This is a genomic window from Corynebacterium sp. (assembly GCF_043426755.1).
In the GTDB taxonomy this organism is placed as follows: Bacteria; Actinomycetota; Actinomycetes; order Mycobacteriales; family Mycobacteriaceae; genus Corynebacterium.
Genome location: NZ_JBHWRP010000065.1, coordinates 1 through 52735 on the forward strand (window position 1 = coordinate 1; position 52735 = coordinate 52735).

Annotated in this window: 51 protein-coding genes and 1 tRNA gene; 27 read left to right on the forward strand and 25 right to left on the reverse strand. The window is 60.2% G+C overall.

The window, feature by feature from the left end; all coding sequences use genetic code 11:
- Positions 1 to 36 precede the first annotated feature (36 nt).
- The 3 genes from ACHFGA_RS05775 to ACHFGA_RS05785 are packed head-to-tail and all read right to left on the reverse strand — an operon-like array spanning position 37 to position 3805.
- Positions 37 to 1014 (reverse strand): ribose-phosphate diphosphokinase, encoded by a 978-nt coding sequence (locus tag ACHFGA_RS05775; protein ID WP_394281463.1) that lies wholly within the window; start codon positions 1012 to 1014, stop codon positions 37 to 39.
- A gap of 11 nt (positions 1015 to 1025) precedes the next feature.
- A complete protein-coding gene (gene glmU / locus ACHFGA_RS05780) occupies positions 1026 to 2483 on the reverse strand; it encodes a bifunctional UDP-N-acetylglucosamine diphosphorylase/glucosamine-1-phosphate N-acetyltransferase GlmU (RefSeq protein ID WP_394281464.1) in 1458 nt (485 codons plus the stop codon).
- A gap of 56 nt (positions 2484 to 2539) precedes the next feature.
- Positions 2540 to 3805 (reverse strand): MFS transporter, encoded by a 1266-nt coding sequence (locus ACHFGA_RS05785; protein ID WP_394281465.1) that lies wholly within the window; start codon positions 3803 to 3805, stop codon positions 2540 to 2542.
- Between the two features lie 413 nt (positions 3806 to 4218).
- On the opposite strand from ACHFGA_RS05785, the gene ACHFGA_RS05790 reads away from it, so the two are divergent.
- The 3 genes from ACHFGA_RS05790 to ACHFGA_RS05800 are packed head-to-tail and all read left to right on the forward strand — an operon-like array spanning position 4219 to position 9786.
- On the forward strand, positions 4219 to 4866 hold the full coding sequence (locus ACHFGA_RS05790; protein WP_394281466.1) for a TetR family transcriptional regulator: 648 nt from the start codon (positions 4219 to 4221) through the stop codon (positions 4864 to 4866).
- Entirely contained in the window at positions 4856 to 8494 is a 3639-nt protein-coding gene (gene mfd, locus ACHFGA_RS05795) for a transcription-repair coupling factor (RefSeq protein WP_394281467.1), read from the forward strand. The genes ACHFGA_RS05790 and mfd overlap by 11 nt, the downstream gene beginning before the upstream one ends.
- A gap of 53 nt (positions 8495 to 8547) precedes the next feature.
- On the forward strand, positions 8548 to 9786 hold the full coding sequence (locus ACHFGA_RS05800) for an SLC13 family permease (RefSeq protein ID WP_394281468.1): 1239 nt from the start codon (positions 8548 to 8550) through the stop codon (positions 9784 to 9786).
- Here ACHFGA_RS05800 and ACHFGA_RS05805 read toward each other — a convergent pair.
- The gene (locus tag ACHFGA_RS05805; protein WP_394281469.1) at positions 9783 to 11249 is read right to left on the reverse strand and encodes an amino acid permease; all 1467 of its coding nucleotides are present in this window, start codon (positions 11247 to 11249) and stop codon (positions 9783 to 9785) included. The genes ACHFGA_RS05800 and ACHFGA_RS05805 overlap by 4 nt on opposite strands.
- Positions 11250 to 11352: 103 nt before the next feature.
- Here ACHFGA_RS05805 and ACHFGA_RS05810 point away from each other — a divergent pair.
- A tRNA-Leu gene (locus ACHFGA_RS05810) sits at positions 11353 to 11429 on the forward strand.
- A 4-nt stretch (positions 11430 to 11433) separates the two neighbouring features.
- Here the strand turns inward: ACHFGA_RS05810 and ACHFGA_RS05815 are convergent.
- Positions 11434 to 12399, reverse strand: coding sequence for a suppressor of fused domain protein (locus ACHFGA_RS05815; RefSeq protein WP_394281470.1), 966 nt, complete (start codon positions 12397 to 12399; stop codon positions 11434 to 11436).
- Positions 12400 to 12548: 149 nt separating this feature from the next.
- Between ACHFGA_RS05815 and ACHFGA_RS05820 the strand changes: the two genes are divergently transcribed.
- Positions 12549 to 13367 (forward strand): Bax inhibitor-1/YccA family protein, encoded by an 819-nt coding sequence (locus ACHFGA_RS05820; RefSeq protein ID WP_394281513.1) that lies wholly within the window; start codon positions 12549 to 12551, stop codon positions 13365 to 13367.
- Between the two features lie 130 nt (positions 13368 to 13497).
- Here ACHFGA_RS05820 and ACHFGA_RS05825 read toward each other — a convergent pair whose 3' ends face one another.
- From ACHFGA_RS05825 to ACHFGA_RS05835, 3 genes are all read right to left on the reverse strand, one after another.
- On the reverse strand, positions 13498 to 13776 hold the full coding sequence (locus tag ACHFGA_RS05825; RefSeq protein WP_394281471.1) for a hypothetical protein: 279 nt from the start codon (positions 13774 to 13776) through the stop codon (positions 13498 to 13500).
- Between the two features lie 71 nt (positions 13777 to 13847).
- A complete protein-coding gene (gene greA / locus ACHFGA_RS05830; protein WP_394281472.1) occupies positions 13848 to 14369 on the reverse strand; it encodes a transcription elongation factor GreA in 522 nt (173 codons plus the stop codon).
- 115 nt (positions 14370 to 14484) lie between these two features.
- On the reverse strand, positions 14485 to 14958 hold the full coding sequence (locus tag ACHFGA_RS05835) for a DUF4307 domain-containing protein (RefSeq protein ID WP_394281473.1): 474 nt from the start codon (positions 14956 to 14958) through the stop codon (positions 14485 to 14487).
- A 143-nt stretch (positions 14959 to 15101) separates the two neighbouring features.
- On the opposite strand from ACHFGA_RS05835, the gene mca reads away from it, so the two are divergent.
- The 5 genes from mca to ACHFGA_RS05860 all read left to right on the forward strand — a co-directional run bounded on the left by mca (position 15102) and on the right by ACHFGA_RS05860 (position 18913).
- Positions 15102 to 15986, forward strand: a complete 885-nt coding sequence (mca, locus tag ACHFGA_RS05840) for a mycothiol conjugate amidase Mca (RefSeq protein ID WP_394281474.1) — start codon at positions 15102 to 15104, stop codon at positions 15984 to 15986.
- Positions 15986 to 16276: a hypothetical protein gene (locus ACHFGA_RS05845; protein ID WP_394281475.1), complete on the forward strand. Its 291-nt coding sequence runs from the start codon at positions 15986 to 15988 to the stop codon at positions 16274 to 16276. The genes mca and ACHFGA_RS05845 overlap by 1 nt, the downstream gene beginning before the upstream one ends.
- A 222-nt stretch (positions 16277 to 16498) precedes the next feature.
- Positions 16499 to 17593: a 3-deoxy-7-phosphoheptulonate synthase gene (locus ACHFGA_RS05850; RefSeq protein ID WP_394281476.1), complete on the forward strand. Its 1095-nt coding sequence runs from the start codon at positions 16499 to 16501 to the stop codon at positions 17591 to 17593.
- Between the two features lie 22 nt (positions 17594 to 17615).
- The gene (locus ACHFGA_RS05855) at positions 17616 to 18386 is read left to right on the forward strand and encodes an isoprenyl transferase (protein WP_394281477.1); all 771 of its coding nucleotides are present in this window, start codon (positions 17616 to 17618) and stop codon (positions 18384 to 18386) included.
- Positions 18387 to 18406: 20 nt separating this feature from the next.
- Positions 18407 to 18913: a flavodoxin domain-containing protein gene (locus tag ACHFGA_RS05860; RefSeq protein ID WP_394281478.1), complete on the forward strand. Its 507-nt coding sequence runs from the start codon at positions 18407 to 18409 to the stop codon at positions 18911 to 18913.
- Positions 18914 to 18916: 3 nt separating this feature from the next.
- On the opposite strand, the gene coaA is transcribed toward ACHFGA_RS05860, so the two are convergent.
- Positions 18917 to 19843, reverse strand: a complete 927-nt coding sequence (coaA, locus tag ACHFGA_RS05865) for a type I pantothenate kinase (RefSeq protein WP_394281479.1) — start codon at positions 19841 to 19843, stop codon at positions 18917 to 18919.
- A gap of 144 nt (positions 19844 to 19987) precedes the next feature.
- Here coaA and glyA point away from each other — a divergent pair, with 144 nt between their 5' ends.
- Together glyA and ACHFGA_RS05875 are read left to right on the forward strand one after the other, a co-directional pair.
- Positions 19988 to 21277 carry a serine hydroxymethyltransferase gene (gene glyA / locus ACHFGA_RS05870; protein WP_394281480.1) on the forward strand — a complete coding sequence of 430 codons (1290 nt, stop codon included), beginning with the start codon at positions 19988 to 19990 and terminating at the stop codon, positions 21275 to 21277.
- Between the two features lie 169 nt (positions 21278 to 21446).
- The gene (locus ACHFGA_RS05875; protein ID WP_394281481.1) at positions 21447 to 22685 is read left to right on the forward strand and encodes an alpha-amylase family glycosyl hydrolase; all 1239 of its coding nucleotides are present in this window, start codon (positions 21447 to 21449) and stop codon (positions 22683 to 22685) included.
- A 3-nt stretch (positions 22686 to 22688) separates the two neighbouring features.
- Here the strand turns inward: ACHFGA_RS05875 and ACHFGA_RS05880 are convergent, their stop codons facing one another.
- On the reverse strand, positions 22689 to 23066 hold the full coding sequence (locus ACHFGA_RS05880) for a DUF5997 family protein (RefSeq protein ID WP_394281482.1): 378 nt from the start codon (positions 23064 to 23066) through the stop codon (positions 22689 to 22691).
- Positions 23067 to 23090: 24 nt separating this feature from the next.
- Between ACHFGA_RS05880 and ACHFGA_RS05885 the strand changes: the two genes are divergently transcribed.
- The 4 genes from ACHFGA_RS05885 to ACHFGA_RS05900 all read left to right on the forward strand — a co-directional run bounded on the left by ACHFGA_RS05885 (position 23091) and on the right by ACHFGA_RS05900 (position 26472).
- Complete coding sequence (locus ACHFGA_RS05885; RefSeq protein ID WP_394281483.1) at positions 23091 to 23729, forward strand: LysR family transcriptional regulator substrate-binding protein; 639 nt, start codon at positions 23091 to 23093, stop codon at positions 23727 to 23729.
- Between the two features lie 52 nt (positions 23730 to 23781).
- Positions 23782 to 24417, forward strand: a complete 636-nt coding sequence (locus ACHFGA_RS05890) for an LGFP repeat-containing protein (RefSeq protein ID WP_394281484.1) — start codon at positions 23782 to 23784, stop codon at positions 24415 to 24417.
- 114 nt (positions 24418 to 24531) lie between these two features.
- Positions 24532 to 25875 carry a PhoH family protein gene (locus tag ACHFGA_RS05895; RefSeq protein WP_394281485.1) on the forward strand — a complete coding sequence of 448 codons (1344 nt, stop codon included), beginning with the start codon at positions 24532 to 24534 and terminating at the stop codon, positions 25873 to 25875.
- A 42-nt stretch (positions 25876 to 25917) separates the two neighbouring features.
- Entirely contained in the window at positions 25918 to 26472 is a 555-nt protein-coding gene (locus tag ACHFGA_RS05900; protein WP_394281486.1) for a GNAT family N-acetyltransferase, read from the forward strand.
- Between the two features lie 10 nt (positions 26473 to 26482).
- Here ACHFGA_RS05900 and ACHFGA_RS05905 read toward each other — a convergent pair whose 3' ends face one another.
- Positions 26483 to 28060, reverse strand: coding sequence for an MDR family MFS transporter (locus ACHFGA_RS05905; protein WP_394281487.1), 1578 nt, complete (start codon positions 28058 to 28060; stop codon positions 26483 to 26485).
- Positions 28061 to 28361: 301 nt separating this feature from the next.
- On the opposite strand from ACHFGA_RS05905, the gene ACHFGA_RS05910 reads away from it, so the two are divergent.
- Complete coding sequence (locus ACHFGA_RS05910) at positions 28362 to 29282, forward strand: hypothetical protein (RefSeq protein WP_394281488.1); 921 nt, start codon at positions 28362 to 28364, stop codon at positions 29280 to 29282.
- Here ACHFGA_RS05910 and ACHFGA_RS05915 read toward each other — a convergent pair.
- The 3 genes from ACHFGA_RS05915 to glpX all read right to left on the reverse strand — a co-directional run bounded on the left by ACHFGA_RS05915 (position 29250) and on the right by glpX (position 32321).
- Positions 29250 to 29786 (reverse strand): hypothetical protein, encoded by a 537-nt coding sequence (locus tag ACHFGA_RS05915; RefSeq protein WP_394281489.1) that lies wholly within the window; start codon positions 29784 to 29786, stop codon positions 29250 to 29252. The genes ACHFGA_RS05910 and ACHFGA_RS05915 overlap by 33 nt on opposite strands.
- 64 nt (positions 29787 to 29850) lie before the next feature.
- Positions 29851 to 31251: a class II fumarate hydratase gene (locus tag ACHFGA_RS05920; RefSeq protein WP_394281490.1), complete on the reverse strand. Its 1401-nt coding sequence runs from the start codon at positions 31249 to 31251 to the stop codon at positions 29851 to 29853.
- A gap of 59 nt (positions 31252 to 31310) precedes the next feature.
- Positions 31311 to 32321, reverse strand: a complete 1011-nt coding sequence (gene glpX / locus ACHFGA_RS05925) for a class II fructose-bisphosphatase (RefSeq protein WP_394281491.1) — start codon at positions 32319 to 32321, stop codon at positions 31311 to 31313.
- A gap of 253 nt (positions 32322 to 32574) precedes the next feature.
- Between glpX and ACHFGA_RS05930 the strand changes: the two genes are divergently transcribed.
- Positions 32575 to 33150, forward strand: coding sequence for a DUF4245 domain-containing protein (locus ACHFGA_RS05930; RefSeq protein ID WP_394281492.1), 576 nt, complete (start codon positions 32575 to 32577; stop codon positions 33148 to 33150).
- Here ACHFGA_RS05930 and ACHFGA_RS05935 read toward each other — a convergent pair.
- Both ACHFGA_RS05935 and xseA read right to left on the reverse strand, forming a co-directional pair.
- Complete coding sequence (locus ACHFGA_RS05935; protein ID WP_394281493.1) at positions 33147 to 33428, reverse strand: exodeoxyribonuclease VII small subunit; 282 nt, start codon at positions 33426 to 33428, stop codon at positions 33147 to 33149. The two genes, ACHFGA_RS05930 and ACHFGA_RS05935, sit on opposite strands and share 4 nt — an antisense overlap.
- 28 nt (positions 33429 to 33456) lie before the next feature.
- On the reverse strand, positions 33457 to 34725 hold the full coding sequence (gene xseA, locus ACHFGA_RS05940; protein WP_394281494.1) for an exodeoxyribonuclease VII large subunit: 1269 nt from the start codon (positions 34723 to 34725) through the stop codon (positions 33457 to 33459).
- 107 nt (positions 34726 to 34832) lie between these two features.
- On the opposite strand from xseA, the gene ACHFGA_RS05945 reads away from it, so the two are divergent.
- Entirely contained in the window at positions 34833 to 35783 is a 951-nt protein-coding gene (locus ACHFGA_RS05945; RefSeq protein ID WP_394281495.1) for a 4-hydroxy-3-methylbut-2-enyl diphosphate reductase, read from the forward strand.
- Between the two features lie 14 nt (positions 35784 to 35797).
- Here the strand turns inward: ACHFGA_RS05945 and ACHFGA_RS05950 are convergent, their stop codons facing one another.
- The 3 genes from ACHFGA_RS05950 to ACHFGA_RS05960 are packed head-to-tail and all read right to left on the reverse strand — an operon-like array spanning position 35798 to position 39102.
- Positions 35798 to 36487: a DUF6542 domain-containing protein gene (locus ACHFGA_RS05950; RefSeq protein WP_394281496.1), complete on the reverse strand. Its 690-nt coding sequence runs from the start codon at positions 36485 to 36487 to the stop codon at positions 35798 to 35800.
- A gap of 39 nt (positions 36488 to 36526) precedes the next feature.
- Complete coding sequence (locus ACHFGA_RS05955) at positions 36527 to 37618, reverse strand: DNA recombination protein RmuC (protein ID WP_394281497.1); 1092 nt, start codon at positions 37616 to 37618, stop codon at positions 36527 to 36529.
- Between the two features lie 29 nt (positions 37619 to 37647).
- Positions 37648 to 39102, reverse strand: coding sequence for an AI-2E family transporter (locus ACHFGA_RS05960; RefSeq protein WP_394281498.1), 1455 nt, complete (start codon positions 39100 to 39102; stop codon positions 37648 to 37650).
- A gap of 57 nt (positions 39103 to 39159) precedes the next feature.
- Here ACHFGA_RS05960 and ychF point away from each other — a divergent pair, with 57 nt between their 5' ends.
- From ychF to ACHFGA_RS05975, 3 genes are read left to right on the forward strand one after another with little or no spacing between them, the layout of a single operon-like run.
- Entirely contained in the window at positions 39160 to 40245 is a 1086-nt protein-coding gene (gene ychF, locus ACHFGA_RS05965; protein WP_394281499.1) for a redox-regulated ATPase YchF, read from the forward strand.
- A 43-nt stretch (positions 40246 to 40288) separates the two neighbouring features.
- On the forward strand, positions 40289 to 40909 hold the full coding sequence (locus ACHFGA_RS05970) for a class I SAM-dependent methyltransferase (RefSeq protein ID WP_394281500.1): 621 nt from the start codon (positions 40289 to 40291) through the stop codon (positions 40907 to 40909).
- A 7-nt stretch (positions 40910 to 40916) separates the two neighbouring features.
- Positions 40917 to 41411 carry a 2'-5' RNA ligase family protein gene (locus tag ACHFGA_RS05975; RefSeq protein WP_394281501.1) on the forward strand — a complete coding sequence of 165 codons (495 nt, stop codon included), beginning with the start codon at positions 40917 to 40919 and terminating at the stop codon, positions 41409 to 41411.
- A gap of 8 nt (positions 41412 to 41419) precedes the next feature.
- Here ACHFGA_RS05975 and ACHFGA_RS05980 read toward each other — a convergent pair whose 3' ends face one another.
- From ACHFGA_RS05980 to ACHFGA_RS05990, 3 genes are read right to left on the reverse strand one after another with little or no spacing between them, the layout of a single operon-like run.
- Positions 41420 to 42205, reverse strand: a complete 786-nt coding sequence (locus ACHFGA_RS05980; protein ID WP_394281502.1) for a spermidine synthase — start codon at positions 42203 to 42205, stop codon at positions 41420 to 41422.
- Positions 42206 to 42210: 5 nt separating this feature from the next.
- Positions 42211 to 44169: a VWA domain-containing protein gene (locus ACHFGA_RS05985; protein WP_394281503.1), complete on the reverse strand. Its 1959-nt coding sequence runs from the start codon at positions 44167 to 44169 to the stop codon at positions 42211 to 42213.
- Complete coding sequence (locus ACHFGA_RS05990; protein ID WP_394281504.1) at positions 44162 to 45559, reverse strand: sigma 54-interacting transcriptional regulator; 1398 nt, start codon at positions 45557 to 45559, stop codon at positions 44162 to 44164. Before ACHFGA_RS05990 ends, ACHFGA_RS05985 begins: the two co-directional genes overlap by 8 nt.
- A 43-nt stretch (positions 45560 to 45602) precedes the next feature.
- On the opposite strand from ACHFGA_RS05990, the gene ACHFGA_RS05995 reads away from it, so the two are divergent.
- Complete coding sequence (locus ACHFGA_RS05995; RefSeq protein ID WP_394281505.1) at positions 45603 to 46211, forward strand: histidine phosphatase family protein; 609 nt, start codon at positions 45603 to 45605, stop codon at positions 46209 to 46211.
- A gap of 2 nt (positions 46212 to 46213) precedes the next feature.
- On the forward strand, positions 46214 to 46918 hold the full coding sequence (locus ACHFGA_RS06000) for an SCO1664 family protein (RefSeq protein ID WP_394281506.1): 705 nt from the start codon (positions 46214 to 46216) through the stop codon (positions 46916 to 46918).
- Here ACHFGA_RS06000 and ACHFGA_RS06005 read toward each other — a convergent pair.
- Complete coding sequence (locus tag ACHFGA_RS06005) at positions 46915 to 47328, reverse strand: molybdopterin-binding protein (RefSeq protein ID WP_394281507.1); 414 nt, start codon at positions 47326 to 47328, stop codon at positions 46915 to 46917. The two genes, ACHFGA_RS06000 and ACHFGA_RS06005, sit on opposite strands and share 4 nt — an antisense overlap.
- Before the next feature lie 25 nt (positions 47329 to 47353).
- On the opposite strand from ACHFGA_RS06005, the gene ACHFGA_RS06010 reads away from it, so the two are divergent.
- The 3 genes from ACHFGA_RS06010 to ACHFGA_RS06020 all read left to right on the forward strand — a co-directional run bounded on the left by ACHFGA_RS06010 (position 47354) and on the right by ACHFGA_RS06020 (position 50623).
- Complete coding sequence (locus ACHFGA_RS06010) at positions 47354 to 48079, forward strand: DUF429 domain-containing protein (RefSeq protein ID WP_394281508.1); 726 nt, start codon at positions 47354 to 47356, stop codon at positions 48077 to 48079.
- A gap of 102 nt (positions 48080 to 48181) precedes the next feature.
- Positions 48182 to 48946: an SDR family NAD(P)-dependent oxidoreductase gene (locus tag ACHFGA_RS06015; RefSeq protein ID WP_394281509.1), complete on the forward strand. Its 765-nt coding sequence runs from the start codon at positions 48182 to 48184 to the stop codon at positions 48944 to 48946.
- A gap of 114 nt (positions 48947 to 49060) precedes the next feature.
- Positions 49061 to 50623 carry a TrkA C-terminal domain-containing protein gene (locus tag ACHFGA_RS06020; RefSeq protein ID WP_394281510.1) on the forward strand — a complete coding sequence of 521 codons (1563 nt, stop codon included), beginning with the start codon at positions 49061 to 49063 and terminating at the stop codon, positions 50621 to 50623.
- Positions 50624 to 50626: 3 nt separating this feature from the next.
- Here the strand turns inward: ACHFGA_RS06020 and ACHFGA_RS06025 are convergent, their stop codons facing one another.
- Together ACHFGA_RS06025 and ACHFGA_RS06030 are read right to left on the reverse strand one after the other, a co-directional pair.
- A complete protein-coding gene (locus tag ACHFGA_RS06025; protein ID WP_394281511.1) occupies positions 50627 to 51691 on the reverse strand; it encodes a lipoate--protein ligase family protein in 1065 nt (354 codons plus the stop codon).
- Between the two features lie 75 nt (positions 51692 to 51766).
- On the reverse strand, positions 51767 to 52735 hold a 969-nt coding region (locus tag ACHFGA_RS06030; RefSeq protein ID WP_394281512.1), incomplete at its 5' end, for an NADP-dependent malic enzyme.

The following is a 52735-nucleotide window of genomic DNA, read 5'->3' on the forward strand; positions in this document are numbered from 1 at the left end:
ATCGTGTGACGCGGGGGATGGAGAGGTACGAAGCGCTTAGGCCTGGCCCTCAAAAAGGGTGGTTACGGAACCGTTTTCGAAGATTTCGTGAATCGTCTTTGCCACCAGAGGGGCAATGGACAGAACAGTGAGGTTGTCCCACCCCTCTTCGGACTGCGGCAAGGTGTCGGTGGTGATGACTTCCTCGGCACCACACTTGCTGAGGCGCTCACGTGCAGGATCAGAGAACACGCCGTGGGTAGTTGCGATTACGACATCGCCTGCGCCCGCTTCCTTCAGAACGCGTACCGCACCAGCGATGGTTCCGCCGGTGTCGATCATATCGTCGAGAAGCACGCAGTTCTTGCCCTCGACATCGCCGACGACGCGGTTGGCAACAACCTTGTTGGCAACGTCGGCATCGCGAGTCTTGTGCACGAACGCCAGTGGCGCGTCGCCCAGGGTATTTGCCCACTTCTCAGCAACCTTCACGCGGCCCGCGTCAGGGGAGACCACCACGAGGTTATCCAGCTCATACTTGCTCTTGATGTAATCAGTGAGGATCGGCATCGCGTGCATGTGGTCAACAGGGCCGTCGAAGAAGCCCTGGATCTGGTCGGTGTGTAGGTCTACCGATACGATGCGGTCTGCACCAGCTGCGGTGAGTAGATCGGCAACAAGGCGAGCTGAAATAGGCTCGCGGCCACGGTGCTTCTTGTCCTGGCGGGCGTAAGGGTAGAACGGCAGGATCGCGGTGATGCGCTTGGCAGAACCACGCTTGAGCGCGTCGATCATGATCAGCTGTTCCATGATCCACTTGTTCAGTGGCTGGCAGTGGGACTGCATGACGAAGCAGTCAGCACCGCGCACGGATTCCTCGAAGCGCACGAAGATCTCGCCATTGGCGAAATCGCGTGCAGTCATCGGAGTGACCTCGGTACCGAGCTCTTTAGCTACGGCCTCGGCCAGTTCCGGGTGCGCTCGCCCGGAGAAGAACATGAGTTTCTTGTCGCTTCCAACAGAGTATCCAGACATAGTGGAACTGTTTAGCCTTCCTGGTTTGCGGAATTTTCTCGTGCGCGCTGTGCGGCTTCAGCTGCCGGTGTACCCGGACGCTTCTTCTCCACCCAGCCCTCAATGATGCGCTGGCGGCCTTCCTTAATGGCCAAGGCACCAGCAGGGACATCGTCCAAAACCACTGTACCCGCACCGGTGTAGGCGCCATCACCGACCCTCACTGGGGCAACAAACATGGTGTCGGAACCGGTCCGCACATGCGAACCGATTTCAGTACGGTGCTTCTCCACACCGTCGTAATTGACGAACACGCTGGATGCGCCAATATTGGATTCCTCGCCCACGGTCGCATCACCGATATAGGTCAGGTGGGGCACCTTCGAGCCGTTGCCGATCTGCGCATTCTTCGCCTCGACGAAGCCGCCCAGCTTGCCATGTTCTCCCAGCACAGTGCCAGGGCGAATGTAGGTGAAGGGGCCAACTTCGGCGTGCGCTCCGATCTCCGAGTCCGATCCATGGGTGCGGTAGACGTGGGCGCCCTCGCCGATCTTCATATCCGTCAGCGTAGTGTCAGGTCCGATCTCGGCGTCGTCAGCGATCACGGTGGACCCCCACAGCTGAGTGTTCGGCTGAATCACGACATCCGAACCAATCTTCACACCCACGCCAATGAAGGTGCTCGCGGGGTCAACCACAGTCGCACCACCCAGCATCGCTGCCTCCACTGTGCGGCGGTTCAGTTCTGCTCCGGCCTTGGCGAGCTGCACGCGGTTGTTTACGCCTGCTAGCTCGGCTGGGTCTTGTGCCAAGTGGGCAGAGACAATCTTGCCGTCGGAACGTGCAATCCCCAGCACATCAGTGATGTACAGCTCTCCTTGCGCATTGTTGTCGTCGATACGCGTCAACGCGTCGGCCAACACGGCGCCATCGAAAGCGAAGACACCGGAGTTCACCTCGGTGATGGCCTTCTCCGTGTCATTCGCGTCTTTCTGCTCGACGATCTTCTCTACGTTGCCGTCGGCATCGCGCACGATGCGACCATAACCTGTGGGATCATCCAATTGGAGAGACAAGACGGTAACTGCAGCATTGGCGTTATTGTGTGCCTCGATCAAACCCTGGATGGTTTCGGGACGCAGCAGCGGGACATCGCCGTTGGTCACCACAACCGTGCCGGTGAAATCAGGGATGGCGGTCAGCCCACATTGGACTGCGTGGCCCGTGCCATTTTGCTCCTCCTGGACTGCCTGGTCGATGGTGCGCCCCAGCAGGTTCGCGATTTCATCAACAGCAGGGGAGACCTGATCACGCTGATGGCCAACAACTGCCACGATATGCTGCGGGTTTACGCCGGCAGCGGCATGCAGAGAGTGAGATAGCAGACTGCGACCACCAATCTCATGCAGCGTTTTCTGCTTCGCGGATTTCATACGGGTGCCAGCACCAGCGGCGAGAACCACCACGGCGCAGTCGGAAGAGTGAGACACGTGCGACTCCTTTGTCACATCAGTTGTTGTAGCCAGGAACGGCTACCAGCATATCGTTAGTTTTCCCTCTTAACCGATACGTCACGCAGACGTGATGCGGCAATTACTCCAATACCGCCGATCATGGCAAGGAAAATAAGCGCCGCCTGTGACCCGAACTGGGCGACAACACCAGACGCCGCACCAACCAAAATGAGAATGACTCCCATTAGCGTGTTTGCCGCGCCGGTATAACGCGTGCGTTGATCGCCCTCCGCCATATCCACCAGATACGTCTTACGCGCCACGCGCACACCGGTATGCGCCAAGGTGACAAGGAAGAAACCGGCCGGCAAGATCCACGCATTTGCGCTTGCCGACGCCACGTTGGCTGAGATAACCAGCAGGATCAGGATCACGCTGGCCGCGCCAGAGGCAATGGCCATCGTATTTTTCGAAGAAATATCGGAAAAGATGCCGGACACGCGGCCACCGATCAAGGAAGCCAGCCCCGATGCCACAACGAAGATGCCTAGGCCTGTGATGTCTTGGCCAAGCTCCTGGCTTAACGTGACGATGAACGTCGTGGACAAAGCAGTGACCAGCATGAGGGAGCGCACGATGACGAAAGAACGAAACTCCTTGTCACCAGTGAACAACCCCCACGTGTCCGCCCACCACCCGCGCCGAATATCTTGTGGTTCTACTTCCGATTCCGGTTCGCGGATCCCTTGAAACACGAGGGTGGCCAGCGCCCATGTCAGAGCGCCACCGCCAAGCAGGAGCACGAGCACCCAACGGGGGATGTCTCCGTCGATAAGCGCCAATGCAATACCGACGACAAGCGCGATGCCTCCGGAAAAAGCGGTCGCGCGCCCAGTGATTAAACCGCGGCGGCCCTTTGTGATGGTGCGCCCTTGCACGTCTTTGGAAGCGATCGAGCACAGTGAGCGGAACGTGGCTAAGACGGCAAGGAGCACAACGACAGCAACGCCGAGTGCGACCCCGTCCAAGAGCATTGCCGACAAAGCGATCAGGGCAGCCGCGACAAACTGGCCGAGCGAGCCGATGATCCACACTTTCTTGCGCGATGGTTGGGTGGTCACCCATGGTGTCATCGCGGCCTGGGGCAGCATGGACAAAGACTCACGGACGGGAACCAGCATCGCAGTAAAGAAGTGTGGCACCCCAGCAGCTGCGAATAGCCACGGAAGGACAGTCTTCGGGGCGACGATTTGGTCGCCGAGGCCCTGCAGGCCGTTGGACCAGATAAATCGGCGCGCGTTGTGCTCTTCGTGAGGGAGTTGATCCTCTTTGTGCGTATCCGTGCTCATGGGCGTCATGGTACTCTCAGCCGCTGCAGCCGCCCTATTAGATATACAGTGTGGCCGGGCGGCTGCAGCACTCAATCTGTAGAATCCCCCGGATCCCCGAGCTTTGGCGGGCTGCACCGAGAACTATTTTCGCACGGGAAGCATTAATTCTGCAGTGCAGGCGTGCACACTCTAGTGTGCACGAAGTTGCGGCCATGAGAAGAAAATTGGGATGAAAGGTGCTAAGGGGGAAGACCGCGCCTGATTTTGGAAATAAAAAGCTTCCCCACCAGGACTCGAACCTAGAATGACGGTACCAAAAACCGTAGTGTTGCCGATTACACCATGGGGAAATTGCACCTTAGTTTACCGAATCGTGGCGTAAAGCCTAATCGGCAGGTCCGTGGGCTAATCGTCGATAAGTGAACGCTAAGGTAGAGGCCATGGCGAGACAGCGCATGACCGGAAAGCAGCGCCGGGAACAGTTGATCACCGTGGGCCGGTCCGTGTTCGCCGAGCGCGGAGTGGACGGGACCTCAGTGGAGGAAATTGCCCAGCGTGCTGGCGTGTCTAAGCCGGTCGTCTATGAACACTTCGGCGGCAAAGAAGGCTTGTACGCGGTGATCATCGACCGGGAGATGCTGCACCTCGAGCAGGTGATTACGCAGGCGCTGCAGGGCGGGTCCTGGCGTGCGCGCATCGAGCAGGCGGTGATTGAGCTGCTCACCTATGTGGAGGAGCAGACGGACGGCTTCCTCATCCTCGTGCGTGACCAGGTACCGGGGGAGGAGCGCAGCTACGCCACCTTGTTGAATATGGCGGTGGGGCAGGTATCGCATATCCTGGCTCGGGCCTTCGAACATCAGGGCCTGGATCCGGATCTTGCCACGTTATATGGGCAGGCGCTGGTGGGCATGGTGTCGAATACGGCCCAGTGGTGGCTGGATGAGCGTGAGCCGGCCAAGGAGGTCGTGGCGGCGCACATCGTCAACCTGTGCTGGAATGGTTTGCGCGGGATGCGGGCGGACCCGGTGATCACCGCCGATGTTGATTCTGGAAAGAGTAGGGAAAGAGCAGGGCATGACCGATAACCTTCCGATGCTGGCAGGCGTGCTGACCAAGGCGATGACAGACCCGAAGCTGCAGGGTCTGCTCGCGCAGCTTAACGACGAGTCAGATACGCAGTCTCTCCACATCACCGGTATTGACCAGGTGCGCCCCTGGGCAGTGGGTGCGCTCGCGCGGAAGTCGCCGGTACTGGCGGTGACGGCGACCAGTCACGAGGCAGAAGACCTCACCGCTGAGCTGAAGGCTTTGTTGGGGCAGGAGCGCGTCGCCCGTTTCCCCGCTTTTGAGACGCTACCGCATGAGCGTTTGAGTCCCGGCGCGGATGTCGTCGGCACGCGCTTCGAGGTGCTCCATCACTTGCAGGATTTGCAGGTGGTGGTGACGTCTGCGCGTGGGTTCTGCCAGCCGTTTTTGCCTGCGATTGATCCGATCGTGGTGGAGCAGGACCAGGAATACGATTTCACCGAGTTAGCCGATGCGCTGACCCGCTTCGCCTACAAGCACGTGGACATGGTGGCGGCGCGTGGTGAATTCGCGACCCGTGGCGGCATCATCGACGTTTTCCCGACCACCGCTGAGCACCCCGTGCGTCTAGAGTTCTGGGGCGACGAGGTCACTGAGCTGCGCAGCTTCGCCGTCGCGGACCAGCGCACGATCGAGGAGATCACGCGCGTGGAGATCTTCCCCGCACGCCAGTTGCTTATCGACGACACCGTGGCCGCGCGTGCCGACGAGCTGTCCCGCGAATACCCGACGAACCCAACCTTGATGCAGCTGCTCACCCGGATCTCTGAGCGAACCTACGCCGACGGGATGGAAGCTTTGATCCCGGCCCTGACGGACAAGAAGTTCCAGGTGCTGCCGGATGTGATGCCTGCGGATTCTGTGGTGTTGGTGACCAGCCCGGAAAAGGTGCGCACCCGCATTGCGGATCTGGAACAGACCGACCAAGAATTTCTGGAAGCCGGGTGGGAAGCCGCGGCCATGGGGGCTGAGGGGCCCGTGGCGGTGGAAGGGCTTGATCTGTCGGCGTCGTCGTACCGTTCCTATGAATCTCTCGAGGTAGCGACCCAGAAGGCAGGGTCGCGCTGGTGGACCTTTGCTCCGCCCGGAATGTTCGCGGCCGATGAGGCCGAGACTTTGCCGCTCGAGTTCGAGGCGGCGCCAGCGCCCCGCGGCGATCTCAAAGAGATTGAAAGCTTGATGGCGCAGCTGAAAAAGCACGTCAACGATGGGGGAGCAGCCGCCTTCATCGCGCCGGCCAAGGGCACGGTAGACCGCATGGCGGAACGTTTCCGTGAAAACGGGATTTCTGCGCGCATCGCCACGGCCGGGCTGGAACCAGTCGACGGGCAGATCACTTTGTACCAGGCGGTCAGCCACGCCGGCCTAGTGTTCCCTGGAACCCACATTCCTCTGGTGGTGGTTACGGAGACAGTCGTCACCGGTAACCGAGTAGGCGATATTGCGGGGGCGAAGCGTCGAAAAGCGAAAAGGCGCAATCGCGTCGATCCTTTGGCGCTCAAGCCCGGCGACTATGTGGTGCACGAAACCCACGGCATTGCGCGTTTCGTGAAGATGGCCGAGCGCTCCATCAACACCGGTGATGAGACCAGCCGCCGCGAATATATCGTGCTGGAATACGCGCCCAGTAAGCGCGGGCAGCCCAATGACCAGCTGTGGGTGCCCATGGAGTCTTTGGATCTGCTGTCGAAGTACTCCGGTGGTGAGTCGCCGACCTTGTCCAAGATGGGCGGGTCTGACTGGAAGAATACGAAGAAGAAGGCACGCGCCGCCGTGCGCGAAATCGCCGGCGAGCTCGTGCAGCTTTACGCCAAGCGTGTGAGCGCGCCGGGACATTCCTTCGCGGCCGATTCGCCGTGGCAACACGAGATGGAAGACTCTTTCCCCTTCGTGGAGACTGAGGACCAGATGGCCGCCATCGAGGCCGTCAAGGAGGACATGGAGAAACCGGTGCCGATGGACCGCGTCATCGTCGGTGACGTGGGCTTTGGCAAGACCGAGGTGGCGGTACGCGCCGCTTTCAAGGCGGTTCAAGATGGGGCGCAGGTGGCGGTGCTCGTGCCGACGACACTTCTGGCCCAGCAGCACTATTCCACCTTCGCGTCCCGCATGGACGGTTTCGGAGTGGAGATCCGCGAGCTGTCGCGCTTTACTACCGCCGCGGACTCGAAGAAGATCCTCAAAGGGCTAGCCGACGGCTCCGTGGACATCGTGATTGGTACCCACCGCCTCTTGCAGACCGGTGTGCAGTGGAAGAACCTTGGCTTGATCGTGGTCGACGAGGAGCAGCGCTTCGGTGTGGAGCACAAGGAACACATCAAGGCGCTGAAGGCGCACGTGGATGTGCTGACGATGACGGCGACGCCGATTCCGCGCACCCTGGAGATGAGCATGACAGGGATTCGGGAAATGACGTCGATTACCACCCCGCCGGAGGATCGCCACCCCGTGCTGACGTATGTGGGGCCTTATGAGGAGAAGCAGGTGGCCGCGTCCATTCGTCGTGAATTGCTGCGCGATGGCCAGGTCTTCTTCATCCACAACAAGGTCAGCGACATCGAAAAGAAGGCGCGTGAGCTGCGCGAACTGGTCCCGGAGGCGCGCATCGTGGTGGCGCACGGCCAGATGAGTGAGCAGGTGCTCGAGCAGACGGTGCAGGGGTTCTGGGACCGCGAGTATGACGTGCTGGTGTGTACCACCATCGTCGAAACGGGCCTGGATATCGCCAACGCGAACACGTTGATCGTCGAAAATGCGCAGAACATGGGCTTAAGCCAGCTGCACCAGCTGCGCGGGCGCGTCGGCCGGTCGCGTGAGCGTGGGTACGCCTACTTCCTGTACCCGAAGGGCGCCACCCTCACGGAGACCAGCTATGACCGCCTGGCCACGATCGCCCAGAACAATGATTTGGGCGCGGGCATGGCCGTGGCGCAGAAGGACCTGGAGATGCGCGGTGCCGGCAACGTGCTGGGCGCAGAGCAGTCCGGGCACATCGCGGGCGTGGGCTTCGACCTGTATGTGCGCCTGGTGGGGGAGGCCGTCGAAACGTACAAGGCGCTGGCCACCGGCGAGGTCGTCGACGCCACCGATCAGGGCCCCAAGGAAATCCGCATCGACCTGCCCGTGGACGCCCACATCCCGGACACCTACGTCAATTCGGAGCGGCTGCGCCTTGAGCAGTACCGCAAGATCGCAGAGACGCGTGACGACGAGGCCCTGTCCACCATCGTGGCGGAGATGAAGGACCGTTTCGGCCCGCTGCCGGAAGAAGTGGAACGTCTGCTGGCCGTTGCCCGGCTACGCCACCAAGCCCGCGCGGCGGGAGTGGCGAATATTACAGTGCAGGGCAACCGCATCAAACTGCACCCAGTGGATCTGCCGGATTCGAAGCAGGTACGCCTGAAACGCCTCTACCCAGGCTCCGCGTACCGAGCCGCGGCGAAGGCCGTGCAGGTGCCATTCCCCAGGGTAGGAAAGGGTATCAACCAGCCAAGCCTGCGCGATACCGAACTGCTGCAGTGGGTAGCGGACTTCATCTCTGAGATCTTCGACGTGCCCAAGATTTTTGTCACCGGGGAGACTTCTGGCGCACAGGAAAAGAAGCGAGTGTTTTCAGTCAGTGAGTAACAAGCGCTAAAGTTTGTGGTGTCCACAATGTTGAGCCAAGGAGGCGGACGGCTGTGACCGTCGAACTTGTCACTGCGCTTGTCTTGGCGGTCATTTTCGTCGTCGGCACGGTGCGCCACATCAACATCGGCATCCTCGGGATGATCGGGGCGTTCTTCGTCGGCCTGTACGTTTACCCGGTGAATGAGGCCTTAGACGAAGTCTTCGGCCAATTCCCCGTGGGCCTGGCCTTCTCCCTGATTGGCCTGACCTTCCTGTTCGGTTTCGCGCAGATCAATGGCACCATCGACATCATCGTCGGCTGGGCCATGCGGCTGACTCGCGGCAAGCGGTGGATCATGCCGTGGATCTTCTTCTTCCTCACCGGCTTTTTCATGGGGATCGGCGCGGTTTTTGCCGTTGGGGTGATCTCGCCGATCGCCATGCCTTTCGCCAAGAAATACAAGATTGATCCGCTGTTGATGGGCATGATGGTGATCCACGGTGGCACCATTGCAGTGCTTTCGCCCCTTAGCGTGTACGGCGTTTTCGTCAACGAAGCCCTAGAAGCGAACGGGTTTATCGGCTATGCAGGCGAGATGTTCGCGTTGAACTTCATCTTCTGCTTAGCTTTCGGTGTGCTGGTGTTCTTCCTGCTCGGCGGGCGCGAGCTGATCAAAGATAAGGGCAATACCGCGACCGAATACACCCCTGTCAAAGACGTGACCGCGAATCAGTGGCTCACCATGGCGTGTATCGCGGTCCTGATCGTGGCCGCGGGCTTCTACAACCTTGACATCGGGGCGGTCAGCCTGATTCTGGGTGGCGTGCTGGCGCTGGCAAAGCCTGCCGATTCCAAGCGCGCCCTAGACGGGGTGGCGTGGTCCACCATCATCCTGATCGGCGGCATGGTCACCTATATCGCCGTGCTGCAAGACGCAGGCACCGTGGATTGGATTGCCGGCGGCATCGCAAGCCTGGGCGCCGCGAGCGTCGGTCTGCTGCTCTTGGCCTACCTCTGCGGGATCGTCTCGGCGCTGGCATCGTCCATCGCGACACTGGGTATCGCCATGTCCATGATCATGCCGTTGCTGGCCGCCGGAGACATCCCCGTGGCGGCAGCAGCAGCCGTGCTGGCGATTTCGACTACGATCGTCGACGTTTCCCCGTTTTCCACCAGCGGCGCATTGGTCTTGGCGAATGTTCCGCGCGGCGATTACGACGCCCAGTTCCGCGCGATGATGCGCTACGCCGGCCTGATCGTCGCGATTGCGCCTGTCAGCGTGTGGCTGATGACGTTCATCCCGGTCTAAAGTTTCAAGGCACCTTGGGCGATACCGAACACGGCCACCGCAGAAGCGACCACGACTAACGCGACCACCACCCACTCGAAAGCGTTGAACACCCGCTCCTTGGCGGCAAGGCGCGTCCACACATAGGGAATCAACCCGGGCAGGACAGCAAGCGCCCCGTACAACACATAGACGGGGTCGGCGGCGTAGAACAGCCACAGCGAATAGATCATGGCCAGAACGCCGACAACAAGATGCTTCCTGTTCGTCCTCTTATCGACGACCGGGCCGGAATCGTCGAAACGCTCACCAGCGTGCGGGTGCGAGATCCCCCGCCCGCGCACCACCAACAACACAAGGTAGACGGCCGAGAACAAGTAGGGGACCAGGTAGAGGACCGTGGCCAGCTGCACCATCGAGGTGTAGGCGGTCTCAGAGACGAAGAAGACGACCACCCAAAGCTGAATGGAGACCGTCGACACCAGCTGCGCTGCCCACGGCGCGCCAGTGCTGGTGATCTTGCCCAAAGCCTTGGGCAGAAGGCCGTCGTAAGCCATCATGGCAACGGGCTCCGCTGCCAACATCTGCCAGGACACGTAGGCGCCCAGGACAGACAGGCACAGGCCTAGCGAAATCAGCGCACCGCCCCACGGTCCCACCACAGCTGTGAGCACCGATGCCATCGAGTTATCAGGCAGCGCCGCCAACTCCTGCTGCGTGAGCACACCATAGGACAAGGTGGTGATAGAGACCAACAGGACCAAGACGGCGAAGAAACCAAGGATGGTGGCGCGCCCAACGTCCGCCCGCGACTTCGCCTGCTTCGAGTACACAGAGGCACCCTCCACACCGATGAAGACCCACACGGTAAACAGCATGGTGCCCTTCACCTGGTCGAAAACGGACCCAGTGCCGGAGAACGTGCCCCAGAAATCCGCCGTGAACTTATCCCACGAAAAACCGAGAAACGCCACGAGCAGGATGAACGCGATGATCGGCAGCAGCTTGGCCACCGTGGCCACCAGGTTCATAAACGCGGCCTGCTTCACACCTAAAGTAAGCATGCCGAAAATCGCCCAGGTCAGCACCGACACAGAAAAGACGGACACCCAGCGATTTTCTAAGGAGAAAAGCGGGACATAGTGGCCGAGCGTGCCAAAGAACAAGGTGGCATAGCCCACCTGTGCGATCACCGAACCAAGCCAATACCCCCAGGCGGAGGCGAAACCGATGAAATCACCCAGCCCCGCGCGCACATAGGAGTACACACCCGAGTCCAAATAGGGTTTGCGCACCGCCAAGATCTGAAACACGAACGCAATCGACAACATCCCCACCGCGGTGATCGCCCAGCCGATCAACATCGCGCCGGGGCCAGCTGCCGAAGCAATATTTTGCGGCAGCGAAAAGATACCCGCCCCCACGGTCGAACCGATGATCAACGCCACCAGGGACCACACGGAAACGGAATGCTTAGTGCTCATTTTCATCAATTTACCGGGTGGGGTGTGGAGTAGAAAATAGGGTCTATTTCCGCCCCCGGCTAGCCACGGTCTAAACTATGACGAGGTCGCTTCTTACGGCCATGCCCCCATAGCCCAATCGGCAGAGGCAGTTGACTTAAAATCAATTCAGTGTGGGTTCGAGTCCCACTGGGGGCACCATTTTTTATGTTGTCGGGTCGATGACCTGCAGTGTCAGTGGCATCGTTGATAAGCGATATGTGCCGGGGGCAGTATCGAAAGTAGCCAGCAACTCGTTGGCCGCGTCGGGGGAAATTTCGAGCACCATGCGTCGCTTGTCGACGATCGGGGCCGCCTCACCGGGAACGATCTCCAGCCATTTACTCTTGCCGACCAGGCTGAAGCTGCGCCCATACTGCACACGATATTGGATCGCGCGCAGGAGGTGCTGCGCGCTCGTGGACGTCAAATCGATGCGCGCCTCAGGCTCAGCCGTGAAATCCAGGTACTTCGCCATGACACCGCTTAACGACGAGCCCTGCCGCTGTGTCGCGCTCTCGACGATTGCGTGGGCCTCCGGGATCTCGCGAAGTGGCTGGCGCGCCGGATCGGAAAGGCCGAGCGGGAAATACTCGCCGAAGACGCCAGCGAACTTTCGGGCGTCCCAGAGCAGGGCGTCGTCGAGATCTGTTGGTGTCATACCGATGGCGTAGGTGAACCGCACAAACCCGGAGGCGGTATCCACCACGCCGAGCAGCGGGTCGGTGACGAAGATGAGGGCGGTTAGCGAGGACTCGTCGGAAAGCGGCTCGGCGAAGTCCATGTGGTGGCCAGGCTCAATCGGTGTGTCGACGCGGTTGAGGTAGCGCACGATGCGGTCGAGGACGCGGGCGGGCCATTCGGGAGGCAGGCTCTCGTCGTCGGGGATGCGGATGGTCAGTTCGGTCTGGGTGCCGGCGACCGGGGTGGCCGAATTGACGCGTGACAGGCCGAATGTGGTGTACAGGAAGTGGGGGACAGGTTCGTCGGTATGGAAGGCGTAGACGGGTACGTCGCCGAACTCGTAGGTGATGGGGTCCTCATCGCCAAAGAAGTGGTGAAAGTGGCGGCGTAGCGCATCGCCGCCAACTTCGGGTTGGAGCCGTTTGAACCACTGTTTTAAACCACTCATAAGAATAACTTTAGATCGAGCGCCCAACAAATACTGTGATTTACGCCACTTGTAGTTAGGGGTGCGGGAACGAATCCCAAGCCTGTGTCGTTAGGAGGTATGAAAGCAAAACTCTTTACGTGTTTCACAGAAAGGATCCGGGTGACATCGTGCGCAGCAATAACCCTGTACTGACGAACCTGCCCGCCTCCCACCAGCAAGGTGGCTACGGCTACCAACCCCAAGGCTTTGATAACTACCAGCAGGGCTACCAGCCACAGCAGGCTTCCGACGAAACCCGTCCGATGACTGTCGACGACGTGGTGACCAAGACCGGCATCACCCTCGGCGTGATCGTGCTGTTCGCGGTAATCAACTTCGGAATCGCTCTGGCAGGCAACCCTGGCCTCTCCATGATCTTGTCCATCGTCGGCGCGATCGGCGGTTTCATTACCGTCCTCGTGCACTCCTTTGGCAACAAGTACGGCTCCAAGGTTGTGACCTTGATCTACGCCGCTTTCGAAGGCCTCTTTGTCGGTGGCATCTCGCTGATCTTCAGTGGTTGGACCATTGGCAACGAGAACGGCGGGGCCATCATCGGCCAGGCAGTGCTAGGCACCGTCGGTGTGTTCATCGGCATGCTCTTCGTCTACAAGACCGGCGCGATTCGTGTGACCCCGAAGTTCACCCGTGTGCTGACCGGCGCGATCTTTGGCGTGGCCATCTTGGCTCTGGGCAACTTGATCGGTGCGATCTTCTTCGGCTTCAGCCCACTGCGCGACGGTGGCACTATCGCCATCATCTTCTCCGTGGTGTGCATCGTCTTGGCGGCGCTGAGCTTCCTGCAGGACTTTGATGTTGCAGACCAGCTGATCCGCACTGGTGCACCTGCCAAGATGGCATGGGGCGTTGCCCTCGGCCTGGCAGTGACCCTGGTGTGGCTCTACACCGAGATCCTGCGTCTGCTGAGCTACATGCAGCGCGACTAGACCAGCGCCGGCGCGCATAGTTCAAGCCCGGTCCTTCCTAGATAGGAAGGGCCGGGCTTTAAAAATCCGCCTTCCTACACACCATGAAAGGGGTAGTAGAAAGGCGGATATCCCGTTTCGCTACTTCAAGCTACTGCTGGACGACGAAACCCTGCTCGCCCATGATGACGTCGCCGCTATTGCTGCCGGTTGCGGTTGCAGGTGCGGTCGGCTCCACTGGGGTTGGCTGCGTAGAGGTTTCCTGCTCCTCGAAGCCGATGCTGCCTTTGTCCAGGGAATCCGGATCCTGGCTCTTAGCAGTATCAACCTTCTGGTCCGAAGGGTTCTCAGACGGTGGGGTGCACGCGGTGATCGCTACGGCAGAAACTACAGCGATGGCGGCTGCGGCGAACTTACGGGAGATACGCATTATGTAACTTCACATCCTATGGGTAGGTCGCACGACTCATAACGTCGCGGGGCTCGGAGAATTATTTTAGTTTATTTCGCGCGGGGAGTGGCAGCCTTGTCCGAATCATAAGGCTCAGCCGAAACGATGGTCACGGAAATCTCGCGGCCATTAGGCGCAGTGTAGGTCCGGGTCTCGCCCTCGGCAGCGCCGATGACGGCCGCGCCCAGTGGAGACTGCTCCGAGTAGGTCTCCAAGTCCTTATTGTCGGTGGAGGCCGCACGGGTACCGATCAGGAAGGTTTCCTTGTCGTTTTCGTCGTTGTCGTAGTAGACGTGCACGACGGAACCAACGTGAGCAACACCCTCTTCGATTCCTTCGCGCTCCGTGGTGGAGTTCGCCAGGATCTCAGAGATGTGCTTGATGCGCGCCTCTTCTTGGTCCTGCTGTTCACGAGCAGCGTCGTAGCCGGCGTTCTCCTTCAGGTCGCCTTCTTCGCGGCGCTCGTTGATCTCTGCGGCGATGGCTGGGCGATTATCGATCAGCTGCTGGAGCTCCTGCTCGAGCTTCGCCTTCATTTCTGGGGTGATGTATTGCTTCTCTACCTCTGCCATGAGTGCAACCCTTCCTATAGGAATGTGAAAACTGTGGGAAATGAAAAAACGCGTTGGGCACGCGTGGACTAAAGGGGCATACTACCACAGGCCCCATAGCTGGCTATGCGCCTGCCTAGCCGGTGCGCGCAACGTCATACACTGTGTCCTCCGTCTTCAAATGGGACGGCATATTCGACGAACAGCCATAGATGGATCCAGCCACCGGGTAGTCACGCACCGGTAAGTCTGCGGACATTCGGATCTGTTCCTCGCCTCCGGCAGGGATGACCACGTCACGGCGCCCAACCTCTGCCATGGAGTAGTTCAATGCGGTGACAATGCAGTAGGAGGGCTGTGAAGTATCTTCGCGCACCACATCGAGCCACACTCGGGAGGTATTGTCGTCGAGACGCTCATGATTCACGTACGTCGCCTCAATAGGGGAATCGTCACGAGTCATGACGGTGCGCATGCCCATCACAAGGATGATCGCGATGACGATCGCAAAGATGGCAGCAAGCACTTTCCCCATTGTGCCCTTTGGCTTTTCAAGGGCCTTTTCCTTCCCGTAGCGTTGGACGGGACGTGACTGTTCTGGGGTAGACACCGGGCTAAGACCTCACTGGGACGCACAATAAAAATGACTTTAGAAGCGATGGTACTAAGATTGTCTGTCGTTAACTAATATCGAACGCTAAAGTCGATCATTAAAGTCGAATTAAGCCCGAACTACCGGAAGGTGGCATTTCATTGAGCGGCCTGCGCCTCATGGCGATTCACGCACACCCCGACGATGAGTCTTCGAAGGGTGCAGCGACCATGGCGAAGTACGCTGACGAAGGGCACGAGGTGCTCGTCGTTACGTGTACAGGAGGGGAGCGAGGCTCCATCCTGAACCCAGGTATGGACCGCCCAGGCGTGCTGGAAAACATGATCCCGATTCGCCGTGAGGAAATGGCCAAGGCAGCCGCGGCACTTGGCGTGCAGCAGATGTGGCTGGGCTACGAGGACTCCGGACTTCCAGAAGGCGATCCCTTGCCGCCGCTGCCTGAGGGCTGCTTTGCGCGCCAAGACCCCGTCGAGGTGACCAAGGAATTCGTCAAGGTCATTCGCGAGTTCCGCCCCCACGTTCTGATCACTTACGACGAAAACGGCGGCTACCCGCACCCAGACCACCTGATGGTCCACGAAATTTCCATGATGGCGTGGGAAAAATCGGGGGACCCAGAATTCGCGCCCGAGGCCGGGGAGCCATGGACCATGTTGAAGATGTACTACACCCACGGCTTCGTGCTGCAGCGCATGGTGCTTTTCGACGAGCGCCTGAAGCAGCAGGGCAAGCGTAGCCCCTACGGGCCGATGATTAAGCGCTGGGAAGAAAATAAGGCCGACATCATGGCGCGGGTGACAACGCAGGTGGACTGCCGTGACTACTTCTCCAACCGTGAACAGGCGCTGCTGGCGCACGCCACCCAGATCGACCCGGCCGGAGCTTTCCTGGCCACCCCGGTGGAGACACAGCAGGAATTGTGGCCGACCGAAGAGTTTGAACTGGCGCGCACCCGCGTGTCCACGCACATGCCTGAAGACGATTTGTTCGCAGGTATTGAACCTGCAGATGAGGAACAGAAATAATGAACGTTGCAGCAACCAACGTGGTGACCTACGTGTTGGCACAAAACCCGGACGGTGGGCTGCTGGGTCCGGAGTTCGGTAAAGCATCCCCGATTGGCATGCTGATTGTGGTTGGCCTGCTGGTGGTCATCCTGATGCTGGGGTGGGCGTTCCACCGCCGTTACTCCCGCTTCAATCGTCGCCGCATGTTTGCTGAGGCCCACGACATCGACGTCTTCGATACTGAGACGCTGGATAAGGCCATGGAAGAGGCGGGGGTCTTGGACCGCCGCAAGAAATCCCGCTTCTAAAAATAGTTCTGCTATACTCAGGCTCATGTTCGTACAGCGATTTTATTTTGGCAGGGCTCCGGGAGCGTTCCCAGTCTTGTCAGTCGCGCATGACTAGCTAATCACTGACGAACGTCCAGGAGCCAAGCAGCACCTCCCCGCACAAGGGTAGAGGGGCTGCTTTTTTGTTTGCCAACTTATACAAGCTCATTCAAGCACTGCACACGAGAAAGAATCCCCGATATGTCACAGCCAGTATCACTGTCAGATTCAGCATCGACATCTAATAAACGCATTCGCGCCTTCCACACACTCCCCAGCCCGGTAGAGGTGCAAAAAGCGCTTCCTCTCGATGAAACAAAGCTGGACAAGGTAGAGCGCGACCGCCAAGACATCGCCGATATCTTTGCCGGTGAAGACGATCGCCTGGTTGTCGTCGTCGGACCGTGCTCGATCCACGATCCTGTTGCGGCGCAGGAATACGCCGACCGCCTCGCACCCCTGGCGAAGCGCCTCGACGGGGACCTCAAGGTAGTCATGCGCGTCTACTTTGAAAAGCCACGCACCACGGTGGGGTGGAAGGGCCTGATTAATGATCCCGACTTAAACGGCACCTACAACGTTGAAAAGGGTCTCCGCCTCGCCCGCGAGGTGCTGACCAACGTGGTCACCACCGGCCTGCCCGCCGGGTGCGAATTCTTAGAACCCTCCAGCCCGCAGTACTACGCGGACGCCGTGGCGTGGGGTGCGATCGGCGCACGCACAACAGAGTCGCAGGTACACCGCCAACTGGCCAGCGGCATGAGTATGCCGATTGGTTTCAAGAACGGCACCGACGGCTCCATCCAGGTCGCCGTCGATGCGGTGGGGGCGGCCCAGCATCCACATTTCTTCTTTGGAGTATCCGACGATGGCGTCCCGTCCGTCGTGGAGACCGAGGGCAATCCGCACTGCCACGTCATCTTGCGCGGTGGTAGCAACGGCCCGAACTTCGACCGGGAATCGGTGCGGGCGGTCGTCGATAAGCTTGGCCCGGATTCGCGGATCATGATCGATGCCTCGCACGCGAACTCCGGCAAGGACCATGAGCGTCAGGCGGAGGTGACGCGGGAGGTCGCGGCGCAGGTATCCGAGGGGAACGAGCATATCGCGGGCGTGATGCTGGAATCCTTCCTTGTGGCCGGGGCGCAGAAGCTGGATCCGGAAAAGCTGAAGGTCAATGGCGGTGAAGGGCTGGTCTACGGCCAGTCGGTCACGGATGCGTGCATGGACTTCGACACTACTGTGGATTTGCTGGAAGAACTCGCGTCGGCGGTACGCGCTCGCAGGAGTAATTAAGACACCCGCTACACTTAATGGTGTGAATGTGCTCGAAAGGATCTTGTACCCGCTGTATGAAGCGCGCCTGCAGCGCGAACTGCGGGGCAAGAAGCAACCGAAGCATATTGCGGTGATGGCCGACGGCAACCGTCGCTGGGCGCGCGAGGCCGGATTTACCGATATTTCGCACGGTCACCGTGTTGGGGCGGACAAAATTGGCGAGCTCGTGCGTTGGAGCGCGGATACCGAAGTCGAAGTCATCACCATCTACCTGCTGTCCACGGAGAATCTGCAGCGCACTAAACAGGAAGTCGGGCTGCTTTTCGATATCATCTCTGAGGTCATCGAGGACCTCGCCGCAGAGGACCACACGTGCAAAGTGCGCCTGGTTGGGCACCTTGACCTGCTTCCGCCGGAAGTGGCAGAAAGGATGCGCAGCTCCGCCGACACCACACACGAAAAGCCGGGGCTCACGGTAAATATCGCCGTGGGCTACGGCGGGCGGCAGGAGATCGTCGACGCCGTGAAGGCGCTTATCGACGAAGAATTAGCTGCTGGAACACCCGCGAGCGAACTGGCAGACAAGGTGAGCGTGGAGTCCATATCCACTCACGTGTATACCAAGGGCCAGCCTGACCCGGATTTGGTGATCCGTACCTCTGGGGAACAGCGGTTGAGCGGGTTTCTGCTGTGGCAGTCAGCGTATTCGGAGATCTGGTTTACAGACACCTACTGGCCGGCTTTCCGCAAGATCGACTTCTTGCGCGCGCTGCGTGATTATTCTCAGCGTTCGCGCCGCTTTGGGAAGTAACTAGCAGTTAGACTGTCCCTATGACAGTGATCTTCTATTCCTCTACTTATGGTTCCACCCGTGAGTATGCCGAAGAACTAGCACGTCGCGTCGACGCGAATGTTCAAGAAATCAGCGAGACCCCGGAGCTGGGAGAAGGCCCCGTCGTCGTCCTCTCACCGGTGCATGGCCCGTCGGTGCCGGCGGTGAGCTTTGTCAAAGACCACGATTTTGGGGGCCGGCCTGTTGCCGTCGCCGCGGTAGGCATGAGCCTGCCTGACTTCGCGCGCTCCAAAGACCAGCTGAAAGGCGCCCTGGGAAGCGACTATTCTCACGTGGAGCGCTTCTACCTGCCTGGCCGGTTGAATTATTCTGAAATTAGCTCAGCCCACAAGTCCGTCATGTTTGGGGTGATCAATGCGCTACGCATGAAACCCCGCAAATCGGAGAATGACAAGGCGATGATCGCCTCTTACGACAAGGATGTTGACCGCGTCGATTTCGCAGAGCTTGACCCCATCGTCGAATGGATTGAGCAATCGCGATAGCGGCTAAATCTTGCGCATCCGGACCCGCTCCACCTGGTGGTCGCGCCCCTTGTGCAGCACGAGGGAGGCGCGGACGCGGGTGGGCAGAATATTTTCCACCAGGTTTGGCAGGTTAATCGACTGCCAGATTTCGCGGGCCACGTGCTCGGCTTTGGCGTCGTCGAGGTCGGCATACTTGGCGAAGTGCGCGCCCGGCTTGCGGAAGGCTGTGCTGCGCAATTTGAGGAAGCGCTCGATATACCAATGCTCGATGTGCTCGGTGCGGGCATCGACGTACACGGAGAAGTCGAAAAGGTCACTGACCATCAAGGTGGGCCCTGTTTGCAACACGTTGAGGCCCTCCAGGATGAGGATGTCGGGTTTATCGACGATCTGGTATTCGTCGGGAAGCACGTCATAGGCCGTGTGCGAATAAAGCGGTGCCTTGACCGCGGGCTTGCCGGACTTCACGTCGGTGACAAAGCGCAGCAGGGCCCGGCGATCATAGGACTCTGGGAAACCCTTCCTAGACATCAGCTTGCGCTCCTTGAGCTCCGAGGAGGGAAGGAGGAAACCGTCTGTTGTGACCAAGTCCACCCGCGGGTGGGTCTCCCAGCGCTGGAGCAGTACCTGGAGCAAACGCGCTGTCGTGGACTTACCCACCGCGACGGAACCGGCCACACCAATGATGAAGGGGACGTGACCTGGGTTGTCGCCCAAAAAGATCTCAGTGGCCGCCGTGAGTTGTTGGCGGGCGTGAACCTGCAAGTGGATCAGGCGAGACAGGGGGAGGTAGATGTCTGAGACCTCCCCGAGGTCAATATTTTCTCCCACGCCGCGTAGCTCTTCCAGCTCAGACTCCTTGAGCACCATGGGCATGGTCGCGCGAAGGTCACGCCAAGTTTCGCGCGTGAAATCAAGGTACGGGCTGGAATCGGTGCTTCGTGCCATGAGCACTATTGTTGCACCTGCTGCCCCGAATCGGGGCTAGGGGGCCAATTTTTCCAGGTTTTTACAGAATTGGTGCAGATTTGTCGTACACTCAGCTGCGGTAGCATCCGCCCTAAATCCTTGTGGAAAGGCATAAACGCCCACATGACTGACAACGTTTTGTATCAAGAACTCGCACAGTTGGATCCCGAAATCCACGAGCAAATCGTTGGCGAGCTGACGCGCCAGCGAAACACCTTAGAAATGATCGCCTCGGAGAACTTCGTTCCCCGCGCCGTGTTGCAGGCGCAGGGTTCCGTGTTCACCAATAAGTACGCCGAGGGCTATCCAGGGAAGCGCTACTACGGTGGCTGTGAAAACGCCGACGTCGTGGAGAACCTAGCCATTGAGCGTGCGAAGAGTCTTTTCGGTGCTGAGTACGCCAACGTGCAGCCACACTCTGGTGCGCAGGCGAACGCGGCAGTACTGCATGCGTTGATCCGCCCTGGCGACACCATCATGGGCCTGTCGCTGGCACACGGCGGCCACCTCACCCACGGGATGAAGGCGAACTTCTCCGGTCGTCTGTACAACGTTGTCGCCTATGAGGTAGACCCAGCGACCATGCGCATCGACATGGATAAGGTGCGCGAAGCAGCCTTGGAGCACAAGCCGAAAGTGCTGATTGCCGGCTGGTCCGCTTACCCCCGCACCCTCGACTTTGAGGCGTTCCGCGCGATTGCCGACGAGGTAGGTGCATTCCTCTGGACGGACATGGCCCACTTCGCGGGTCTGGTTGCCGCCGGCCTGCACCCATCGCCGGTGCCGCACTCGGACGTGGTTTCTACCACGATCCACAAGACCATCGGTGGCCCGCGCTCCGGCATGATCCTGGCACGCGAGGACTACACCAAGAAGCTGAACTCCGCCGTGTTCCCTGGCCAGCAGGGTGGCCCGCTGATGCACGCGATCGCTGCAAAAGCGACGGCGCTGAAGATTGCGGCTACCGATGGCTTCAAGGACCGTCAGGCACGCACGCTCGAGGGCGCACGCATTCTGGCCGAGCGCCTGACCGCGCAGGACTGCAAAGCAGCCGGTGTTGACGTTCTGACCGGCGGCACCGACGTGCACCTGGTGCTCGCGGATCTGCGGAACTCAGAGATGGACGGCCAGCAGGCCGAGGACCTCCTGCACGAGGTTGGTATTACCGTCAACCGCAACTCGGTGCCATTCGACCCACGTCCGCCAGCCGTGTCCTCTGGTCTGCGCATCGGTACCCCGGCACTTGCCACCCGCGGTTTCGACGCGGAAGCCTTCACCGAGACCGCCGATATCATCGGTACGGCTCTGGCCGCGGGCAAGAATGCTGACGTGGACGGTCTGCGCGCCCGCGTGACCAAGCTGGCTGAGCAGTACCCACTGTACGAGGGCTTGGAGGACTGGAAGCTGCTCTAAGTTCTGCAGAGCAATCAGGCGCGCCGGAGGTCACTATGTGATCTGCGGCGCGTTTTCGTGCTGTCGTCCAATTTGCCTCAAAACACCGCCCAGGATTCCAAAGATCGGACCTTTCGGGGTAGGTTGTTGGCTCGAAGGCCTCATTAACCTTAAGGAGGTTTGAGTAGGCATGAATAACTTAGCTAACCAATTGTGGTGGCATGTATACCCACTCGGCGCACTTGGCGCCCCGATCCGTCAGCGCCCGACCGATGGTTCCGACCACGGGCACCGCATCCTGCGGCTGATCAACTGGCTCGACTACGCCGCGGAACTCGGCGCGACGGGCCTACTTCTCGGACCCGTTTTTGAATCCACGGCCCACGGCTACGACACCCTCGATCACTTCTCGATCGACTCGCGCCTAGGCACCGAGGACGACATGATCGCGCTTATCGACGAAGCCCGCGCCCGCGACATCGACGTCATCTTCGACGGCGTCTTTAACCACGTGTGTATCAATCACGCCTTCGTCCACCATGGCGGCCCCGTTCGTCGAAACGCGGACGGCACGCTGGCCGGCTGGGAGGGCGACGGCACCTTGGCGGAGCTCGATCACGAGGATCCGCGCTGCGTAGACTTTGTCGTCGACGTGATGAACTATTGGCTCGACCGTGGCATTGCAGGCTGGCGCCTCGATGTCGCCTATGACGTGCCCACCTGGTTCTGGGCAGAGGTGACTGATCGGGTGCGCCAGCGCCACCCGAATGCGTACTTCTCCGGTGAGATGATTCACGGCGATTATGCGGATTTCGCACGTGACTCGCACTTGGATACCATGACGCAATACGAGGTGTGGCACGCCGTGTGGGCATCGATCCAGGCCAACAACCTGTGGGAGCTGGACCACGCGCTGTGGCGCCACCAGGATTTCTCCGCCCGCAACCTGATGCAGACATTCGCGGGCAACCATGACGTGTCACGGGTGGCCAGCATGGTCGGGGATTCCGGCGCGGCACTTGCGGCCGTGATCTTGTTGACGCTGCCGGGACTGCCCTCCATATATTATGGCGATGAACAGGCGTTTCGCGGGGAGAAGGGTGAGGGGTGGGAGGCTGATGACGCACTGCGCCCCGAGCTTCCTGAGCACCCAGACCAGCTCTTCAGCTTCGGGAACTGGATGTTCAAGCTTTACCGCGACCTTGCCGCCTTCCGCCAAGCCAACCCGTGGATCGCCACGGGTGAGCTGGCCATCGAGGAATTCCAGGAAACCGCCCTGGCCTATTCCGTGCGCGGGGACGGCCATGAGCTGATGGTGCACGTGCGTGTCGACGAGGGCCGCACCCACGCCTCTGTGCTGTTGGACAGCGCCCTCGTTCTGGACCGCAGCTTCTACGACAGTGACGTCGCAGAGCAGGAAGCGGTCTAGGCTCTAGTCCTCAGACTCATTCTGCTCGCGCGATTCGGCAAGCTGGGTGCGCGCCTCACGCAGCCACTCGGGCTGGTCGGCCAGCAACGCCTTGATCTCCTGGGTGGTCAAAGGCTTGTCCATATCATTGTTTTTCAGGGCCGTGATGCTAATGCCAAGCTTGCGCGCCACCTCGGGGCGGGGATGGGGGCCATTGAGGCGCAGCTCTTCGAGCCACTGTGGCGGGTTGTCCTGCAGTTGGCGCAGCTGCGCGTGGGTGACGGCCCCGTCCTGGAAATCCTGCGGGGTGGCGGGCAAGTAGATGCCCAACTTTTTCGCGGCGGTCGCCGGCTTCATTGCGGTACCTGATGGTTCTGCCTGGAAGTTCAATTCTTCACTCATGGTTCAAACGGTAGCATTGAGCGCATGATTCGCCTCGCCTTCATCACCGGAACCGCACCTGGCAAGTGGTTTCGTCGTTACGCGCACGCCACGACGCACCGCCTGACCACCATCGATGCCGACGATGCCTGCGGAGTACTGCTTGCCGGCGAGGCCGACGTGGCGCTGACCCGGTTGCCGGACGCCCGGATTGGCGACGAGTTCCACACGGTTGTGCTTTACGACGAGGAACCCGGCGTGGCCGTGCCCAAGGAATCGGTCTATGCCGAGGTTGGCGAAGCGGTGCGCATGGCAGACTTGGCCGACGAGCACGTCAACGAGCACACCACCACTGAAGAGTTGCGCGCGGCATTGCAGGTGGTCGCCGCCAACGTTGGGGTAGCATTTGCGCCGCGCCCGTTGCTGAAGGTGCTGTCTAAAAAGCGAGTTGTTCCGTTGGGGGTGCGCGATTGGCCGGGCGAGACTACGTCCATTGGGTTGGTGTGGCGCAAAGAGGATGACTCGGATGCAATTCAGGATTTCGTTGGCATCGCGAAGGGACGGACCCCGAATTCCTCGCGAGCGGCGGCGCCACGGCGCAATGCCAAGGAGAAGCGGTTGGCGAAAGAGGCTCGTCGAAAAGCATCCAAACCCCAGAATAGGGGGAGTAGGAAACGCCGTTAGGAAAAAGTTTGTATTCTGGAAGAATAAGAATTTTAGAAAGAAGGAATGATTTATGAAACGCGCAATCGCAACGATCGCAGCTGCAGTCACCTTGTCTGGTGGGCTTGTGGCATGTGGAGATAGTGAAAATACGGCATCGGACCCCGGTGAAGGGGCGGTGACCGAGGACAAGGGCGCTGCAAACGCAACCCCGAATGAGGCCTCGGAAAACGTCCACGCCAGCGATGCTTCTGAAACCGAAGGCCAAGGCGATACCGCGGCTGACGACGAACAGGCTGAGGGCAACGAGCCGACCTCTGCTGGTGCTGAGGGCGAGACCGTGGAGCAGGAAACCGCCGACGGTGGAACCGCATTGATCCCGGCGGACCTGAAGACCGCTATTGATAACCAGGAAAGTGAGTGGGGCCTGCCGGAGACCATCCAGCAGGATGGTGATAAGGCCGTGGCTGAATTTGCGGACGGCAACCTAGTGGGCTGGTCGCAGGATAACGGTGCTGCGCCGATCGTCGGGCAGATCGCTGCGACCTGGAAAGATGGTGGCGGCTTGAACAATGAGATCGGTATGCCAACCGCACCCGAGGAAGAGCTGGAGGACGGCCAGGGCTGGACACAGTCCTTTACCAATGGCGTTCTGCAGTGGGTGAACGAGAATGGTGAGTGGGGCGCAAAGACTGAGCCTCGCCCATAAGCTCCTCGTTACCGGAAGTTCATCTTCCAACAATGTAATTTACACTTTGTCTCCCTAGGCTCATGGGTGTACGGACCACCGAACTACTGCACCAGAGCTAGGGGAGTACAGGACATGTATGAGCCATCTGTCACCTCGATCGACTATTCGCCCGAAGTTTCCGAGAGCGTGACGGAGGTGAAAACGTACGTCCTAGACACTTCAGTGTTGTTATCCGACCCGTGGGCGCTGCGGAAATTCGCTGAACACAATGTGGTTCTTCCGCTTGTCGTCATCACGGAGCTGGAAGTAAAACGTCATCACCCAGAGCTTGGCTGGTTCGCCCGCCAAGCTCTTCGCATGTTGGAAGACCTGCGGCAGGACTACGGGCGCCTCGATAATCCCATCCCCGTCAACGTGGAGGGAGGTCTGCTGCGCGTCGAGCTCAACCATCAGGACCAGTCCCTGTTGCCCGCCGCCTTTCGGGGTACTGAGGGCGATCACCGGATCTTGGCGTGTGCTATCAACCTCATGCACGAAGGCAACGATGTCACTTTGGTGACCAAGGACGTGCCGCTGCGCGTCAAGGCAGGGTCGGTCGGTTTGCCTGCCGACGAATACCATGCCCAAGATGTTGTGCTGACCGGGTACACGGGGATGGCAGAACTCGAGGTTGCCGGCGAAGATATCGACGAACTCTTTTCCACCGGTTTTGTTGCCGTCGATACTGAGGACCTGCCCGTGCACTGCGGGGTGACTCTGAATGCCGGGTCCCAGTCCGCGCTGGGGCGCGTCGCACCAGGTGGAGGAGTGCGACTAGTGCGCGGGGACACCACCGCCTTTGGCCTGTCGGGGCGCTCGGCCGAGCAGCGGATCGCACTCGATCTACTGCTCGATGATTCAGTCGGCATCGTCTCGGTCGGCGGCCGGGCCGGAACGGGTAAATCTGCACTGGCACTGTGCGCAGGGTTGGAGGCTGTCCTCGAGCGCGGGTTGCATAAGCGTATCGTCGTGTTCCGCCCCCTCTATGCTGTGGGCGGTCAGAACCTGGGCTACCTGCCGGGCAGTGAGACTGAGAAGATGAACCCGTGGGCGCAGGCGGTCTATGACACCCTCGAAGGGGTGGTCTCCGACAACGTGATGGAAGAGGTCATGGACCGTGAACTGCTGGAGGTCTTGCCGCTGACCCATATCCGTGGACGCAGCCTCCACGATTCTTTTGTCATCGTCGATGAGGCGCAGTCGCTGGAACGCAACGTGTTGCTCACCGTCCTATCTCGCCTGGGGCGCGGCTCGCGAGTCATTCTCACCCACGACGTGGCACAGCGCGATAACTTGCGCGTGGGACGCCACGATGGGGTGCAGGCGGTCATCGAGAAGCTGAAAGGCCATGATCTTTTCGCGCATATCACGCTGTCACGCTCGGAGCGCTCTGCCATTGCAGAACTGGTCACGGACCTATTGGAGGACGGCCAATAAATAAGTTGCGTCGGTTTGAGATGATCAGTAACAATTGAACGCATGACTAAGGCTGGATTCATACTCCGACCCGTGCGCCCAGAAGATTATCCTCAGGTGCGTTCCATTTATGAGATGGGCCTGGATACAGGGCACGCCACCTACGAAACTAAGGGGCCAACCTGGGAGCAGTTCACCCAATCCAAGATCATGGAAACAGTGTTCGTCGCCGTGGAAGAAGACGACGATACGAAACTGCTCGGCTGGACTTCGGCGGCGCCGGCATCGTCGAGAAGCGTGTTCCACGGAGTCGTGGAAGACTCCATTTATATCCATCCGGATGCGCGTGGCCGCGGGATCGCCGGCGCGCTGCTGGACCAACTCATGGAGGTCTGCCAAGAGCTGGACAAGTGGGCGATCCACGCGTGGATTTTCCCTGAGAACGAAGGTTCGGCGCGGCTGCACCTCTCCCGCGGTTTCGTGAAGGTGGGCACCTACCATCACCTGGCGAAGATGACCTACGGGGAGCTGGCCGGGCAGTGGCGCGACACCGATGTGTACGAAAAGCTGCTGGCCAAGCCGGAAGAGAAAGCAGGGAACGCCGGCACCATCGAGTAGTCGCTTGGCGCTACTCGATGGTGTCCTTAAGGGTGTCTTCCTTGACACCAATCATGAGCAACATCGACACCACAACGGCCGGAACCAACATCAACAAGATGGGGGTCAGGCCATCGTTATAGCTGAGCTGGATCACGTCGCGAAGCGGATCCGGTAGCTGAGCCACTAGGCCTGGGGTAAGTGAGTTAACGAACTCTGAACCCTGGGCCCATTTTTCTGCGTAAGGTGCGCCGGCATCACCCATGGACGCAATCGCGGAAGGAACATTGTTCTGCAGCTCGCGCGCCAAATTCATCGTGAACAGCGAACCGATCAACGACGACCCCAGAGATGAACCGATCTGGCGGAAGAAGTTGTTGGCGGCCGTTGCGGTACCCACCACGGTGATGGGGAAGGAGTTCTGCACAATCAGCACCAACACCTGAACCACAAGTCCAAGGCCGAAACCAAAGACGAAGAAGTACACGCCAACTTGCCACAGCGGTGTCTGCGGGGTCATCAGCGACATCAAGAACAGTGCGGCGGCCGCCAAGCCCAAACCGATGATCGGGAAGATTTTGTAAGCGCCGGTGCGTGCGATGATGAAGCCCACGCTGGTGGAGGTCAGCAGCATGCCCACCGTCATCGGGATCATCATGAGTCCCGCAGCGGACGGCGACATGGAGTGGACCATCTGCAGGTAGGTCGGCATATAGGCGAGCGTGCCCGTCATGGCTAAGCCCAAGACGACACCAGCGATCGTCGTTAAGCTCATGTTGCGGTTCTTGAACAGGCTCAATGGGACCAGTGGATCGTCGACACGCAGTTCGACGATGATGAAGCCGATCCAGCAGGCCAGCGAGATCGCGATGAGGGCGAGGATCGTCGGCGAATTCCAGGCGTAGTCGTTGCCACCCCAGGTGGTGAAAAGGATCAGGGTAGAGGTGGCCACGGCCATCAGTGCAGTGCCCAACCAGTCAAAGCGTTTGCCCTCCGAGGAGCCGGTGCGCAGCTTCAAAGCGAAGAAGCACACGGTCAGTGCTGCGATGCCGAGCGGAATGTTCATCCACATGCCCCAGCGCCAGCCAGGACCGTCGGTGAACCAACCGCCAAGTACTGGGCCAAGTACCGAAGACAGGCCGAACACCGCGCCCAAAATGCCCATGTACTTGCCGCGCTGACGGGCGGGGATGACCTCGGCGACGATTGCCTGGGAGGTCACCATCATTCCGCCGCCGCCGAAACCTTGGATGGCGCGGCCGATGATCAGGGCTGTCATGGAGTCCGCAAAGCCACCAACCGTGGAGCCGATGACGAACAGGGCGATACCGGACATGTAGAGCCACTTACGCCCCAGGGTGTCGCCGATTTTGCCGAAGATGGGCATCGCGATGGTCATGCTGACCATGAATGCGGTGATGACCCAGCTCATCTGCTCCACGCCGCCGAGCTCACCGACGATGGTGGGCAGGGCGGTGGAGAAGATCATTTGTCCCAGCGAGCTCATCAGCATGGTGGTGACCAACGCTGAGAAAACCAGCCAAACGTTATGGTGTTGCTGGGTTGATCGCGACGATGGTGTTGTCGCGGAGGTGCTGACCAAATCCACTCCTTGTGTTATTTTTCGACGATACGGATAAACGCAGACGCGTATGCCGACACGGAGTAGATCCACAAGCAGTTTCAGTTGAAGGAGGTACGCCGCGTGAAATCGGCAGAAAATTGTCACCGCCTAGCGACGGTGATCATGACAATATACTAGCCCTATTTCTCAGCGAAGGTCTAAGCTCCCGCAAAGGGAAGAATACCGGCTGCAGCAATCGAGCCATGAAAACACTACACTGCATGGGAAGGGCGCGAAAAGACACGCGAGAAGAATCAACCTGAAAAAAGGGAGCAGGTGTCGCACCATGAGAGCTAGAAAGACCATGTGGTCTGGGCGGCGCCCCCACCAGCCAGATCCTAACTTCCCCGGGCTGGACCGTCGCCGGGCCTCCTCGTTGCGCAGCGAAATTCGCACCGCTGCGGCACAGCGGGGCGCCTCTGCGCGCATTAGCGGACGCACGCTGCGCATTGACCACCCGCGGTTAGGCTCGGTGGATGCGGATTTAACCGGGACCATCAACGCCTTGGCGGGCAATGAACACCCCAAGGCGCCACGCCGGCTTGCTCAGTCACTGATTGACCAGATGTTGGCCACCCCGCGTGGCGAAGGGACCACCACCGCCAACGTCTATGCCGCCCTGCGGCCACGGCTGAAGGCGGTGGCAGATGGCACCGGAACCTTTACGCGGGACACTGAGCTGACTGTCGTATTGGACACGGGGGAGGGCTTCAAGACGATGACTGAGGAGGCTCTTGCGCGTATCGACGATCCCGCCTCACTGCGGCGCGCGGCCCAAGTTAACCTTCGCAGCGATATTGAGTCCACCTTCGACGTTCAGGTGACTGAGCGGGGAGGCGGTGTCATCGCGATTGAAGCGGTGGGTTCTGAGCTTGCCTCCGCGGCGGTGGACTTGGACCTTGTGCTTGATACCTTTGCCCCACGTGTCGATCGCACCCAGGGATTGTTATTCGGTATCCCTACGCACTCGACGATTCTTGTCGCTCCAGTTGTCGCGGGCGAGCCCCTTATCGAAGCGCTGAACTCCATGGCGAAACTGTGCGTGAGCTACCCGACGGACCAGCCCCTGTCGCGGCTAGTGCATTTCTGGATGGATGGTGTTGTCGAGACGCTGTCCAGTTTCGACCGGGAGGCTCAGGCCATCGTCATTACTCCGAACGATTACCTGACGCGCCTACTCCGGCCGGACGGGAACCCCGAGGGATAAAGTTCCTTCAACAGTGGGGACTCCGTTGATCTCATAGGCAAGGTCCAGCAGCCCAGATTCTGGCTGGCTGACCTGCCAGAAGCCCTCGGTGGCTGTGCACGAATCAGTGAGCGGCGTCGAGCGGTAGGTCTGCTGGCTCAATGGGGTCAGCGACACCGTGCAGCCTTGGTCGGGGTAGACCACGAGGCCCGTGTCGCCGCCGAAGGTTGCCACTGCCTGCCACGACCGCCCAGCTGTGTCGTCTTCTACGCTGGTCAGCGTGCCGACGAAGGTACCCTCGGGACTATTTTCTGGGTCGAAGTCTGGCTCCGGTGGGGTAGCGGTCACAGTCACCGTCTCCGGCGGGGTGGCGGAGGCCGCGGAGGAATCGTCGTCACGCGACAAGGCCACGAAAGCGGCGAGTACCGCGGCAAAGATTGCCACGACGAGCACGATGATTCCGCTGATAACCACGGGGCGGTTGGAACCGCCGGACTTTTCCAGCTGGGAGAATGAATCAGACATAAAGCACCTTAAAAAGCCCCGGCGCCACACTTGCGTTGTGGCGCCGGGGCGGGATGGCTAGGGATTAATCGCGATCAGTGTTGGCCATGTCCAACACGTTGAGGCGCTTATCCAGCTCTTCCTCGGTGAGGTTCTCACCATCGACGAAGCCCAAATCAATGACTGCTTCGCGGACCGTCATCTTCTCGTTGAGGGCGTGCTTTGCAGCCTTAGCAGCGTTCTCGTAACCAATCGCGGAGTTCAGCGGTGTCACAATCGAGGTGGAGGACTCAGCGAACTGCTTCATGCGCTCCTCATTAGCCGTGATACCGTCGATGCACTTCTCAGCGAAGACGCGAGCGGTGTTCGCCAGCAGGCGAGCAGACTCGAGCACGTTGCGCGCCATCATCGGGATGAACACGTTGAGCTCGAACTGGCCCTGGGTACCACCGAAGGCTACTGCTGCGTCGTTGCCGATCACCTGAGCGGACACCTGGGTTGCGGTCTCACACAAGACCGGGTTGACCTTGCCCGGCATGATGGAGGAACCAGGCTGCAGGTCCTGCAGGTGGATTTCAGCCAGCCCGGTGAGTGGGCCCGAGCCCATCAGGCGGATATCGTTAGCGATCTTGTACAGGGACACTGCAACCGAACGCATAGCGCCAGAGAACTCGACGAGGCCGTCGCGGTTAGCCTGTGCCTCGAAGTGGTTCTCGGCCTCCTTCAGGTCCTCCAAACCAGTGAGCTTCTTCAGCTCTTCGGTGACGTTCGCGCCGAAATCGGCGGAGGTGTTCAGGCCGGTGCCGGTAGCGGTGCCGCCGATGGCGAGCTCGCCGAGGCGCGGAAGAGTGGCTTCGACGCGCTCGATGCCAAGCTCAATCTGGCGTGCGTAACCGCCGAACTCCTGACCCAACGTAACCGGGGTGGCATCCATCAGGTGGGTGCGCCCAGCCTTGACGACCTTCGCAAACTCCTGGGACTTCTTCTGCAGAGACTCGTGCAGAACCTTCAAGCCCGGGATGAGATCATTAACAGCTTCGTTCACAGCAGCCACGTGGGTTGCGGTGGGGAAGGTGTCATTGGAGGACTGGCCCATGTTCACGTGGTCGTTCGGGTGGACCTCAACGCCATTTTGTGCAGCCAGAGATGCGATGACCTCGTTGGTGTTCATGTTCGAGGAGGTACCCGAACCGGTCTGGAACACGTCGATGGGGAAAGACTCGTCGTGCTTGTTCTCGCCAATCTCCTTGGCCGCCGCGATAATTGCGTCTGCCTTGTCGGCGTCGAGAGCACCGGAATCCTTATTTACCTGCGCGCAGGCAGCCTTGAGAAGGCCGAGAGCGCGGATCTGAGCCGACTCCAGGCCGCGGCCGGAGATCGGAAAGTTGTCTACCGCACGCTGGGTTTGTGCGCGCCACAGTGCGTCCTTGGGCACCTTAACTTCGCCCATGGTGTCGTGTTCGATGCGGTATTCCTGCTCAGTCATGTATTCATCCTTTGTCAAAGGTTGGAAAGTGGTTTACGAACTCAAGGGTAGCGATTTTTCTATTCCACCGGATCGGAATAGTCCACCACGGAGTACTCCTGCAGCTTCGACAGCTTGTGCAGGCTTTCGACGTAGCGCACGGTGCCCGACTTGGAGCGCATGACCAAGGAACGGGTCGTCGCGCCGTTGGAGCGGTAGGACACGCCACGCAGCATGTCGCCGTTGGTCACGCCGGTCGCCGCGAAGTAGCAGTGGTTCGAGGTGACCAGATCCGTGGTCAGCAACACACGGTCCAGATCGTGGCCGGCGGCGAGGACGCGCTCACGCTCTTCATCATCCTGTGGTGCCAGCATGCCCTGGATTTCGCCGTCGAGGCAGCGCATTGCACACGCGGTGATGACACCTTCGGGAGTGCCGCCGACGCCCATAGCCAAGTCAATCGAGTTGTTGTCCTGAGCAGTAGCGATGGCACCTGCGACGTCACCGTCCATGATGAAGCGGACCTTTGCGCCCGCCTCACGAATATCCTTGACCAGCTGGGTGTGACGTGGGCGGTCCAGTACCACCACGGTCACCTCAGACGGGTGGACGCCCTTGGCCTTCGCGACAACCTTGATGTTGTGCTCCACAGGTGCGGTGATGTCGATCTTGCCAGCAGCCTCTGGGCCGGTGGCGATCTTGTTCATGTAGAACGCGTCCTTCGGGTTGAACATCGAACCGCGCTCAGCGGCAGCAATGACCGAAATCGCGTTCGGGCGGCCTTCTGCCATCAGGCGGGTACCGTCAACGGGATCGACAGCGATGTCCATAGGGGCACCTGCACCGTTGCCCACGTTCTCACCGTTGAAGAGCATCGGAGCTTCGTCCTTTTCGCCCTCGCCGATGACGATGACGCCGTCCATATTGACGGAGTTGATCAGCTGGCGCATGGCGTCGACCGCGGCGCCGTCGCCTTCGTTTTTCTGGCCGCGACCCACCCAGCGACCGGAAGCCAGAGCGGCGGCCTCAGTCACGCGCACGAGCTCCATTGCGAGGTTACGATCCGGGCGTTCCGGGGAATTGGTGGTCATCAGCAGTCAGCCTCCCAAGGCGAAAAATACATATAGGTGGTACCAAAAGGGGTAAAAAGGCGCGGGCGCCTGCCTCTATTGTTGCACTTTTGAGTCCGGTAAAGGGGCAGATTCCCACCCGGAATGGGGCAGTCAGGGAAATAAGTCTTTTATCTCGACACCTCTGCCCGCTGGGAGCTCCCCGAGTACCACTGAATCGCCAAGTCTGGGGGTGCAGTCGGGGAGGGGAGTGGGACGTGACATACTTATGCCCGTGGCTGAAGAACAAAAACCCCGTATTTTCCAGGGCGGGCGCGACATCCTCATCTCGATGGGTGTCCTCCTCCTGCTCATGTTCGTCGCTGTGGGCTTTACAGGAATGTGTACCTTTAACCCCGGCGCGCCGGAAAGCGGCCCCGTCAAAGAGGTGGATGCGAAGACATTTACTGAGATGGAGGCGCGGGGAATGGACTTCCCGGTGCGCTACCCAGAGATGGGGGAAGGCTGGATGACAAACTCTGCGCGCCGCGCCATGGTTAGCGGGCAGCCCGCGCCGGTTGTCGGGTGGGTCACCCCGAACGAGGGTTATGTGGCTATGACGCAGACGGGAGTCGATCTTGACAGCGCTGTCCGGAGTGTCGACGACGATCCGCGCGAGTATGAGTCCTCTACGACGATTGCGGGCCACGAGGTCGAACTGTATACGTCGGAGCACGACGACGTGCGTGATTTGCGCGTCGTCGATATGGGGGACTCCGTACTGCTATTTACCGGCGCGGGTTCCGACGAGGAATTTCATGAGCTGATCGAAACTGCAATTAACACCGAACCGATCGATACTGCGAACTAGTTTTCTTGTTCTTCGCCGTTTGCGGCTGGTGCCTGCGATTGCTGGAGGGCCTGTTCGACACGCTGAGATGCGCCGTCGAGAAGCACCTCGCATCGCTTGGCTAGGGCTTCGCCACGCTCCCAGTAATTGAGTGATTCGTCCAGGCTCATTTGACCTAGTTCCAGGATTTTCACTGTTTCGACGAGCTCGTCGCGTGCTTGTTCGTAGGACAGGGTGGATACGTCTGGGAACGCGCTGTCGCCAGCCTGGCCGGTGCCGATGGTGTTGGGGTTGTCCATGTCTAACTCCTTGTTCTGGTGAGCGGTTTTAGTCTGCTGGGGTAGTACCCATGCCAGCTGCGGTGATAGAGCCGTCGCCGACACGGATACGTAGTTGTGATCCGGGTGGGGTTTGTTCGATGCTGGTTACCACTTGGGCCCCGGAGCCGTCGCGGGGCAACACCTGGACGACGGCGTAGCCGCGTTCGAGAGTGGCTGAGGGGCCAAGTGCTGAAACCTGGGCGCGCAGTGCTTGGATGCGCGAGGTTTCCTGGCCGAGCAGATAGGTGATGTCGCGACGGATGAGGGAGAGTCCGCGCTCCAGTTCCTCTCGGCGGCGGTGGATCGGGGTGAGGGGATCGGCCAATACCGGCCGGGACCGGACATTGGCCAGGCCGCGGCGTTCACGTTGCACCCATCCGCGCAGGGAAGCCGCCATGCGGGCGCGGGCTTCGTCGATAAGCGCACGCTCTTGCGCAACGTCGGGGACTACTCGTTTTGCGGCATCGGTAGGGGTGGCGGCGCGAACGTCGGCGATATTGTCCAGCACCGGATTATCCGGCTCATGGCCGATCGCTGAGACCACCGGCGTTCCTGCCGCGGAGACTGCGCGCTGCAAGGATTCTTCCGAAAACGGCAGGAGGTCCTCTACTGAACCGCCGCCGCGGGCGATGATGATGACATCGACGTCTGGGTTGGCGTCGAGCTGCTGCAAGGCGGCGATCACCTCGGGTACGGCGTTGGCGCCTTGCACCGCGGTGTTGATCACCTCGAACTGCACTGCGGGCCAGCGCGTCTGCGCCACGGAAATCACATCGCGCTCGGCGGCAGAACCGCGACCGGTAATCAGGCCGACCTTCTTCGGGAGGTAGGGCAGTGGACGTTTGCGGGAGGCGTCGAAAAGCCCTTCCGCAGCCAGCTGTTTCCGCAAAGCTTCGATGCGCGCCAAAAGTTCGCCTTCGCCGACATGGCGGATCTCCGTGACCCAGAGTGAGAAGGAACCACGGGCCGCGTAGAAGGCTGGCTTGCCGTGGACGACCACGCGGTCGCCGTCACGCAGCGGGGTGGGCATGGAGCGCAGTAGATCGGTTGAGCAGGTGAGCTGAACACTGACCTGCTCCTCGGTATCGCGCAGCGTCAGGTAGGACAGCTTCCACGTTGGTTTCATGTTGATTTGGGTGAGCTGGCCTTCGACCCATAGCCACCCAAGGCGTTCGATCCACCCTTTGACCGTGGTGTTGACCCTGCGTACGGGCCACGGAACTTCGGGCGTGCTGGCCGGTGGCTTTGCTCCTGACTGTGATCCGGGTTGTGTCACTGTGTCGCACCTCTCATTGCATTCGCTGTTCTCAGCGGGCTCACCTACTCTATCCTGTCTTGCTAGCTCTCTGTCTTTTTAGACTCCGATTAGCTACTGTTGGTTCCATGAGTGCTACAAAAAACGTCCTGTTGGCCGCCCCACGTGGTTACTGCGCTGGTGTCGACCGCGCTGTCGATACTGTTGAAAAGGCCCTAGAAAAGTATGGCGCTCCTATATACGTGCGCAAGGAAATTGTTCACAATAAGTATGTCGTAGAAACGCTTGAGGAACGCGGAGTGATCTTCGTCGATGAAACTGACGAAGTTCCTGAAGGTGCACACCTCGTGTTTTCTGCCCACGGTGTGTCTCCCGCAGTACGTGAATCAGCGAAGCAGCGTAATCTGCTCACGCTCGACGCATCCTGCCCATTGGTGACCAAGGTGCACAATGAGGCGAAGCGTTTCGCTCGCGATGGCTACCAGATTTTGCTCGTCGGCCACGAAGGCCACGAGGAGGTAGAAGGTACCGCTGGTGAAGCGCCAGAGGTGACCCACCTGATCGACGGAGTAGAGGGTGTCGACACAGCACCGGATTTCCCAGAAGACCAGAAGCTCGTATGGCTGTCGCAGACAACCCTTTCTGTGGACGAGACCATGGAGATCGTGGCCAAGCTGCGCGAGAAGTACCCGTACCTGGAAGATCCGCCGAGCGACGATATCTGCTACGCCACCCAAAACCGTCAAGGAGCGGTGAAAGCCATGGCAGACCGGGTGGAGCTGATGATCGTCGTGGGTTCGCAGAACTCGTCCAACTCCAAGCGCCTAGTCGAAGTCGCCTTGGACGCAGGTGCCGATGACGCACACTTGGTGGACTATGCACACCAGATTGATGAAGCGTGGCTGGAAGGTGTCACCACAGTTGGTGTGACTTCCGGTGCTTCCGTGCCGGAGATTCTGGTGCGTGAGGTCATCGCCTGGCTGGAAGAGCGTGGCTATGGAAACGTCGAGGAGGTCACGACGACCACTGAGACCATCCAGTTCTCGCTGCCACGCGAGCTGCGCCCAGCGCGTACTTAATAGCTCGGGTAGCTTTAGTCGTCGTAGAGGTCTTGGCTCAGCGACCGGCGGACAGACTCCGTCCGGGAGCTGGGCTTTTCCTTTTCTAAACGCTCAACGGGGCGACGGCCGCGTGTGGGACTGTCTTTGCGGCGGGCGGCGCTGCGCTCCAGCAGTTCCTGCACTGTGACTTGATTGGAACGAGCGCGGGCACGTTGCGTGACTCCGCGATTGCGCACGTTGGTATCGGCGGTGTGCCGACGCCACGATTGCTGCGTGCGGTCGACCTGTTTGTTATAGCGTTTCAGCAGCCAGATTCGCACCACGGCGATGAGAATCGAGCCGACGAATCCTGCAATTAATGCAGGGAACCCCTGCACTAGTGGATAAACAGAAAAAATCAGGGACGTGCTGGAAAACGGATCGCCGCCTTCGGGGAGGTCGGAACGGTTGACCACCCAGCCCGTAAGAATGAGGAAAAACGCGAACAGGGTCGGGATGCTCACCACTGTGAGATACAGACCTTTAGGGTTGACCAACAGGGTAGAAACAATACTGGCGATGATAAACAGCAGGAAGAAAGGCCAACCGATCGCTTGAGCGTTCCAGCTAATCAGTAAACCGGTGAGTAATGCAGCCGAGATGATCCCTATCGCTGAAATGGTAGGGATACCGTCAAACGACGCTGACGCGCGGCTGCTTCTCCGATTCGACTGATGTGACACGCCTCAACACTCTACCTGCCCTATCCGTAAATAGTGACGTTACCAGCCTTGTGTCTGCTGGTGATTCTCGTCGGTGTCACGCGAAGTTGGAACACTGCGCACGGGCGCCGTCGAGGTTTCTAGGCGTGTTGGTCGCCGTGAGGAACGGACGGGAATATCAAGCTCTGCCAGTTTGCGGGCGGTCACCATCACCCTGGAATCCATTGATCCTAGGGTCGCGTTATAAGCGTCGACCGCTTTTTCCAACGAGGAGCCGACCCGATTGTAATGTTCTCCCATCGTGTTGATGCGGGTGTAGAGCTCGGCTCCGAGGCGTTGAACCTCTCGCGCGCGTTCGGAAATATCCTCGTGGTGCCATCCCAAACCGACGGTGCGAAGCAGGGCGAACAAAGTGGTGGGAGTAGCAATGACAACATCACGCGCGAATGCGTAGTCCAGCAGTTCTGGGTCCTGTTCCAATGCGGCATCCAGAAAGGGGTCTGCCGGCACAAACATCACGACGAATTCGGGCGTCGGCTGAAAGGCGGTTATATAGTCCTTGGATGCCAGCGCGTCGACATGCGAGCGTAAGAGGTGTGCGTGCCGACGAAGGTACCCGGCCTTCTCTTCGGGGTCGTCGGTGTCCAGCGCGTCAAGGTAGGAAGAAAATGGCACCTTGGCATCGACAATGATGTTTCGCCCTCCGGCGAGGTGAACGAGCATGTCTGGGCGTAGCTGTTTCCCATCAACGGTGGCGGAGACCTGGACATCGAAGTCACAATGTTCCACCATCCCGCCGAGCTCAACCACGCGTTCCAGCTGGATTTCGCCCCACCGGCCACGGATCTGGGGCGCGCGTAAAGCGTTAATGAGCTGGTCTGTGCGGTCCGAGAGGCGGGTTGAGGTGCGCGTGATGGCCTGGACTTGGCTCGCGATCGCGGAGTAGGCCACGGCGCGATCTTCATCCATTTCGTCGATCTGCTGGTTGAGGCGTTCGAGCTCACGCGTGAACGGAGCTACGTCCAGTGCCGGCTGCTGTGGTGTAAGAGGTGGTGATGCGGGTTGCTTCTGGCCTCGGTAGAGGTAGCCCACAACGGCACCAATGATAAGGCCGAGGATCAGGGCGAGGAACAAGGAAGCGGTGGCAGTCATGTCTTGCATGGTGCCACACGCTTAGGACATCACTTCGATAGGCGCTTAATCTTTTCGAATATTTGTGCCATTGTGCGCGAGGGGACCCGGGTAAAGGCCCGTTTGCGGGACGGCGCTTCGTCGTTAAGCTCTGCGATGTCATCGAGATGTGGTTCCGGCACATTTTCCGGCTCCCAGCCCAGTTCCTCGCGCCAGGCGCGGCGTTGCTGATGGGCTTCGCGCTCGGAAATCTCTCCGATGAGTTCGCCTTCGTGGGTGACAAACTCGATCTCGCTGGTAATCTTCTCGCCCGCGTGCAGGGCAGTCATGTCCTGGAAATAGCGGAACGCCACGGCGACCATGGCGGCGAAAGGAACGGCCAGGAAGGCGCCAACGAGGCCGAACAGGCCGCCGCCGACAGACACGGAAATCAACACGATGACGGCGTGCAGGTTCATCGCCTTGGACTGCAGTACCGGTTGCAAGACGTTTCCCTCGATCTGCTGGACCGCCAAGATAATGACCAACACGATGACCGCCTCGGTAAAACCGAGCGAGACCAGCGCCACGATCACGGCGAGGGCTCCGGCTGTCACCGCACCAACAATGGGGATGAAGCCCGCTATGAAGGTGATCACTGCCAGGGTAAACGCCATGGGTACGCCGACGATCCAAATGCCAATACCGATAAACGCGGCATCGACGAAGGACACGATGGCCTGAGTGCGGACATATCCGCCCAGCGTCTTCCATGCGCGGGTGAGCACCTCAGTGGCGTGCAGTCCGGCGCGACGGCCGACGGCGGAGCGTACCCAGGGAAGGAACTTGTGCCCATCTTTGAGGAAGAAGAAGGTCAACACTAGGATGACCACGACTGTTAGCACCATGGACGTGGCCGTCGAAATGCCCGCAAAGACACCGCTTGCGATGGTGCCTGCCTGCTCCTGGAACCACGAAGCGATATCGTTGACCACTTGGTCGATATCCTCAGCGTCAAGGTTGAGGGGCTCACCCTGCGCCCACAGCTGCAGGCGCTGCACGCCCTCCACCGCTTGGAGGTAAAGCACTTGGGAGTGTGCGGCGATGTCCGGGGCGATGATGCCAACCAGAACACCCAAGCCGGCGAAGAATGTCAGGAGAGAAATCAGTGAAGCAAGCGCTGACGGGATTCCGATTCGCCGCATCCACGTGGTGGGCGGAGCCAGTACCGTACACACGATGACCGCCAGGATCACCGGAAGTACGCCGGCCCAGAAGGTTTTGAGGACGTACCACAAGGCGTACAAGGCGACGCCGATGATGAGTAGGCGAAGCGCGAACAGCGCAGCGGTTTTCAGCCATGAATTGACCACGACCGCCCGGTCGATCTGGTCGGGGCGTTCGTCGGCGAAGGACTCGGTGACGTCGTCGATATCTGCGGACGCAGAATTTTTGTGAGCGTCGCTGGAATCGACATCGGCGCGGTCGCGTGGAGTCTTACCTGAACTCGTCCCTGAAGTAGTCACGTCTCTATATTGCCCTATTCGTGTTCTTAATTCCCACGTGAGCTAGGATAAGCGCCTGTGAGCCTTACACTTGGAATTGTTGGATTGCCCAATGTCGGTAAATCGACGCTATTTAACGCCTTGACGCGCAACGATGTGCTTGCAGCGAACTACCCGTTCGCCACCATCGAGCCGAACGTCGGCGTCGTCGAGCTTCCCGACGACCGCCTGAACCGTCTCGCAGAGATCTTTGGTTCGGAGCGCATTTTGCCCGCCACGGTGTCCTTCGTGGACATCGCCGGCATCGTCAAGGGTGCGTCTGAGGGCGAAGGCATGGGTAACGAGTTTCTGGCGAATATCCGCGAGGCCGACGCTATCTGCCAGGTAGTTCGCGCGTTTTCCGACGAGAACGTGATCCACGTCGATGGTGAGGTTGACCCGCAGGAAGATATCTCCGTGATCAATACGGAGCTGATTCTGGCGGACCTGCAGACCATCGAGAAGGCCCTGCCGCGCATGGAGAAGGAAGCCAAGAAGGATAAGGACATGGCGCCCCAGGTCGAGGAGGCGAAGAAGGCGCAGGCTGTGCTCGAAGATGACAAGACGTTGTTCGCAGCGGCGAAAAACGGTGAGGTCGATCTGACACTGCTGCGTGACCTGCATCTGATGACGGCGAAGCCTTTCCTCTATGTCTTCAACTCTGATGAGGCAGTACTGATCGATGAGGACCGCAAGGCAGAGCTGCGCGAGCTGGTGGCACCCGCTGAAGCAGTGTTCCTCGACGCGCAAACCGAGACTGAGCTGCTCGAGCTTGACGACGATGATGCCGCCGAACTCTTGGAGTCTGTCGGCCAGGATGAGCCAGGCCTGCAAACGCTGGCGCGAGCTGGTTTTGAAACCCTGGGCCTGCAGACTTACCTGACCGCTGGCCCCAAGGAGGCCCGCGCCTGGCAGATCCGTAAGGGCGATACTGCGCCGCAGGCCGCCGGCGTGATCCACACGGACTTTGAAAAGGGCTTCATCAAGGCGGAGATCGTTTCCTTTGAGGATCTTGATGAGCTTGGATCCATGGCTGAGGCCCGCGCGAAGGGCAAGGTGCGCATGGAGGGCAAAGACTACATCATGCAGGATGGCGACATCTGCGACTTTAAATTCAACGTGTAGCGCCTGAGCTGCGGGCGATACCGTCTGGGGTACGGTGGCGGGCATGACTAGTTCGCCACAGTATTCTTCCGATGCCGCTGAGTGGGACGCTCGTTATAGCGAGTCCGGCCACATGTGGAGCGGCAACCCCAACAATGCACTTGTCGATGTCGCCGGCGATCTTGCGCCGGGTACAGCCTTGGACGTCGGGTGCGGGGAGGGCGCCGATGCCCTCTGGCTCGCAGAACATGGCTGGACCGTGACCGCCATTGACCCGTCGCAGGTTGCCATTGACCGCGCAGTGCTTCACGACAAAGACCGCAACGTCACGTGGAAAGCCGCGGGCATTACTGACCTGCGCGGAGCTGGGAAGTTCGACCTAGTCAGCGCCATGTATCCCGCAGTGCGCAAAGAAGCCCACCCCGAGGCGATCGACGTGCTGCTGGAGCTGGTAGCGCCGGGCGGGCATCTGTTATTTGTCCACCATGTCGTCGATGAAGAAGCACTGGCGGAGCGCCCACACTTCGCAGGAATGTACCTGCCCGAGGACGCAGAGCAGGCCCTGGCGGCGCGACCGGAGGAGTGGGAACTCGTCACAGCCGAAGACCGGCAGCGCCACATCGAGGGCGGCCGCGGCGCGCACCATACGGTGGACCGAGTCGTCATCGGCCGGCGCTTGGTATAACGCAGGTATGTCTCCTGACAATATTTTGCTCCGCCTGCCGGAGGAACAAGATGCCTATGTCCGCGAGATTTTCGCCGCGCTAGAGGCCCGCGGCCTGCCGAAACAACACCAGAGCCCGCACATCACCATCACCTTTGCCAAGGACATGGCCCCACACGTGGTGGAGCGGGCCCGCGAGCTTCTACCGCCTTTACTACCGGCCACCTTGCGCCGTGCGGGCATCGTCGTCTTCGGCACCAAGTCGAAACAAACAGTCTGCTGGCTGCTCGAAGCATCCGAGGAATTGGAAGCGGCCGCGCGCGAGCTCAGCGCCCTCAACCCAGAGGGCCGCGGCGCGCGCTGGGTACCGCACCTGACGATGGGCCTGCGCATCCCACGCGGCCTCGTCCCTGAGTACATCGCAGCGCTTGACGAGGAGACCTCCGGCCACTTCAAAGACATCGCGGGCCACCAGGCGGTGCTGTGGCAGCCACGCTTCCAGAAACTCACTGAGCTGGGCTAAGACGTGCTTTAGTCACGCAGCGGTGGGGTAGTGGCGGCCAACTCGTGGGCCCACTGGGTACCCCGGTGACTTTCGGCACCGAGATACTCAAGCGGCTGATCACTGCCCCACAACACAATATTTCCGTACGCGCGCCCTTCCAGCATATCGCGCGGGCCGATCGCGCCTACGTGCTCAAAGACTTCCAACATTCCGGCTAGTTCTTCGCGCGCGTGCGGTAACTCTGCGTAGTCGCCGACATTGGCGATATAGATGCCACCCGGAGCGAGTGCTCGCCGAACTTCGAGGAAGAATTCGGCGGTGCGCACATGCATCGGAGTGTCGGGGCCGGCGAACACATCGCGGATGATCACGTCGGCTTCATCATCGAGGAGTTCGGCCACGGCCTGACGGGCGTCGCTGATCTCAAACAGGAGGTCGTCGTTAAGCTCAAATGCCCAGCGCACAAGATCGGCGAGCGCGGCATCATATTCAACGACGGTGTTGCGGGAGGCGTGAAATTTGTCAGCCACAAAGGACGGTAACGCGCAGCCCGCCCCGCCAAGGTGGACCACGTGGGCGAGTGGGCGCTCGTCGAGAAGCGGTTCGATAGCAGCGGCGATCCAGCGCATGTACGGAAAGACCAGCACGCGCGGGGCCCCGAGGATGATCTGGGAGGAGGGCACATCGTTGAGCTCGAGGACATAGGAGCCGTCGCGGGCAGGATCCGCCACGATGCGGGCGGTACCGGTATCGATGGGGTACTCGCCCGCAATACGCTTCTTCGGGTGTCGTGGCTTATGGGGTTTGGCCACGGTGGTCACCATTGTCCCCGGTAGCGCAGGTATTCACCCAGCACGGCCGAACCCAGTTCCTCCAGCTCGGGGATGACAAGCCGGCCGTCGACCCGGTTGGTCAGGTCCTGCAGGAACTGAGTCAGGCCTGGGTCGTGGCCCAGCTGGAAAAACGTGGAGTGGGTGCCGCGCCGGGTCAGAGAGTCAAGCTCGGTGACGGTCTTGCTCAGCGTGACAGGGTGCGTTGGCCAGTTGAACCACGCTTCGCCCCACGGCTCGAGGTGGGCGGTGGGTTCGCCGTCGGTGACGACCAGCAGGGTCGGGCGCATCGTGTTGTTGCGCGCGAAAAACTGCTGGGCCAGCATCAGCCCGTGGTGCAGGTTCGTGCCTTGCTCATGGACCGGTGGCAGCGCGGTGAGCTCCGAAATATCCATGGCCTGGGCGTAGCGGCCAAAGCTGATCAGGGCCAGCTCGTCGCCGCGGAACTTGGTAGAAATCAAATGATGCAGGGCGAGTGCCGTGCGCTTCATCGGTACCCAGCGGCCCTCCGCCGCCATGGAAAATGAGGTGTCGACCAGCAACGCCACCGCCTGCTTCGTGCGGGATTCGGTCTCGATGACCTCAATGTCACCGACCTCGATGTCCACACCGCCATCGGGGCTGCTTGCACCCCCGCCGCGCAGCAGCGCATTAGTGATGGTGCGGGTGGTGTCCCACGGTTGGGTATCGCCAAACTCCCACGGCTTCGAAGCACCGGTCGGCTCGCCGGATGCGCCAGCGGCGTGCGAGTCGCGACGGCCCTGATTCAAGCTATCGGAGGCATCCTGCAGCAGACTTGCCCCCAGCTTGCGCATCGCCTGCGGCGAAAGTTTCAGTGTGCCGTCCGGATCCTTGCGCAGCAGTCCGGAATCGCGCAGGGCACGCTCCAACTCGGCCAAGGTGCGGGCGCTTATCGACGAATCCTTGCCCAATAAATTCTCAATCGCATCCAGGTCTAAGTCCCTTGGTCGGGCTTGGGAGAGCTGGTCAGCAAGGTTGTCGAGGTCGCCCAAGTTCTGGATCGCGCCAGTACCATCGCCCAAACCGAGGCCTTGATCGCCGCGGAACTGTTCGCCGCCTGTCCAATCCAAGTCAGGCCGGATGGTGCGCAGGTGCGAATCCATCTCTGTTAGCTGGGCGAAAAGCTCGGGCGAGCCGAAGGCCTGCGCGGACAATTCCATCAGTTCGCGGCGCTGTTCGTCTGTCATGGAGTTCAACATGCGCTGTGCGGCTGCAGAACGCTGCGCCAAAAGGTCGATCAATTCATCGACATTGGCAGGCTGCTCGGGGAACTGGTGGCCCCACTTCGCCATGAAGCTATCGAAGTCCTCCTGGGTGTCCTCACCTAGGCGGTGGGCGGCAAGCAGCGTGTTCAGGTCGCGCATCATTTCGTTGATGGCTGCGCGGTCTTCATCGGTCGCATTCTCTAGGGCAGATTTCATGCCGGCGAAACGCTGCTCCAGCATCTCTCGGCCCAACAGGTCCTTGATCTGCTCGAATTTCTCGCTCGCCTCTGACGATGCCCAGTCATAGTTGGACAGCTCATTGACCGCCGCTGCCGGAGAGTGCGGCAGGTTCTCCAGCTGCATCTCGCGCAGCGTGCGGTCGGTGTCATCCATATCGATGTCGCGGGCGAGCTGGCCGCGTTCCGCGAGCACCGCCTCGTCGAGAAGCTTCTGGATGTCCTGCAGCGTGCCGCCGAGGTTATAGCGGTCCAGGATTTCCTGGCGCGCCTCGAAGGTGCGCTCCATCAGGTCATCGATACCTGCGCGGCGCAGATACTCGCGCAGTGCCTGCTCGGGGGAGTAGCCGGCCATCACGTCGTCGGCAATTTCTCCGAGGGCACGTGAAAGATCCGGCGGGGGAGCCAGAGGGTCGGGGCCGCCGGTATATCTGGTATACCGGCGCCGGTTCCGACCGGAGCCGGAGTTGTGAACATTAGCCATAGATCGTGTCGCCCTCTCCCGAATCCTTCGAGATCTTGCGCGACAAGAACAAGGTCTCCAGACCCAACTCGATGGCCATAGCGCGCTGGCCGATAGTCGGCTCTTCGTCGCCCACCACAAAGGCGGCGACCAGGTCGTCGTAAAGCCTGCCCTCAAGCTCTGGGAGGGAGGAGACAAACTCTTCGGCGGTGATGTTTTCGCCGGTGGATACGGTGCGCGTGCCATCGAGCGCCTCGATGAGTGGGTCGAAATCGATGTCGCGCACCCGTCCGCGCACGGCCCCGGCGGTGGCATTGCGCAGCAGGTACTCCAGGATTTCCCACTCGCGGCCCTCCTCGCCGGACTCGAACTCCACCTTGCCGGCCAGCACATCGACGGCCGCCTCGAGGTCGACCAAGCGGGCGACGGCCTGGTCTTCACCGTGGATGGCTGCTCGTCGTAAAGCGCTCGCGGCAATGGTTTCCGCACCGGCGATCGCGAAACGGGCGGACACACCGGCGCGCTGGTTCACCGCATCGGAGCTGCGCAGCGCCTGGGTGAACCGGGCGAGGATCTCCAGCAGGATCGCGGGCACCTCGGCGACCAGGTTCGCCTCCTGCTTAATCACGCGCAGCTCATTGTCCAACTCCAGCGGATAGTGCGTCCGGATCTCCGCGCCGAAGCGGTCCTTCAGCGGGGTAATGATGCGGCCGCGGTTGGTGTAATCCTCCGGGTTGGCGCTGGCCACGATCAGCACGTCCAGCGGCAGGCGCAGCGTGTAGCCGCGGATCTGGATATCGCGTTCCTCCATCACGTTGAGCATCGCCACCTGGATGCGTTCGGCCAGGTCAGGAAGCTCGTTGATGGCGACAATGCCGCGGTTGGAGCGCGGGATCAGGCCATAGTGGATGGTCTCCGGATCGCCTAAACGCCGGCCCTCAGCCACGCGCATTGGGTCCACATCGCCGATCAAATCCGCCACAGAGGTATCGGGCGTGGCCAGCTTTTCGGAATAACGCGAGCTGCGCGGCAACCACGTGATGCGCAGGTCATCGCTTTTTTCCTCGATCAGCTCGCGGGTGGAATCCAGCACCGGAGCCATCGGGTGTTCACGCAGTTCAGAACCTTGAACCACGGGCACCCACTCGTCGAGAAGCGCCGTAATGCTGCGTAGCAGGCGGGTCTTGCCCTGTCCGCGCTCGCCGAGCAAAACGATATCGTGGCCGGCAATGATGGCGCGTTCGACCTGGGGGATCACCGTGTGCTGCAGGCCGAAGAGTCCCGGCCATGGATCCTCGCCAGCGCGCAGTTTCGCCAGTAGGTTCTCGCGCAGTTCCTCGCGCAGGGTGCGGTAAGTGTGTCCGGAAGCTTTCAGTTCGCCGAGAGTAGAAATGTTTGGTCGAGAAGTCATAGCCCCAGGTTACCCATGTTTGATGTGATTAGACTGTGGGACAATGGACACTACGATTTTGCTGATCCGCCACGGGAAGACCCCCACCACCGGCCAGATCCTGCCCGGCCGCGCCCCAGGGTTGCACCTTTCTGATGCTGGTCTGCGCCAAGCCCGCGAGGTCGCCCGCCGCATCGAGCAGCTCGACGCGATCTATTCCTCCCTGCTGGAGCGTACCCAGGAGACGGCGGCGCCCACCGCGGAGAAGTTCGGCCTGCCGGTGCTTATCGACGAGCACCTGATCGAATGCGACTTCGGCGAATGGACCGGGGCGAAGCTCACGGAGCTGGCGAAGCTAGAAGAATGGAAGGTCGTGCAAAATGATCCGGAGTCTTTTCGTTTTCCGGGCGGTGAGAGTTTCGTCGAAATGCGCGACCGGATCGCCGCGGGTCTCACAGCGATTGCTCGCGCCCACCCGGGCGAGGTGGTGGCCTGTTTCAGCCACGCCGACACCATCAAAGCTGCGGTGACTTGGCTCGATGACCAAGACCTGAATGCTTTTCAAAAAGTTGCGGCCGATACCACTTCGATCACCGTGGCGCGTGTGGGCCCGACCAGCCGCGAGGTTCTGGTGCGCAATTCCACTCGCGGCGACCTGGTGCTGCCGGAGTAGCTATGGAAGACCTCGAATTACTCGCCCGCGGCGAAGTTGGTTGGGTGGCCCAGATTCAGGATTCCTCCAACGGCACGTTTGTCCTAGATTTAACGCTTGACGACGAATACGCGTGGGCCGTGTTCAAACCTGCACTGGGCGAGGCCCCGCTGCATGACTTCCCGCCAGGGTTGTACCGCCGCGAGGTCGCCGCCTACGAGCTGAGCAAACACCTGGGCTGGAACCTGGTGCCGCCGACGATTGTGCGCGACATTGAACCTTTCGGGGTGGGATCGCTGCAGCTTTTCATCGAACACGAAGGCTGGCACTACTTCCCGATGGTGGACCAGCGCCCTGAGCTGCATCTGCAGCTGCAGAAAATGGCGGTATTCGACTTGTTGGCCAATAACACTGACCGCAAGTCCGGCCACTGCCTGCTGGGTACCGTGCGCGATGGTGAGGAACGGGTCTGGGGGATCGACCACGGCCTGTGCTTCCACCAGGATCCGAAATTACGCACGGTGATCTGGGATTTCGTCGGCACCGACATCCCACCAGAGTGGGTAGCCCAAGTAGAAACGCTGATCGACGACGTCCCCGCCGCACTTGCGGAGCTGCTTACTGCTGAGGAAGTCGCAGCCCTTCAACGGCGCGCTAATCGCATTTCACGGCTGCCGTGGTTACCTCAGCCGACCAGCGAGTATCCGTTCCCGTGGCCGTTGGTTTAAGCGGGGGAGGCACCTTCAATGGTGACGTTGGTGGACTTGATCACGGCAGTGGCCATCGTTCCTACCTCCAGCTCAAGCTCGCGTACCGCCTCCGTGGAGATCAGCGAGACGACGCGGAATGGGCCGCACAGCATTTCAACCTGGCTCATCACAGGATCAGAGGTGACTTTTGTGACCAGGCCCGTGAGGTGGTTGCGCGCCGAACGCTTCCCGGCCCCCTCATCAAGGGCGTCCAAGTCCTTTTCGTCGGCAATTTCTTGAGCGACGGCCGCCAGCTCGGCGCCGTCGACCACGCTGCGCCCAGACTCATCCTTGGCGGAGCTGAGCCGCCCCTGGGAGACCCAACGACGAACAGTGTCATCGGAGACGCCTAGGAGGTGAGCTGCGGTACTGATCTTGATCTTTGACATAGTCTCACCATATACGCTTGATCACATGAGTAATAGAGGAAGCATCATCGGGGTAGACCTTGCCGCGGAGCCAGCGCACACGGGGATGGCAGTGCTTGACGACGACCACTTGGCCTCCGTCACCGTGGGGGTGAGTGATGATGACATTGTTGGGGCAATCGCGGGCTCGCAGCGCGCCGGGATCGACGTCCCTTTCGGGTGGCCGATCGCATTCACTGAGTTCATTGGGGCCCATGCGCGCCATTCGCAGCCTGCACCGCAGTCCACCAATACGGTGTGGCGGCGCACGATGGCCTTGCGCGCGACAGACCGTGACATCCACACGCGCCTCTCGATGACACCGCTGAGCGTGTCCACCAACCTCATCGCCTACCCGGCGCTGCGCTGGGCGGGGATCGAAGCGCGGTTGAGACAGCAGGGGATTGATACCCGCCGTGATGGTGCAGGACGAGTGGCTGAAGTTTATCCAGCGGCAGCGTTGAAAGTGTGGGGCCTCGCCTTCCGTGGCTACAAGGGGAAGGGGAAATCGTCGGCACGCGAAGAAATCCTGGAGGGCTTAAAGCGCGAATTCCCCGCACTGCGATTCGACGACGCGGTCGAACAGGCCGTGCGCGAAGACGATAATGCCCTCGACGCGGTGATCGCGGCGTTGGTGGCCCGTGAAACCGACCGGGGAAAGACACAGCCGCCCCCGGCTGAACTGCAGGAGGCGGCTGCGGTGGAGGGATGGATTCACGTCCCTACCCGCTAACTGTTAGGGCCTGGTGGTGTCCTCGAGGGGGAGAACGTCGACTCGATCTCGCAATGCAATTCCGCAGGCAAGCGCGCTGCTCATGGCCTACCATTTTGAAGTATGAGTGATTTTTCCGGCCACACGATCATCATCACTGGAGCGGCATCGGGGATCGGTCGCGCGACGGCTTTGGAGGTAGCTCGTCGCGGAGCAACGGTTGTTGCGGTGGACCGTGCCAACAGCGTTGATGAGCTTATCGACGAGATCAGCACTTCAGGGGGTGTGGGTCAAGCCATTCACGGTGATCTTACTGACAGGGGCATTGTCCACGCCGCGGTCGAACGCGCTGTGGATCTTGGAGGACAACTTGGGCTAGTCAACAACGCAGGAGTGATGGATGGGTTTGAAGGTGCCGCTGATGTCAGTGACGAAATCATTGAGCGTTCCTTCGACACCAATCTTTTTGCGCCGCTGAACATGGTCCGAGAAGTCTTGCCACACATGGTGGAGGCAAAAACAGGAGCCATTGTGAACGTCGGGGCGGAGGCCTCCTTCCGAGGCGGAGCCTCTGGCGTGGCCGATACAATGGCGAAACATGCCTTGGTGGGGCTGACTCGTAATACCGCCTACACCTATGCGAAACGGGGGATCCGCGCCAACCTCATCGGCCCAGGAAGCGTGGAGACAAACCTGGCGAGTGGTTTCAATGTTGCAGACCTAAACCCCGATCATGGAATGGATGCCATAGCTCCGGTGCACCAGGCTGCGATTCGCACCGCGAAACCGGAGGAGCTAGCTCGCGTGATCGCTTTTCTACTGTCGGATCACGCCAGCTACGTCAACGGTGCGATTATTCCGGTCGACGGCGGTTGGATGGCCGGGTAGGAAAACACAGCGAGATGCTTGCAGGGTTGACATACTCCCTTTCGGGGGTGAGTCGGCCAGAACGCCGTCATGTAGTTCAACCCTTATAGGTCTGATCATTTAAGATGCTCCGATGTGATTGGATTTCTGGAAAGCAACGTACTGCTGACGCTGTTTATCGTCATCGGTCTGGGTACCGCCTTCGGTGCTATCCCGTTCGGCCCCATCAAATTCGGTGCCGCCGGCGCCCTATTTGTTGGCCTATTTGTCGGCGCGGTCGTCGATCTGCCAGCGACGGTTTTGACCTCGCTGCAAGATCTTGGCCTTGGGTTGTTCGTCTACATGATCGGGCTGGAAGCAGGCGAATCCTTCTTTAAGAATATTCGCAAGCAATTCGGCTTAATGGTGATGTCGATCGTCTCCATTGTGCTGGCAGCGGTCACTGCTGTCTTGGTCGGTGGTCTGCTCGGCGTGGCACGGGAAGTCTCCGTCGGTGCGTTCGCAGGCTCGCTTACGTCCACCCCCTCGCTGTCGTTGGCCCAGGTCCAAACCGACTCGGACCTGCCAGCCGTGGGATACTCCATCGGCTACCCGACGGGTATCGTCGTGGCAATTCTCCTAGTCGCGGTGACCATCGGCCAGAACTGGAAGGCCACCCGAGATAAAGACAACTCAGCGGGTAGTGAGCTGCGTGGCGAACGCATGGCCGTGCAGCATGCAGTCACCTCCGAGGAACTGATTGACGAGTTCGGCTCCAGCATCACCGCTGGCATGCGCCGCCGTAATGGAGTGACCCAGGTTCTCGATTCCGCCTTCGAATTAAAGCCAGGAGACACCGTCTTCATGATGATGGAGGAAGGTGTGCGAAAGGACGTCGTGAAGCGCATTGGACGTCCCCTTCAGCCACTGTCTCGGCGCTTGCCACAGCTGACGGTGCAGAAATTTAGCGTGTCTAATCAGGACATCGCCGGCAACCGCCTGGATAACCTGCCTTTATATGCCCGTTTCGGCGCGCAGACGTTGCGCATTCGACGCGGCGACGAGGAAATGCTTGCTACCGACGACGTGACCATCGCACCAGGCGATGTCATCGAAGTGATCGTTCCTACCAAGAATGCCACTCGTTTGGAAACCTACTTGGGTAACTCGATCCAGGTGGCTAATGAGTTGGATTGGATTGCCACGGCGACCGGACTGGCGATTGGATTCATTCTGGCAGCGATCCCATTCCCACTGCCGGGTGGGGCAAGCTTCGTCATTGGCGCCGCAGGCGGTCCGCTGATTTCGGGCCTGGTTCTTGGTGCGCTCAACCGCACCGGGCGCATTGCGTGGCAGTTGCCACGTTCGGCGAATTACGCGATTCGCCAGTTTGGCCTCATGCTGTTCCTCGCGTCGGTTGGCACTGCGTCCGGTCCGGCTTTCGCTTCGACGGCCTTCTCTCTGGATGGTTTGATCACGATCGGTCTAGCCGCCCTGATTGGTCTCGTGGGCTGCGGGTCGCTTCTGCTCCTCGCGTGGGCATTCGGCCAGTCGGCCGGCCGTGCCAACGGTGCGGTCGCTGGCCTGCTCGGCCAGCCAGCTGTGCTGCAGTACGCGCTGCAAAACTCCAGCGATAACCGCATCATGGATGGCTACTCCACAACATTCGCGGTGGCGCTGATATTCAAGATCGTCGTCGTACCGTTCATGTTGGTGTAACTCTTAGGGCACGCGGTGGGTCCACTCTTCAGTGGCATACTTCGTGTCCACAAGGTGCTGGGCTGCGTCGAGATCCTCTTGCGAGAGCTCCGCAGGCTGGGCCCCGTAGCGGTTGGCAAAAGTAGCCTTCATCGTGGAGATCACTTCCTCGCGCGGGGCACCGGTCTGACGGCGCAGAGGGTCGACACGCTTCTTCGCCGAGCGGATTCCCTTATCGGCAATCTTCGCTTTACCCACCCGCAGCACGTCCATCATCGTGTCCGCGTCGATGTCGTAGCTCATCGTGACGTGGTGGAGCACGGTCGAGCCCTTCCTCTTCTGGGCGGCACCGCCGATCTTGCCACCATCAGAGGTGATGTCGTTGATCGGCACATACCACGCGTTGACTCCGTGTTCGGCCAGCGCCGCCAGCACCCAGCGGTCCAAGAATTCGTAGGAATCCTCATAGGACAATCCCGCCACCAATTCCTTGGGTACATATAGGGAGTAGGTGATGCAGTTGCCACCTTCCATGAACATGGCACCGCCGCCGGACATACGACGAACAACTTGCACATCATGCTCGGCCACGCCTTCGGGGTGAAGCTCGTTGACATAGGACTGGTAGGAGCCAATGACGGTTGCACGGTCCTCCCATTCCCAGAATCGTAACGTGGGGCCGCGCTGACCCGAGTCAACCTGGTCCATCAGTAGTTCGTCTAAAGCCACGTTCATCACCGTGGGCAGGGGGCCGGGGTGAATGATTTCCCAGGTTAAGTCGGTAAAATCGACGGCTCCTGTGACTGCTCGGCGCACGGTTTGTGCGACATCCCGGGTAGTGAACCCGTGCAGGGCCACTCCATCGATGGAGGCCAAAGCAGCATCCAGGCGGTTGATCAGCGTTGCGGTGTCATCGTTTGTCGAGGCGCCTTGGAGCGCGGGGCCCAAGGCGTCGTAGGCTTCTTCGGGTTCGAGGAAAAAGTCCCCGGAAATCTTCGCGTTGGTGATCACGTCGCCATCGGTGTCGATGTCGACGACCACCAGTTTTCCTCCGGGGACTTTAGTTTCAGAATGAAATGATTGCGTCATACTCCCCTTTGTACCGGAATTTCAACACACTTGTGTGCCTTAATTCCTGTGGTCGCGGGGGAGTGGGCGGATGACCTAGTTCTTAGCAGCAGCTTGCACCGCGGCACTGACGGCCGGGGCAACGCCTGGATCCAACGGCGAAGGCATGATGAAATCGGGTGCTAGCTTGTCGCCGACCTGTTCCGCGATCGCCTTCGAGGCCGCCAGTTTCATCTCCGTGGTGATGCGCGTGGCTCCGGCCGCGAGAGCACCGTGGAAAATACCGGGGAAGGCCAACACGTTGTTCACCTGGTTAGGCAGGTCCGAACGACCAGTGGCCACAACCGACCCGTATTTCTCCGCCAACTCCTGCGGGATCTCCGGATCGGGGTTGGCCAGGGAAAACAGCAGTGGGTCCGGCGCCATAGTCCGCAGTAGTTCTTCGCCGACCTGGCCGCGCGAGACACCAATGAAAGCATCAGCATCGCGGAAGGCTTCTTCGGGGCCGCCCGTGATTCCTCGCGGATTCGTCTCGTCGGCAAGCGCTGCCTTGATCGGGTTGAGGCCCTCCCGCCCCTTCGAGATGATGCCACGGGAATCCAACACCACAATGTCGCGCACGCCGGCATCAAGCAGCATGCGGGTGCATGCTACGCCAGCGGCACCAGCGCCGGAAATGACAACGCGCAGGTCTTCGAGGCGGCGGCCGGTGACCTTGCACGCGTTGGACATCCCGGCCGTGACTACGATGGCGGTGCCGTGCTGGTCATCGTGGAAGACGGGAATATCTAGCTCTTCTTCGAGGCGACGCTCCACCTCGAAGCAGGCGGGGGCGGCAATGTCCTCCAAGTTGATCGCGCCGAAACTCGGGGCGATCGCTTTCACAGCGTTGACGATGCCATCGACGTCGTGCACGTCCAACACGATGGGGATCGCGTTGAGGTCGGCGAAAGAGGTGAAGAGCTGGCATTTGCCCTCCATCACCGGCAGGGAGGCGTGGGGGCCGATATTGCCCAATCCTAAAACGGCGGTGCCATCGGAAATCACCGCGACGGTCCGGCCGGT

Coding starts and splice junctions, on each gene's coding strand:
- coaA (WP_394281479.1), bottom strand. CDS start 19,843: ATGGCACGAAGCACCGATTCCAGCCCGTACCTTGATTTCACGCGCGAA.
- ACHFGA_RS05790 (WP_394281466.1), top strand. CDS start 4,219: ATGGCGAGACAGCGCATGACCGGAAAGCAGCGCCGGGAACAGTTGATC.
- ACHFGA_RS05985 (WP_394281503.1), bottom strand. CDS start 44,169: ATGGCTAATGTTCACAACTCCGGCTCCGGTCGGAACCGGCGCCGGTAT.
- ACHFGA_RS05920 (WP_394281490.1), bottom strand. CDS start 31,251: ATGACTGAGCAGGAATACCGCATCGAACACGACACCATGGGCGAAGTT.
- ACHFGA_RS05860 (WP_394281478.1), top strand. CDS start 18,407: ATGACAGTGATCTTCTATTCCTCTACTTATGGTTCCACCCGTGAGTAT.
- glyA (WP_394281480.1), top strand. CDS start 19,988: ATGACTGACAACGTTTTGTATCAAGAACTCGCACAGTTGGATCCCGAA.
- ACHFGA_RS06015 (WP_394281509.1), top strand. CDS start 48,182: ATGAGTGATTTTTCCGGCCACACGATCATCATCACTGGAGCGGCATCG.
- ACHFGA_RS06000 (WP_394281506.1), top strand. CDS start 46,214: ATGGAAGACCTCGAATTACTCGCCCGCGGCGAAGTTGGTTGGGTGGCC.
- ACHFGA_RS05945 (WP_394281495.1), top strand. CDS start 34,833: ATGAGTGCTACAAAAAACGTCCTGTTGGCCGCCCCACGTGGTTACTGC.
- ACHFGA_RS05910 (WP_394281488.1), top strand. CDS start 28,362: ATGAGAGCTAGAAAGACCATGTGGTCTGGGCGGCGCCCCCACCAGCCA.
- ACHFGA_RS05955 (WP_394281497.1), bottom strand. CDS start 37,618: ATGACTGCCACCGCTTCCTTGTTCCTCGCCCTGATCCTCGGCCTTATC.
- ACHFGA_RS05935 (WP_394281493.1), bottom strand. CDS start 33,428: ATGGACAACCCCAACACCATCGGCACCGGCCAGGCTGGCGACAGCGCG.
- ACHFGA_RS05990 (WP_394281504.1), bottom strand. CDS start 45,559: ATGACTTCTCGACCAAACATTTCTACTCTCGGCGAACTGAAAGCTTCC.
- ACHFGA_RS05915 (WP_394281489.1), bottom strand. CDS start 29,786: ATGTCTGATTCATTCTCCCAGCTGGAAAAGTCCGGCGGTTCCAACCGC.
- ACHFGA_RS05895 (WP_394281485.1), top strand. CDS start 24,532: ATGTATGAGCCATCTGTCACCTCGATCGACTATTCGCCCGAAGTTTCC.
- ACHFGA_RS05885 (WP_394281483.1), top strand. CDS start 23,091: ATGATTCGCCTCGCCTTCATCACCGGAACCGCACCTGGCAAGTGGTTT.
- ACHFGA_RS05900 (WP_394281486.1), top strand. CDS start 25,918: ATGACTAAGGCTGGATTCATACTCCGACCCGTGCGCCCAGAAGATTAT.
- ACHFGA_RS05775 (WP_394281463.1), bottom strand. CDS start 1,014: ATGTCTGGATACTCTGTTGGAAGCGACAAGAAACTCATGTTCTTCTCC.
- ACHFGA_RS06005 (WP_394281507.1), bottom strand. CDS start 47,328: ATGTCAAAGATCAAGATCAGTACCGCAGCTCACCTCCTAGGCGTCTCC.
- ACHFGA_RS05815 (WP_394281470.1), bottom strand. CDS start 12,399: ATGAGTGGTTTAAAACAGTGGTTCAAACGGCTCCAACCCGAAGTTGGC.
- ACHFGA_RS05805 (WP_394281469.1), bottom strand. CDS start 11,249: ATGAGCACTAAGCATTCCGTTTCCGTGTGGTCCCTGGTGGCGTTGATC.
- ACHFGA_RS05845 (WP_394281475.1), top strand. CDS start 15,986: ATGAACGTTGCAGCAACCAACGTGGTGACCTACGTGTTGGCACAAAAC.
- ACHFGA_RS05890 (WP_394281484.1), top strand. CDS start 23,782: ATGAAACGCGCAATCGCAACGATCGCAGCTGCAGTCACCTTGTCTGGT.
- mfd (WP_394281467.1), top strand. CDS start 4,856: ATGACCGATAACCTTCCGATGCTGGCAGGCGTGCTGACCAAGGCGATG.
- ACHFGA_RS05875 (WP_394281481.1), top strand. CDS start 21,447: ATGAATAACTTAGCTAACCAATTGTGGTGGCATGTATACCCACTCGGC.
- ACHFGA_RS05880 (WP_394281482.1), bottom strand. CDS start 23,066: ATGAGTGAAGAATTGAACTTCCAGGCAGAACCATCAGGTACCGCAATG.
- greA (WP_394281472.1), bottom strand. CDS start 14,369: ATGGCAGAGGTAGAGAAGCAATACATCACCCCAGAAATGAAGGCGAAG.
- ACHFGA_RS06010 (WP_394281508.1), top strand. CDS start 47,354: ATGAGTAATAGAGGAAGCATCATCGGGGTAGACCTTGCCGCGGAGCCA.
- glpX (WP_394281491.1), bottom strand. CDS start 32,321: ATGACCACCAATTCCCCGGAACGCCCGGATCGTAACCTCGCAATGGAG.
- ACHFGA_RS05850 (WP_394281476.1), top strand. CDS start 16,499: ATGTCACAGCCAGTATCACTGTCAGATTCAGCATCGACATCTAATAAA.
- ACHFGA_RS05975 (WP_394281501.1), top strand. CDS start 40,917: ATGTCTCCTGACAATATTTTGCTCCGCCTGCCGGAGGAACAAGATGCC.
- ACHFGA_RS06025 (WP_394281511.1), bottom strand. CDS start 51,691: ATGACGCAATCATTTCATTCTGAAACTAAAGTCCCCGGAGGAAAACTG.
- ACHFGA_RS05970 (WP_394281500.1), top strand. CDS start 40,289: ATGACTAGTTCGCCACAGTATTCTTCCGATGCCGCTGAGTGGGACGCT.
- ACHFGA_RS05995 (WP_394281505.1), top strand. CDS start 45,603: ATGGACACTACGATTTTGCTGATCCGCCACGGGAAGACCCCCACCACC.
- ACHFGA_RS05785 (WP_394281465.1), bottom strand. CDS start 3,805: ATGACGCCCATGAGCACGGATACGCACAAAGAGGATCAACTCCCTCAC.
- ACHFGA_RS05825 (WP_394281471.1), bottom strand. CDS start 13,776: ATGCGTATCTCCCGTAAGTTCGCCGCAGCCGCCATCGCTGTAGTTTCT.